The following is a 57,671-nucleotide window of genomic DNA, read 5'->3' on the forward strand; positions in this document are numbered from 1 at the left end:
GGACGGCGGGTTGTGATGCAGGCAGAAACGCAGACAGAGACACGGCGCTACGGGTTCTTTTTGGTCGAAGGTTTCGCCCTGATGTCGGCAGCCTCGGCGGTGGAGCCCTTGCGCGCAGCAAACCTGCTCAGCGGCGCGGCTCTCTATGATCTGCGCTTCCTGTCGCGCGACGGTGGGCCGGTGCGGGCCTCCTGCGGGGCCATTTTCGAAACCGACCCGATCGCAGTCGGACCGGTGCCGGATCTGGTCTTCGTGATCGCGGGGGGCAATCCCTTTGCGTTTGAGGACCGGGGGGTGCTGGGCTGGCTCAGGCGTCTAAGCGCCGAAGGGGTGCCACTGGGCGGGATCTCCGGCGGGGCAGCGGTTTTGGCGCAGGCGGGAGTGATGCAGAACCGCCGCTTCACCGTGCATTGGGAGCATTTTGACGCCCTGCGTGCGCGGTCAGACGACTTCCTGATGGAGCGGCGGCTCTTTGTGATCGACCGGGACCGCTACACCTGCGCCGGTGGGGTGGCGCCGCTGGACCTGATGCATGCGCTGATCCGCTCGGACCATGGGGCGCAGTTGGCAACGCAGGTGAGCGATTGGTACATCCACACCGGCATTCGCGACGCAGATGCGCCGCAGCGCTCGGACGGGGCTGCACCGGACGAGTTGCACCGTGCGGTGGCGTCGGCATTGGCGCTGATGGAGGCCCATCTGGCCGATCCCCTGTCGATGGAGCAGCTGGCGCAGCTCACCGGTCTCAGCCCGCGCAGCCTGCAGCGGCAGTTTGGGGCCGACATCGGCCAGCCCCTGATGCGGCACTACATGATCCGACGGCTGGAGAAGGCCGACGAGCTGCTGCGCCAGACCCGACTGCCGGTTGGCGAGGTGGCGCTGGCGACGGGGTTTGTCAGCCAGGCGCATTTTGCAAAATCCTACCGCGCGCAGTTCGGCGGCAGCCCACGTGACCGCCGGGCTCAACTTGGCTTGAGGCATCTTTCCGGCTGAGCTTGGCGCGGGGTGACAGAGCGGCTATCACCTTGAACAACAACAAGTGAGAGGATCGCGCCATGAATGATTATGTCATTGCCCCGCCGCCACAGGCCAGCCTTCCGGTGCAGGGCAGTGCGGCCCTGTTTCCGGTGCGGCGGGTCTATTGCATTGGTCGCAACTACGCGGCGCATGCGGTGGAAATGGGCCATGACCCGGATCGCGAGCCGCCGTTCTTCTTCCAGAAGACACCGGATAGCCTCGATGCCTCCGGCCGCTTTCCCTATCCCGTGATGAGCAGCGATGTGCACCACGAGGCAGAGCTATTGGTGGCACTCGGGACGGGTGGCAGCGATATCGCCGAGGCAGATGCGCTGGCGCATGTCTGGGGCTATGGTCTGGCGCTGGACATGACCCGCCGGGACCTGCAGGGCGTGGCCAAGAAGGCCGGGCGCCCGTGGGAGATCGGCAAGTCCTTTGAAGCCGCCGCGCCTGTGGGGCCCCTGTGCCCTGTGGCCGAGGTCGGCCATCCCGATGCAGGGGCGCTGACCCTGACGGTGAATGGCGAGACGCGCCAGCAGGGGGATCTCAACCAGATGATCTGGAAGGTTCCGGAGATGATCGCGCATTTGTCCCGCTATTACACGCTGGCCGCCGGTGATGTGATCCTGACCGGCACGCCGTCTGGTGTCGGCCCGGTTGCGCGCGGTGATGTGATGGAGCTGACATGCGCGCCATTTCCACCGCTTCGGGTCGATGTGGTCTGACACCTGCGAATGCGACGATGCTGTGCGTCTGTTCGAACACAGCGGATGACGCAGGAAAGCCGTGAACAAAACCGGCATAGCAGAGTTGAGATCTCGACCAGAACGCGCAGATGCGCTCTGTCGTGGCATGTGGGGACGTTCCTATTGGAGCGATACGGATCCGGTAGATGAAACCACTGGGGATAAACGATAGATTTACGACCTGTCGAACCTCCGTGGGTTATATCAGCCTGATGAACTGCCTATGTCTGACCGAGCCTGATGGGCGCATGATTGCAGTATGAGGGGCATATGACTTCAGAATTTAGCGCGGCGCGGCTTGGGCCCATTCTCTACTATCGCGGGCTTGAGGAGGACCGGTTGAAGCTGGCGGCCATGGTTCTCTTGCCCATCGGTGAGACCCCAGACCTGCTCTACGCGGGTGATGACACATATGAGCCGAAACTGCTGCGCGAGGTTGGCCGCAATGCGATCTGGCGCTTTGATTTTCACCTGTCGCAATCAGCAGGCGGTTACCGACTGGGCGATGAGACCTATGAGGTGCAGACAGAACTGACCGGCGACATTCGGATCGCTTTTGCCTCCTGCAATGGCGAGGAAGAAGGTGATCTGGATCGCGATCAGGAAGAGCGCAACAAGATGTGGGCGCATATGTGCAACGAGCACCGTCGCGCGCCCTTTGCATTGCTGTTGCAAGGCGGAGACCAGATCTACGCCGATGAAGCCACGCAGGGGCATCCACTGAGCGAGGACTGGCCTGACAAGGTGCACCGCCCCAGCACTGCAGAAGAGCTGGAGGATCTGGCAGACCACCTGCGCCAGCGGTTCGCCGAGCGTTACGTGCAGGCCTTGTTCGGGGACGCGCCGGCATGGATCATGGCCCGCGTGCCGACGCTGGCGATCTGGGACGACCACGATATCTGCGATGGCTGGGGCTCGCTCTATCGTCGCAAGACCCATTCGGAGGTGGGGCAATGTCTGTTCCGCGTCGCGCGCGAGATGTATTTGCTGTTCCAGCATGCGGCAGTTGAGGCGGATATTCCCGACCTCTTCCTCGACAAGACCGGCACATCTTTGTCCTGGCAGCGGGCCTTGCCCGGGGTGCAGTTCTTCGCACCGGATCTGCGGGCGGAGCGGGGACGGCGGCAGGTCATGGGCGCCTATGGCTGGTCTGCGACAGAGGCGGTGCAGCCGGGCGAGACGCATACTTTCCTGATCTCCAGCACGCCGCTCCTTGGGCCACGGTTGTCACTGGTGGAGCGGTTCATGCTGGTGATCCCGACCATGCAGAAATACGAAGATGACTTGCGCGATCAGTGGCAGAGCCGTGCCCACCGGGCCGAATGGGCCCGGATGCTGAAACAGGTTCTGAAGTGGCGTAAAACCGCCCCGGTCACGGTGCTGTCCGGGGAAATCCATCTGGCCACACGTGCCGAAATGGGCACCGGTGAGACGCGCATAAACCAGCTGGTAGCCTCCGGCATTGCGCATCGCGCCCCGCCGCAAAGCTACGCACGCAGTCTGGGGGCGCTTGCGGGGCTGGGCGATGCGCCGGTGCCCGGGCACCCGATCCGCATCCATCCACTGCCGGGACAAAAACACCGCTATGTCGCTGAGCGGAACTATTTGGAATTGTGCCGAACAGACGGAAAATGGAGCGCCATCTGGCATCTGGAGGAAAGCGGCGATACCGCTCCGATGGCGCTGGAATAGACGGTCGATACCGCGAGGGTTTTGTGAACCTGTGCGGGGGCGCGCGATTTGAGCGATACCGGCGCGCAGCCCCATGCGCACCAGCGGGACATCTCGTCTACCCGCCAGTGCGAAAAATACATCGCTAACAAAACCAGTGCGAACAATCACCTGCGGCGCTTGGCGCTACGGGCGACCATAGCTCTGCAAGGCGGCGCGGACGCCTTGGGTCCAGATCATGCGCAACCAAACGTCGAACCGCTCAACAAATCGCGGCTCTGTCGAAACGCTACCATAAAGCCCGGTATGTACGAGCCAGCTGCGCGGATCGTCTCGTGCAGCGCGTGCGATAACGGCCAATTCGTCCCAACGTGGATCATTGGCTTCGATGGCGCTGCCGTCCTCGCGCGTGCCAGCGCACATACGCGCCCACAGCGCCTCTACCAGTGCAAGGCCATCAACGGACCCGCCCGCCGACAGCGCTTCTCGCAGGATCGGCAGGATGAACCCGGTGTGACGCGAAGAGCCGTCAAAGGCGACGCGGCGGGTGGTGTCGCGGATCGCCGGGTTGGAGAAGCGTTCAGCGATCAAGGAGACATACTGCGCAGGTGCGATCCCCGGCACCGCCTTCACATAGGGGGCGATCTCCTCGGTCTGCACCTTGTGGAACAGGGCGGAGATATCGGCGTCTTGCATGCAGTCGGCAATGGTGACGCAGGACAACAGCTCCCCGGCGTTGGCGATGACCTGATGGCCCGCATTCAGGATGCGGATTTTCATGGTCTCATACTCATGCACCGCATCGGTGAAGATTGCGCCAACCTTGTCCCAATCGGGGCGACCGGCGCAGAAGTCATCCTCAGTCACCCATTGGCGATAGGGCTCATGGGTGACCGGCGCGCTGTCGGCGATGCCGAGACTTGCGGCGCGGGCGATCTCTGCCGGGCCGGTGGCGGGCACGATGCAATCCACCATCGAGTTGGGAAAGCTGCACTGCGCGCCGATCCAATCCGCCAGATCGGCGTCAGTGGCCCGGGCCAGACCCAGCACGGTCTGCCGGGTGATCGTGCCATTGCCCTGCAGGTTGTCGCAGCTTTGCACAGTGATCGGCCCATGCCCGGCCGCGCGACGATGCGCAAGGGCTGCGGCGATCGCGCCAAAAGCGGTGCGGGGGCTGGCCGGGTGCAGGATGTCGTGCTGCATGTCGGGGTGATCGGCGGCAAAGCCACCGCTGACCGCATCCTGATAATAGCCGCCTTCGGTCACGGTCAGGGCGACAATCCGGATCTCGGGTCGGCTCAGCGCGGCGATCAGCGCGCCATTGTCAGCCTCTATCGGCAGGTAGTCGACCATCGCGCCGACAACCTCGGCGCGGGCGCTGTCTGGCGACAGTTCGATCAGCGTGGTCAGGCAATCCTGCGCCAGCAGACGGTCGCGCATGGCGGCATCATAAGGGCGCACGCCGGCGCCGACGATCGCCCAGTCCTGCGCCAGTCCCTGTTGCATCAGACGGTGCAGATACCAGGATTGATGGGCGCGGTGGAAATTGCCAAGTCCGATGTGGACAATGCCGGGGCTCAGCGCGGAGCGGTCATAGGTCGGGCTGGCGATCTCCTCGGGCAGCTGGCCAAGGGTCGCGTTCGAGAGGGGCAGCGCAGTCATCAGCTCATCCAGTTTCCGCCGTCGACATTGTAGGTCTGGGCGACCACGTAGTCGGCCTCTGCGCTGGCGAGGAAGATGGCCATGCCGGTCAGATCCGCCGCCGTGCCCATGCGGCCATAAGGCACCGCCTCGCCGACCTCGCGTTTCTTCTGGCCGGGGGCCTTGTTCTCGTATTTGGCAAAGAAGGCATCCACCCCGTCCCAATGTTCGCCGTCCACCACGCCGGGGGCGATGGCGTTGACGTTGATGCCATGGGCGATCAGGTTCAGCCCGGCGGATTGCGTCAGGCTGATGATGGCCGCCTTGGAGGCGCAGTAGACCCCGACAAGCGCTTCGCCGCGCCGTCCGGCCTGGCTGGCCATGTTGATGATCTTGCCACCGCCGCCGCGTTCGACCATGTGCTTGGCCACCGCCTGCAGGGTGAAGAGAGTGCCCGCCACATTGATCTCGAAGGCGCGATTGTAGTCCGCGCGGTTGATTTCGATGATCGGCGCGGCGGTGAAGATCGCGGCGTTGTTCACCAGAATGTCGATGCGCCCCAGCGCCTCCACCGTCTGGGTCACCGCGCTGTCGATGCTCTCCTGCCGGGTCACGTCCATCTCCACCGCGACGGCGCCGTCGCCGATTTCCGCCGCGGTCTGGCGGGCGCGCTCGGTGTCGATGTCGGCAATGGCCACGCGCGCGCCTTCACGCACGTAAGCCTCGGCAAAGCTGCGTCCGATGCCACGCGCGGCGCCGGTGATCAGCGCTGTTTTTCCGCTCAGTCTCATGCGTCGATCCTCAGGCCCTTGGTGTCAAATCGGTGCAGCATGTCGGTGCGCGGGGTCAGATACACCCGGTCGCCATGCTTGAAACCCACTTCGCCGTCAGCGCGCACGGTGATGGTCTCCGCAAGGCCGGTTTCGTGGATGTGGAAGAAGGTGTCGGAGCCCAGATGCTCAGAGACACCGACCACACCGGACCAGGCTCCCTCGCTGCCGCTGATTGTAATATGCTCCGGGCGCACGCCGATGGTGTGACAGTCATACTTCGCGGCCTCTTCGCCCTCGATGAAGTTCATCTTGGGCGAGCCGATGAAGCCCGCGACAAACAGATTGCGCGGCGCGCGATAGAGGTCGAGCGGGCTGCCGACCTGCTCGATATGGCCCGCACGCAGCACCACGATCTTGTCGGCCATGGTCATCGCCTCGACCTGGTCGTGGGTCACGTAAACCATTGTGGTTGCAAGCTTCTTGTGCAGTTCGGAGATCTCCATCCGCATGCCGACGCGCAGTGCCGCATCAAGGTTCGACAGCGGCTCGTCAAACAAGAAGGCCGAGGGTTCGCGCACGATGGCGCGGCCGATGGCGACCCGCTGCCGCTGCCCGCCCGAGAGCTGCCCGGGTTTGCGGTCCAGATAGTCGGTGAGGTTCAGCGCCTTGGCGGCGGCGTCGATGCGGCGGTCCTGTTCCTCTTGCGGCATGTTGGCCATCCGCATCGGGAAGGCGATGTTCTTGCGCACCGACATATGCGGGTAGAGCGCGTAGGATTGGAACACCATCGCCAGCCCGCGTTTGGCTGGCGGAACCATGGTGGCATCATTGCCGTCGATGCGGATCTGGCCGGAGGAAACGTCCTCCAGCCCCGCGATCAGTCGCAGGAGGGTGGATTTGCCACAGCCCGAGGGGCCGACAAAGACGGTGAATTCGCCGTCCTCGATGGTCAGGTCCAGCGGCGGGATGACCTCTGTTGCACCAAAGCTTTTGGTCACCTTGTCGAGTGTAATACGTCCCATAAGTCGTCGTCCTTATTTCACAGCGCCGAAGGTGAGGCCGCGCACAAGTTGTTTCTGGCTGAACCAGCCGAGGATCAGGATCGGCGCGATGGCCATGGTGGAGGCCGCGCTGAGTTTTGCGTAGAACAGGCCCTCGGGGCTGGAGTAGCTGGCGATGAATGCCGTCAGCGGCGCCGCCTGGGCTGCGGTCAGGTTCAGGGTCCAGAAGGCCTCGTTCCAGGCGAGGATGATGTTCAAGAGCAAGGTGGAGGCGATGCCAGGAATGGCCATCGGCGTCAGCACATAGAGGATTTCCTCTTTCAGGCTGGCCCCATCCATGCGGGCGGCCTCCAGAATTTCGCCGGGGATTTCCTTGAAATAGGTGTAGAGCATCCAGACGATGATCGGCAGGTTGATCAGCATCAGCACGATCACCAGTCCGGCGCGGCTGTCCAGCAATCCCATCCGGATGAAGATCAGGTAGATCGGATAGAGCACGCCTACGGCAGGAAGCATCTTGGTCGAGAGCATCCACAGCAGGATGTCCTTGGTCCGTTTCGAGGGCACGAAGGCCATCGACCAGGCGGCCGGGACCGCGATGATGATGCCAAGAACGGTGGAGCCGCCGGCGATGATGATCGAATTCCACAGGAACCGCATGTAGTTGGAGCGTTCCTGCACAACGGCATAGTTTTCCAGCGTCCAGTCGAAGAACAGGAACAAGGGCGGGTCATTGATCGCCTGCGCCTCGGTTTTGAAAGAGGTCAGGATGGTCCAGAGGATCGGAAAGAAGATCACCAGACCGACGGCCCAGGCGGCGATGGTGTTGATCGCCTTGCGTTGCGGGGTCACGGAGCGTGCCATGTCGCAGGTCCTCCCTTACGTATCGAGGTTCTTGCCGACGATGCGCATCAGGAATGCGGCAACGATATTGGCAAGGATGATGGCGTAGACACCGCCGGCGGATCCGAGGCCGATGTTCTGGCTTTCCAGAACGCGCTGAAAGATCAGGTAGGTGAGCGTCCGGGTGCCAAAGGCGCCTTGGGTGGTCACGAAGATCTCCGCGAAAATCGACAGCAGAAAGATCGTCTGGATCAGCACCACGACGGTGATCGCCCGGCCCAGATGCGGCAGCACGATGTAACCGAAACGGGCGAGGGGGCTTGCACCATCCATTTCGGCGGCTTCCAGCTGTTCGCTGTCCAGGGATTGCATCGCGGTCAGCAGGATCAATGTGGCAAACGGCAGCCATTGCCAGCTGACGATCAGGATGATCGACGGCATCGAGGCTTCGGAGAGCCAGGAGATCGGCTCGGCGCCAAAGAATTTCCACAGATGGGCAAACAGGCCGTTCACCGGGTCCATGAAGATGTTCTTCCAGACCAATGCGGACACCGTCGGCATCACGAAGAACGGCGCGATGACCAGGATGCGGACCACACCCTGACCCCACATCGGCTGGTCCAGCAACAGCGCCAGCAGCACGCCAAAGACCACCGTTATGGCCAGGACACCGCCGACGATGACAAGCGTGGCCTGTACGCTGGGCCAGAATGTGGAGGAAGATACAAAGCGGACGTAATTGTCGAACCCGACCCACCCAAGATCGCCGCCGCGCAGGGGCAGGTACTTCTTGAAGGAAAAGATCACGGTCATCGTCAGCGGTACGAGCATCCAACCGAGGAGCAAGATGACGGCCGGGGCCATCATGATGCGCGCGGCAGAGCGGGAGTGCTGGGTTGCCATGGAGGGCCTCATCAGTGGACGGGCAGCGCCGTCACGAATACGATGTTGGAAAAAAGAGGCCGAAGACCGCAATGCGCGCGATCTCCGGCCCCGGGGAGGAGGGGCGTCAGTAGCCTGCGGCTTCCATTTCCTCGGATGTGAAGGCCTGCGCTTTTTCAAGCGCCTCATCCACGGTCTGTTGACCGGCGTAGACTGCCGAGAATTCCTGGCTGACCTGCGTCGCAATGCCTGCGAACTCCGGGATGGCCACGAACTGAATGCCAACATAGGGGACCGGGTCGACCGTTGGATTGGTCGGATCGGCCGCCTCGATGGATTTCAAGGTCATGTCGGCGAAGGGCACGTCCTGATATTCCGGCGTCTCGTAGAGAGAGGTCCGGGCGCCCGGAGGCACATTGGCCCAGCCTTCATTGGCCGCGACCAGTTCGATGTATTCCTTGGAGGTGGCCCATTCGATGAATTGCTTGGCAGCGGCCTCGTTGTTGGTGCCGGCAGGAATGCCGAGCGCCCAGGCCCAGAGCCAGTTGGCGCGCTTCTCGACACCGTCGTGGTTCGGCGCCAGGGCGAATCCGACCTTGTCCGCTACGGTGGATTCCTCCGGGTTGGTGACAAAGGATGCTGCCACGGTCGCGTCGATCCACATGCCGCATTTGCCCTGCTGGAACAGCGACAGGTTTTCGTTGAACCCGTTGGTCGAATAGCCCGGAGGGCCTGCGTCTTCCATCAGGTCGACAAAGAAGCTCAGTGCTTCTTTCCATTCCGGCTGGTCGAATTGTGCCGTCCAGTTCTCGTCGAACCAGCGCGCGCCAAAGGAGTTCGCGGTCGTGGTGATGAACGCGCCGCCTTCACCCCAGCCAGCCTTGCCGCGCAGGCAGATGCCGTTGATTTCCTTCTCGCGGTCGGTCATCGCGACGGCCGCGTCCCGGATGAACTCCCATGTGGGGGCCTCCGGCATGTCCAGACCGGCCTGTTCCATCAGGTCGGTGCGGTACATGATCATCGAGCTTTCGCCATAGAACGGCGCGGCATACAGCGTGCCGTCATGAGACAGGCCATTGCGCATCGCGGGCAGTATGTCGTTGATGTCATAGGCCTCGGAGAGGTCATCCAGCGGCACCAGCCAGCCGTTGTTGCCCCAGATCGGCGTCTCGTACATGCCGATGGTCATGATGTCGAACTGGCCACCCTTGGTGGTGATGTCGGTGGTCACGCGCTGGCGCAGCACGTTCTCTTCCAGTGTCACCCATTCGACCTCGATACCGGTCTCTTCGGTGAAGTGGTCCGAGTAGCCCTGCATTCGGATCATGTCGCCGTTATTCACGGTTGCGATGGTGATGGTTTCTGCAAAGCCCGCGCCGGCTGTTCCCAGCGACAACGCAGTGGCCGCACAAAGTGCGCTCCTCAAAGACATCCTCGTTCCTCCCTTGGTAGATGCTGCCATCACGCTAGGGGAGTTCACTGCGCGGCGTCAATCTAAATTTTACGCGCGTAAAATTTATGAGCGATCAGGCGGAGTCGCGCATGATCAGTTTGCCTTCGGATCTCGTGCTTTTCCAAGGTGATACATCGCCGTTGATCGCAGAGAACAGGGTGTCTGTCGCGGTTTTGGAGACGGCATCATAATCGTGCGACACAGTGGTCAACGGCGGACAAGTATAACGTCCGAAGGGGTGCCCATCGATTCCGGCCACCCGAATCGAGCATCCCTCAGTGCGCCCGACCTGCACCCCTTTTTCGTAACAGGCCGTCATCAGTCCGATAGCGAGGCGGTCATTGCTGCAGAGGATCGAGTTGGAATTGAACGCGTCCGACGACAGCGCCTCATGCCCGCCCAAACGCCCGATCTCCTCGAATTGCCAGCCTTCGCCCTCGACCGAGATCACCTGAGGCGTGTGGCCGAACTTTTGCATTGCGTCCAGGTAGCTTTGTCGACGTCGATGGGCATTCGGGTTGGCGGGGGTGCGCATTTCAAAGAAACTGGGCGGCTCTCCGGTCCGGCAGAGGTAGTCTGTCATCAGTTTGGTGAACTGAAAGTTGTCGGAGCCCACAAAAGCAATGCCAAATTGCTCCACATTGCTGTCAAAGAGCACGGTTGGTACATCTTCGCAAAATCGTTCAATGGCCTCCTTGTCTGAGGCCCGGCCCAAGGGGGCCAACAGCACCCCTGCAGGACGCATGGACAGAAGCGTGTCGAGTATGTCGGTTTCCAGCTCAGGCAGCCCGTGCGAACTGAACAAGGTAGGGCGGAACCCCGCGTCGATGCAGCGCTGCTCGAGGGTGCGGGCGATCTCGGCAAAAAACGGATCGGCGAGGAATGGAACCACGATGCCGATGTTCTTCGTCAGGCGCCGGTTCTGGTTCATGGCGTAGATGTTGGGACGGTAGTCATAGGTCTCCAGCGCCGCTTCGATCTTCTTGCGGGTGGAGGCGCGGACGCTGTCAGGGGCGTTGAAATACTTGGACAGGGTGGGGCGTGAGATGCCGCTCACACTGGCAAGCTCTTCCATGTTCCGGATTTTCGATTCTGACATGGAGGCCCTCCTTGCTGCCCCTCCCGGATACGGGCGGAGCGAGCGACGATCTGTTCTTCACCCATAGTGCGTCCAATTCTTTGCGGGCGCAAACTTTACAGGATGTGTTTGAGAAGGGTGATCGTCTTTTCCGGTTCAAAGCGCAAGCTGCCAGTGCCCGAATGAGCGCGTGCAGTCAAAGCGGCTGCCTGGCTGGTTGCCGTACGGGGAGAGTGCGCGCGTTCAGCCCTAGCCGTGTTGCACGTCTTGGGTATCAGGCAGGTCTTCCCAACGCGCGGGCGCATCCGCATCAATCGGTGCGTCAATTTGGAATCGGGAGGTGACCTGCGACAGCGTATTGGCTTCGCTCTGCAGGAGTTGACTGGAGGCGGAGGCCTCCTCTGCCATCGCCGTGTTCTGCTGGGTAACAGCATCCAACTCGCGCATGGCCGCGTTGATGTCGTCAAGGCCCTGCGATTGATGCTGAACCCCCCCGGCAATCTCGGAAATGAGATCGCTGACTGCGGTTACCTGTTGAATGATGCTGGTGAGGGCATCGCCTGCGCGGTCTACCATAGACACGCCATTGGCCACGTGCTCTTCACTCGCTGAGGTGAGCGCTTGGATCTCGCCAGCCGCTTCGGAGGCGCGCCGCGCAAGGTTGCGCACCTCGGAGGCCACCACCGCAAAGCCGGCGCCCGCTTCGCCGGCGCGGGCGGCCTCTACGCCAGCGTTCAGCGCCAGCAGATTGGTCTGAAAGGCGATGTCATCGATCAGGTTGATGAACTTGGAGATTTCGGCAGAGGCCTGCTGGATCTGATCCATCGCGGCCACGGCTGAGCGCACCACTTCGTTGCTCTGCTCGGCTTCACGACGGGTAACGCGCATGGTGCTGTCGACTTCCGTCGCCTTTTCCGCCGTGTCGCGCAGGCGCTGTGTGAGATCCTGCATGGCAGAGGCGGTCTTTTCCAGTGTGGAGCCCTGACTTTCAGTCCGTTCGGCCATGTCATTTGCTGCGGCCCGCTGTTCTTGAGAGAACCGATCCACATGGTGGGCGGCTTCGACCACTTCGCGCAGCGACTGCCGCAGGTTCTCCAGGCTGCGATTGTAGTTCTTGCGCAGGTCTTCGTAATGGGGGGAGAAGGCAGTGTTGATCTCGCAAACGAGGTTGCCCTCCTGCAGCTCGGAGAGAGCATGGCTCATTTCATCGACCACGAGATTGGTCTGCTTTCTTGAGTCTTCCTCGCGGCTGCTGGCCTCATCTGCGGAGGTCAGCTTGTCCCGAAAGGTGTCGAGGCTGCGCGCAAGATCACCGAACTCATCCCCGCGTGTCCGGCCGGGAATGTCGATGTCATAATCCTTGTTGGCCAGTGCGTTGGTGACGTCCCTCAGGTGGTGGATTGGGCGCGTGACCCGGTTGGCAGCTGCCCAAGAGACAATGATCGATACGACAAACGAGGCGCCAATGAGCGATAGCACCATCCATCGGATGCGATAGACCATCGCAAATGCGGTGTCGGAATCGGTTTCCATTATCAGCGACCAGTTGAACCCGGCAAGGTTGAGAGGAATGACCACGGCGGTTGCGCGCTGTCCTGCCGCGGTGACAACATCCTCGAACTGACCGGCCACCTGGTCGCGGGCGGCGGCGATGTGAAGGGCGTCCGGAAGTTCCGTCAGCATCTCGAAGGCGCCTTCCACGACGCTGGGACTGCGGGCAAGCCCATCCGGACTGACAAGAAAGATGTTCTCATGCGCAGTGTCGGCGAGATTCGCAGTCAGCGCGGACTGCACAAGTTCAGTGCCGATGCGTACGGCAATCACGCCAACTGTGTCGCCACGCTTGCTGAGGACGGGGGAGGCCAGAAACGCGGTGTTTGAGCCAGCGGGCGCATAGGGAGAGAAATCCTCGACCACAACGGCGCCGGGCTCCGCCGCAAGAGCCGCTTGAGCCACACGCGATAGTGGGGTGTCGGCGAGAACAGGACCAGTGATGTTCTCGGCGAAGTCGCCTTGCTTGTGAATTGAATACAAGACGAGCCCAGTCGGGCTGATCAAATAGATGTCCGAGTATCCATTCAATTCGGATGTTTGCACAAACGTTGGATGATACGTGACATGAGATTGACTGTAGTAGGAGCCATCGCCAGGATCGACCAGATCGGCGCGCTGTTCGGTATTGGGGTTCTCCGTCACGAAGTGTTTCTTCAGGTAGCCAATCTGATCATCGTCTTCGATCATGCCGATGACGCGCTCAAAATTGTTTATTGCGCGGAATGTGGTGGGCTGTGCAGCCAGGTTGACCACGTCACGTTGTGCCGCGCCAATGCTGAAGCTGAGGGCCTGTGCGCCCGCCTGTGCCTTGGAGGCCTGTGCGGAGGCCACATTCTCGCGAATGCTGCGCTCTGCCATCGTGTAGATCAGAAATGACACGGTAATGACAAAGGCCACTGTGAGGACAACCATCAGCACAGGGAGTTTCAGCTTTAGTGAAACGGAAGAGGCCTTCAACAACACAGTCGTACTCCTTCGAGGGGGCTCTGATCTACGCGACCGGCCAAGCTTCGCATGGATTCCCTAAAATAAGGTTCGCGCCTGTTTGACTGGATGGCCTGCGGGGTGACCTATGGCTGTGGCGGAGGCAACACGCGCCCGTGTTGGGCGATCAAATGCGCGAGCGTGTTGAGGTCGACCGGCTTTCCCAGAAGGGCGCTGATCACGTCCTCAGAGAGGTTCGGGTCGGAGAGTTTACGTGCCAGGGCAGTGACAATCACGATGGGTAGATCGCCATCTGCAGATTTCGCCGCCTGAGCAAGCTGACCACCGTTTTGGCCGGGCATATTATAGTCCGTGACGAGGAACGACCAAAGGCCCGGGTCTTCCTTGATCGCTTCCAGAGCTTCATCCGGGTGCAGGCAGATGCTGACCTCGGCGCCAAGGCGTTCCAGGAAGGCGGCAATGGATTCCGCAACCTGTGCGTCGTCATCTACCAACAGGATCAGCTGACCATCCAGCCGCACGGAGCCAATGTCCTCGTCACTGATCCGCGTGACTGAATAGTCGGACAGTGGAAGGAAGATTTCCACACGTGTGCCATGGCCCTCCTGGCTGAGGATGCGTATGGCTCCTTCGTGGCTGCGAATGATCTCGGCGATGGCCATCATGCCGATACCGCTGCCACGTTGCCCCTTGGTCGAGCAATGCTCGTGAAACAGACGTCCAAGCACGTCGGCGGGAATGCCCGAGCCAGAGTCCTCAACCGTGTAGCGCGCGTAGGCCTGCTCCGGGTCGATGCTGCCAATTGCGAGGGGCAGATCCATCAGGTCGATACCTGCAAACCGTTTCAGACATTGGTGGATCTGGCCGGGACGCCCGCCAAGTGCATCCTGCGCGTTCTGCACCAGATTGAGCGCCACACGCAGAAGGTCGGATGGATAGCACAGCATCTCCATCTCCGCGTCATCCAGATCAAGTGTGAAACGGGTTTCCGCGGACAAGGCGCTGCGCAAAAGGTCCTGAGATTCGCTCATGAGATTACGCAGATCGATCATGCTTTGATTGTCGGCCGACATGCCGAGGTCGAGAAAGCGATTGATCATCTTGGCCGCGCGCGAGGAGGCGGCATTGATCCGTTCGGAATAGAGCTGCACCTTGTCCGGTGCGGTGCGTTCGTTGAGCAGGGCCGAGTGGCCGTTGATCACCGCCAGCAGGTTGTTGAAGTCATGTGCGACACCCGCGGCCAGCCGTCCGATGCTTTCGTTTTTCTCGAAGTCATGCAGCTTCTTGTCAAAGCTTGCGCGGGCGTCTTCGTATTCGATGCGTCTGGTGATGTCGCGAACCACGACAATGCGCATCTTGTCGTCGATCCGCGTGACGCAGACCTCGAATGTGAGTTTCTTGCCATCGACATGCGCGCGCATCTCGATCTGGGCAAAGCCCAGGCTTTCGACTTTAGGGCGCACCTCGACCGAAAGCCGAGCCACATCCTCGGCCAGAAATGCATCGCACCATTTCCGGCCGAGAATACTGCTGGGAGGACTAGCTCCAAAAATGCGGGCAAAGGCCGGGTTGGCATATGCGATACGCGCGCTGCGTTCGACGATCGCGATGCCTTCGGTGGTGCTGTCCATCGCGGCCGCGCGTTGTTTCAGCTCCCGCTCGGCCCGTTTTATCTCTGTGACATCGGTGCCGGTGATAACATGTCCGCCCTCGCTGCTGTCAAAGCTGCGGATAAGGAAAACAGCGCCATCAGAGCAGGTCAGTTCCAGGTTCTGGGCGCAGTCTTCAACCCGTTTGACAAAGGTCGCGATGGCCTGATGCGGGCGCATCTCCGTGCCATAGAGCTCGTGCAGCAGCCGGTGCATGGCCGTGTTTGCATACAGCACCTCGCCATCAGCTCCGGTCGCGAGAATGGCGCTGCTCACGGCCTCCATTGCGGATTCGATGCGCTGCTCAAGCTGGTGCACGACTTCAAGCGTTTGCGCCTGTTCAGTGACATCAGTATGGGTCGCCAGCATGTAACGCAGGCTGCCGAAGGTGTCCCGAATGGGGGTAAGGCTGATCTCGTCCAGAAAGGGTGTCCCGTTCTTTCGTGAGTTCCAGACCCGATATCGTCCGCGTTGTCCGGCGGAGAAAGCCGCCGCCATACTCTCCAGATCCGCGCCGGGGCGAAAGCGATCCGTGATGAATTGCATACCCATTGCATCCGCGAGCGTGCGTCCAGACAGGGCCTCGAACGCGCGGTTGACATATACAACTGCGCTTCCCTGTTCCGCTGGGTCCACCAACATGACGGGCACTTCGGCATTCTCCAGAACCGAGGCCAGAAGTGCATGGCGGTCATCCGTGCGAATGCCGCGCAGGGCGTGACTCATCATGACGGTCATGCGGTCAAGCACCTTGGCCTTATCCGTATCGAAGTAGTCGACGCTTGGGTGCCAGCAGAGCACAACCAGCATTTGTCCCCCCTCGCGCCGAAAGGGAGCCGAGATCAGGCTGCCTGTGCTGCGGGCGCTGACCAGCCCGGCAGCCGGGGCGCGGCAGACGCTCAGATTTTTGATCTGACGGTGGCGGGCGAACCAGTCGAAGATGTCCGGTGTCAGCGCCGGCTGTGTCCGCAATGGGTGTAGAACAGTGGGGCGGCTTTGCGGGACGCCGAACATTCCTTCGGCGACATCACCGATCACGGTGACCTCATGGGCGCCGATGGCGTCCTTCAATGCGTCCGATAGAGCGTCGAGTATGTCTGCTCGTGTGTTGGCCTTGTTCATGGCCTCAACGCCGCACAGCATCGCGTTCGCCATTTTCAGATTGCGCCGATCCTTGCGTCGCGTCTGCTCAAGCGCGGAAATGCGCTCTTGCTGCTTACTCTGCGGAAAAGGATCAGGACGGATGCTCATGCGCTGTAACTTAGGCGCTGGATCCTTAAGGTTCGGTGCAAATAATCCAGAGAATTGCGCCAAGCTGATGCGCAGAGCCTGGCAGACACGCGATGTGGGAGGAGAGATGCAGCGCCAAGATAGACAGGCAGGGCAAGCCCAGAAACACTCATCGCGACGAGGCGTTTCGCCTCTTCCGACAGGCGAACCCATTCATCAAGCCGGTAAGTATGGGAAGGGTGGTAGCGGAGGAGGGACTTGAACCCCCGACACGCGGATTATGATTCCGCTGCTCTAACCAACTGAGCTACTCCGCCGCTCGCTGTGTGGAGGCGATTTACGGAATGCCGCCCAGAGGGTCAAGTGCGAAATCTCTAAGAAGGGTGGTTTTGGAAAAGTTTTTTCCAACCACGCCGCATTGCCATTTGATTTCAATGGGCTGCATCAGGCGATGGCGGTATGTCCAAAGTCATGGGCAGCGGCTCGGCGGTTTCGAGTTCCGACAGGCTGGGTTGCGGGAGCTGCTCCAATAGCTCAAAGACCTTTGTCCGACAGGATTCTCCGGTCCAGTCGGCTGGGTGAAACTGCACGGGCAGCCTCGGATGACGCAATACGATCCGCCTCCAGCGGTGCACGAGCAGCGTCCGCAGGCAGGCGCGGCGTAAGGGATCCAGCTCAGGCGGGGCCCCATGAGGGGCAAGTGCGGCATCCAGTGACGCACAGCTCTGGCGCAGCAGGATGGGGAACAGCTCCTCCTGCAACCATGTGGGAACGCTTTCGATCCGTGCGTTCGCGATCAAAAGATCGGACATGGGCGCAGGCGCGGGGCCGGGAGCCAAGCCGGTGTGGCGGTTGACGCGGATCACGCCGTCCGGCGCGCCCTCGCTGAGGGCATCCAGAAGTTCCAGACCACTGGGGGTGCCCGCGATCAGCAGATGCCACTCTGCCGTGGTGCAGGCGGTCCGGTCATAGATGCGGGGGGTGACCTGAGCAGACTGCACGCGCCCGTGAGGGGCGAGGAAATGCACGGATCCGCGCCCGCTTCGTTTGCTGTCGGTCCAGCCATCCTTGCGCAGTCGATGCAGCGCGACGCGGATGGCTTCGGGCTTGATGCCGAGCGGTGTGATCACGCGGGTGAGGGCCGCGCTGCTGATGCCAGCGCCATCATCCTGTGCCATGTCCCCGAGGAACGACACGATGATCGACCAAACGCGTTGACCCTGAGGCTCTGCAAGTGCCTCTACCGCCGTCGTAAACCAGTCGTGTGCGTTTGTTGTCATGAGGTCAGGATAAGGGCGGGCGCAGGTAAGCGCCAGCCCTCATGCCTGCAATTGGACGCGTATAAACGATCAGAATGCGACCATGGTCAGCAGCTCGTATTCGGCCACCATCTCGTCATCTTGATTGGTCAGGGTGACATGCCAGCGCACTTCGCCGTAGTCCGCGTTGCGCGGGGTCTTGGCCTTGACGGTCAGGCGCACCTTGATGCTGTCGCCCGGCACCACGGGTTTCATGAAGCGCAGGCTGTCGAGGCCGGTGTTGGCCAGTACCGGTCCTTCTTCGGGCTGAACGAACATACCGGCGGCAAAGGACAAGAGCAGATAGCCATGCGCAACCCGTCCCGGGAAGAACGGGTTCCGTTCGGCGGCCGCGTCATCCATGTGGGCATAGAAGGTATCGCCGGTGAACTGCGCAAAATGGGCGATGTCGTCGCTGGTCACGGTGCGCGGCGCGGTATTGAGCGTCTCGCCAATGGCCAGCGCACCGAAGCGGCGGGTGAAGGGATGTGCGGCATCGCTTGTTTCGGGGGCGCCGGGAATCCAGGTGCCGGTGATGGCTGAGAGGATCTCCGGGCTGCCCTGCACGGCGGTGCGCTGCATGTAGTGTTTCACGGCGCGCACGCCGCCCAGTTCCTCGCCACCGCCAGCGCGACCGGGACCACCGTGCACCATATGGGGCAGGGGGGAGCCGTGGCCTGTGGACTCCTTCATCGAGGTGGCGTTGTTGATATAGACCCGTCCGTGGAAGGCGGCGATGTTCAGTGTCACCTCACGCGCCACCACAGGGTCGGCAGTGATGAGAGAGGCGACGAGGGAGCCTTGGCCGCGATTGGCCAGTGCGGCTGCATGCGCAAGGTCGCGGTAGCCCATCACGGTGGAGACGGGGCCAAAGGCCTCGGTGTCGTGGACATGTTGGGCGGCGTCGGGGTCCGCGCAATGGAACAGCATCGGCGGCACAAAGGCACCCTTGTCCTTGTCGGCGCCCTCAACGGTGAAGTCGTCGGGGTCGCCAAAAACCCGCGTGGCCTCGGTAGCGATCTTGGCGGCTTGCTCCAGCACATCGCGTTTCTGCGCGGCGGAGACCAGCGCACCCATGCGGGTGCTGTCGGCGCGCGGGTCACCAATGGTGATTTTTGCCAGCGCGGTGCTCAGCCCCTCAATAACGGCGTCAACCTGTGCGTCGGGTACGATGATGCGGCGGATGGCGGTACATTTCTGCCCCGCTTTGGTGGTCATTTCGCGCTGCACTTCCTTGAGGAACAGGTCGAATTCCGCGCTGCCGGGTGTTGTGTCGGGGCCGAGTATCGACGCGTTGAGGCTGTCTTGTTCTGCGACGAACCGTACGGAGTTTTCAACGATTGCAGGCGTTTGCCGTAGTTTCAGCGCGGTCGCGGCAGAGCCGGTAAAGCTCACCACATCCTGACAGGTCAGCCGGTCCAGCATGTCGCCAATGCCGCCGCTCACCAGCTGTAGCGCGCCTTCCGGCAGAAGGCCGCTGTCCAGCATCAGGCGCATGGCGGCCTCGGTGACGTAGCAGGTGGCGGTTGCGGGTTTTACGATGGCCGGAACACCTGCGAGCAGGGTCGGCGCGAGCTTTTCGAGCATGCCCCAGACCGGGAAGTTGAAGGCGTTGATATGCACCGCAACACCAGGCAGCGAGGTGCAGATGTGCTGGCCCATAAAGCTGCCGTGGCGCGACAGTTGCTCGACCGCGCCGTCGGTGTAGACCGTGCTGTCGGGCATCTCGCGCCGCCCCTTGGAGGCGAATACAAACGTCGTTCCGATACCGCCGTCCACGTCGATCAGGTGGTCCTTCTGCGTCGCGCCGGTGTCAAAGCTCAGGTCATACAGGTCCTGTTTGTGGGCGTCCAAATGCTGCGCCAGCGCCTTGAGCATGCGGGCGCGGTCATGAAAGGTCATGGAGCGCAGGCCGGGTCCACCGATGTTGCGGGCATAATCGAGCATCGCTTGCACATCGAGCGTGGCATTGCCTGCGCGGGCGATCACCTCGCCGGTGATGGCAGAGGCAATCTCGCGTGCGCTGTTGTCGGGCTGGATCCATTCTCCGGCGGCAAAGCTCGCCACATCTTTCGGGCACATAGGCTGCGTCTCCCTGAAGTCTGTTGTGCAAATACAGTGCCAGCGCCCGATTTCGGGGCGGCGCATTTTCCTGATGAGAAATATTGACCGTCCGGTCGGTTTATGCAAGTCTTTTCCCAATTGGGCGCAAGATCGCCCGCCGTGGGCAAGGGGAGGCATCATGGAACAGAGCATTCTGACGCAGGATCACGGGACGTGGTGCGAGATTACGCTGAACCGCCCGGATCGGCTCAATGCGTTTAACGACGAGATGCATCTGGCCCTGCGTGCCGCACTGGAAGAGGCGCGCGATTCTGGCAAGCGGGCGCTTTTGCTGACGGGCGCGGGGCGGGGATTTTGCGCGGGGCAGGATCTGTCAGCGCGCGACCCGGATGCGGCGAGTGGGCCGGTGGATCTGGGCTATACGGTGCGCACGTTTTATGCGCCGCTGGTGAATTTGATCCGCGCGTTGGAGTTTCCGGTGGTCTGCGCGGTGAACGGCGTGGCGGCGGGCGCCGGGGCAAACCTGTCGCTGGCCGCAGACATCGTGCTGGCGAGCCAGAGCGCGAAGTTCATCCAGTCCTTTGCCAAGGTCGGGCTGATCCCCGACACCGCCGGCAGCTACCACCTGCCGCGCCTGCTGGGCGAAGCGCGCGCCAAGGCGTTGGCGCTGACCGGAGAGCCTCTGAGCGCCGAGCAAGCCGCTGATTGGGGGCTGATCTGGAAATGCGTCGCCGATGATGTGCTGATGAATGAGGCGCGCGCCCTGACGGCCAAGCTCGCCGATGGGCCGACGCTGGGGCTGGGCCTGACCAAATCGCTGATCCAGACCTCGGGGGGCTATACGCTGGCCGAGCAGCTGGAGCGCGAGGCGGATGCGATGAAGACCTGTGGCGAGAGCGCTGATTACGCCGAAGGCGTGCGGGCATTTCTGGAAAAACGCCAGCCAGCGTTCCGCGGAGAATAGCGCATGACCATGACCGCAAAGACCCGCGCCGAGAAATCCGCCGCTGCCATGTGGGCCGACGATCAGGCGTCCAAATGGGCCGGTATGGGCATTGAGCGCGTCGATGAGGGCAGTGCCGCGCTGGCGCTGACCGTCGAGGCGCATCACTGCAACGGCCATGGGATCTGCCATGGCGGTGTGATCTTCATGCTCGCCGACAGCGCCTTTGCCTTTGCATGCAACAGCCGCAATCAGGCGACGGTGGCGCAGCACAACATGATCAGTTTTGTCGCGCCGGGGCGCAAAGGCGACCGGCTGCTGGCCGAGGCTCGCGAAGTCTCGCTGGCCGGGCGCAGCGGGCTCTATGACGTGAGCGTCAAAAATCAGGACGGGCAGCTGATCGCGGAAATGCGCGGCTGTTCTCGCGCAATCAAGGGGCAGCTGTTTGAGGAGGCAGCTCCCCCGGTGGCTCAGGACTGAGCCGCAGAAGATCAAGGGACGTTGGAGGATACCTATGCGTGATTTGACACCCAACCGGGCCGAGCTGGACCCGATCGAGATTGCGTCCATCGACGAGATCCGTAGCCTGCAACTGCAGCGTCTGAAATGGTCGCTGCGCCATGCCTACGACAATGTGGCGATGTACAAAGCGCGGTTCGATGCAGCCGGCGTGCATCCGGACGACCTGCAGGAGCTGTCCGATCTGGCGAAGTTCCCCTTCACCACCAAGGGCGATCTGCGCGATGCCTATCCATTTGGTATGTTTGCTGTCCCGCGCGAGCAGATCCTTCGGGTGCATGCGTCCTCCGGCACCACGGGGAAGCCGACGGTGGTGGGTTACACGCAGAAGGACATCGACACCTGGGCGGACCTCTTGGCACGGTCCTTGCGTGCGTCCGGCCTGCGGCGCGGCGATATGGTGCATAACGCCTATGGCTATGGGCTGTTTACTGGCGGGCTTGGCGCGCATTACGGCATTGAGCGCCTGGGCGCGACGGTGGTGCCGATGTCGGGCGGCCAGACCGAAAAGCAAGTGACGCTGATCGAGGATTTCCGCCCCGACGGCATCATGGTGACGCCGTCCTATATGCTCAACATCCTGGAGCAATATCACCGCATGGGGATCGACCCGCGCAGCTCTTCGCTCAAGGTCGGCGTCTTTGGCGCCGAACCATGGACGGACGCCATGCGCAAGGAGGTCGAGGCGGCGTTTGATATGCATGCGGTTGATATCTATGGTCTTTCAGAGATCATGGGGCCGGGCGTTGCCAATGAATGTGTGGAGACCAAGGACGGACCAGTCATCTGGGAGGATCACTTCCTGCCGGAAATCATCGACCCGGAAACCGGCGCGGTGCTGCCGGATGGTGAGCTGGGCGAGCTGGTCTTTACCACGCTCACCAAGGAAGGCCTGCCGATGGTGCGCTACCGCACCCGTGACCTGACACGCCTGCTGCCGGGCACTGCGCGCTCCATGCGGCGGATGGCGAAAATCACCGGACGGTCGGACGACATGATCATCCTGCGCGGTGTCAATGTCTTCCCCAGCCAGATCGAAGAGCAGATGCTGACGGTGGAGGCGCTCGCGCCCTATTACCAGATCGAGCTTGTCAGTAAGGGCCGAATGGACGCGATGCGCATCCATGTGGAGGTACTGCCAGCGGCCACCGCGCCTGAACAGCGCGCCACCTGCACCGCGCAGCTGGCCAAGCGGATCAAGGATATCGTGGGCATCTCGGCAGAGATTCTGGTCGGCGATCCCGGCAGCGTCGAACGTTCGCAGGGCAAGGCCCGCCGTGTCGTCGACAACCGTGTGAAAGGATAAGCTCCCGTGGCCCGGACCATTGCCAAAGACCACGATCAGAAACGGGCGCAGATACTGTCGGCCTCGGCGCGGCTGTTCGCCGAGGAGGGCTATGACCGGGCCTCGATGACCCAGATCGCAAGGGCTTGCGGGATCTCGAAGGCGAATATCTACCACTACTACGAGGGCAAGGACGCGCTGCTGTTCGACCTTCTGGACAATTACCTGAGCGGCCTGCGGGATCGGGTCTGCGGGCTGGATCTGGACGGGCTCGATCCGGTGGCGCGGCTGCGGTGTATCCTAACCGAGGTGCTGCTGGCCTATGAGGGCGCGGATCACGAGCACAAGGTACAGCTCAACGCGATGTCGGCGCTGCCGGAGGCGCAGCAGGAGCATTTGCGCGCCTATCAGCGTGAAATGGTGAAATGCATGAGCACGGCTATTCGGGACGCTGCACCCGACACGCTGGGGACTGACAAGGGCAAGCTGCGCGCAGTCACCATGTCGGTCTTTGGCATGTTGAACTGGCACTACATGTGGAACGCCGGGGCCGATACCGAGGACCGCAAGGGCTATGCCGATCTGGTGGCACGGCTGACACTTGAAGGGGTGGCGGGGCTGTAACCGGCCAGCGCGCCGGGCTTCGGCAGATCTTTGCTGTAGTCGCTGAGCCGATTGTCTAAAATGTTGGGAACATTCCGGCGCGCACTACGTTCATGTGTAGACGAAACACCTTGACCGGTGCAGCGACCGGGTGGCGCGACAGGGCAATCGCTCTGCGCTTTTCCCCTCCTGCCTGATCCGGTCATCAGAGAGGAGATGGGAATATGTCGAAGACTACTGGCGTCATTGCGGCGCTGTTTGCAGCAAGTGTCTTTGTGGCGGGGTGCTCCGACAATCAGGACATCAATGCCGTCACCGGCGCGCTGGCGGGTGCGGCGGTCGGCAACCAAGTCGGCTCCGGCAGCGGCAAAACCGCCGCGACGCTCATCGGCGGCGCCGTTGGTGCTCAGGTTGGCGCAAACGCACCGCGTCAGTGCACCTATCGCAACAGTGCCGGTCAGACCTACAAGGCCGCTTGCCCGTAACCTGTCTGGACCAAGGCCACATGACAGCAGCCGCTCCGACTGGAGCGGCTGTTTTTTTGTCGACCTCTATGCGAACGCGTTTGAAGCGGAACAGGTGTTGCAACAAAAAAGCCCCGGCGCAGTGCCGGGGCAAATCGTTTTCGGGTCTGGTCGTCAGGGCTTACTGCCGTGACGCCAGCAGCGGTGTGATCCGGCGCACGGTGACGCGACGATTGGCCCGTTCGGCGTCCAGCACCGGCACCGCGAGGTCGCTTTCGCCATAGCCCTGAATGACCATGTTCTCCGGCGGCACATCGAAATACTCGGTCAGCGCCAGCGCCACGGTCTCCGCCCTACGATCCGACAGCGCGAGGTTGTAGGTCGCCGCCCCCACCGCATCGGTGTGGCCCTCGATCAGGAAAACCTCGGTCGGGGTCCGTTCCACCATCTGGCGCAGAGCATTGCCCAGGTCTGTCAGCTCTTCGGCCTGTTCCGGGCGGATCACCGAGGAGCCGGTCTCGAAGGTCACCTTGTCGACGTTGATTTCAGGCACCAGGCGGCGCACCGCGTCGATGCTGCGCACCTGGGCGAGGGAAAAGCGCCGGTTGATGCCTTCGGGCTGTTGTGCAGCAAGGGCTGCGGCCAGATCTTCGGGTGAAATACTGCCATCACTCGCGACGGCGTTGCGTCGCGGTGCCGCCGTAGGCAGGTCGTTTACCACCACCTTTTCGGCCTCCTGGGTGTCGTCGAACAGCACCACGGTGCGGCCATCGGGCAGGGCTTTGCTGCGGCGCAAAACGCGACCGTCGGCGGCGCGGATGGTCTCGACCTCGACGCCATCCTCACGGGTCACCACGGTGCGGGTGGAGCCATCTTTGAACTGGTAGGTCTTCACGTTGGAGCCGGGCTGACGCAGCAGCGCATCGTCGTTCTTGATGATGCGATACTGGCCGTCCTGTTCGACCACGGCGCGGTCCCCGCTGTTGGAAACCACCGTTTCGCCGGATTTCAGCAATTGACCAACGGCAAGGGCACCCAACCCCAGCAGGGCAGCCTTTTCCAGCTTTGAGAGACCATCGTCATCGTCCTGTTCCGCCGCCGGGGCCTGTGGCGCGGCGTCGGCAGAGGCGGTCTCGTTGACCTTGGTGTCGAACTCCTCGTCAGAGCTGCGCGCTGTGTCTTCGGTGACGGTTTCCTCGATCACCTCTGCATCGGCCTCGCTGCCGTCAGAGGCAGCCGCTGCTGCCGCGGCGGTCTCGGTGTCGGATTCTGCAAGTGCGTCGGCCTGTTGCTGGCTGTCGCGTTCTGTCACTTCGGGGTTGTCGACGGGCTGGTCCTCGGCAATTTCAGCCTCAGCCTCAGCCTCAGCCTCAGCCTCAGCCTCAGCCTCAGCCTCAGCCTCAGCCTCAGCCTCAGCCTCAGCGGTGACGTCCGCGTTTTGTGTTGCAAGGTCCTCCGCTACGGCCTCAGCGGTTTCATCTGTTGCAGCCTCTGTCTCTGCAGTCGCCTCCACCTCAGGAGTAGTATCCTCCGATTGCTCGACCTCGGCAGGTTGCTCCGCTTCAGCGGCCTCTGTCGTCTCGGCCACGGCAGCGTTTTCTGCTGTCTCGTCAGGATCGACGGTCGCTTCGGCCTCAGCGGCAGCGGCTTCTTCCTGAGGTTCTTCTTGCACCTCGCCTTCCGCTGGCGTCTCAGCCTCTGCTTCGGCCTGCGCGGTGTCCTCTAGCGCCTGTTCAAGACCGCCTACGTCTTCGCCATCAGGGGCGAGTTCGGAAAGAACAGACCCTGATTGCAGCTCAACGGGCAGCGCTGCATCAAAGGCGCCCTCACCATACTGCGTGCAGAATTGGGCAATGAGATCATCCCCTTCGGCCTGCGCATCCTGCTCGGCACTTTCGCGGCAGCGCTCCACCAGCGCGGCAATCTCGGTCTCGCTCATCTGGCTGAGATCGAATGTCGCCACGCCTTCAACCTGAGCCACACCCGGCATCGGGGCCGCCAGCGAGGCGATCACGGCCAATGCGGTGGCCGATTTGAAAAATTCCGGTTTCATCGCGCGTCCTTTCCTGTGTCAGCACGTAACTGTGGTTGTGAAACGCAGAAGTCGGACAAAAGTTGCATCCTGCAGAATGCCAGACCAAACAGGCTTTCCTGTCGCATCGCTGGCCCAGTTCTCCCGCGACTGGCATGTCGCTGCGGTTCATCACTCATACGGCGAGGGGCGCAGCGAACCCAGTGTGATGGATATTGCACTGTGGTAGGACAGGCGGTTGCAGCTAAATGGCTTGAGAAACCTACCTATCCATAGCATCATCCGAGCATGCATGACATTTCCATTTCAAGCGCCACAAATGATGATGCATCTAGTCTTGCGGCGATCCGTGTGGTGGCAATGAGACCGAGCCTCGAAGCCGTTGGCCGGTTCGATCCCGACCGTGCACGCAAGCGCTTTCTCGAAACATATGACCCTCGTGATACCCAGATCATTCGAGATGGGGAGGATCTAGTTGGTTTCTATGTCGTGCGAATACGCCCCGATCATCTTTACCTCGACCACGTTTATATCCATCCCACGCATCAGGGCCGCGGTCTGGGACGCAATATCGTTTGGTCGGTTCAGGATCAGGCACGAGAGATGGGGCTGCCTTTGCGGCTCCTGGCGCTTCGCGGTAGCCCGGCGAATGACTTCTACCTTTCGTGCGGCTTCGTGCTGGAGAAGTCCGACGACCTCGATAACTACTACACGTGGCAGCCTTAGAGGTCCGCCAGCCACGGCTCTTGAATGAAACATGCGGGCGTACGCGGCGATGGTCTGGTTCGAAACGCTCTTCCGCAGCGTTCGACACATCACGCAGACGCAAGGGCCGCCTCTGGAGACGGCCCTTGGCATGTCGAAGCAGGAGCTGTTGATCTGGTCAGATCTCGACCGGGGCCACCAGCCCGACGATGTCGTAGGTCTTGCGCAGGATCGGCGCAGTGATCTCGCGGGCGCGCTCGGAGCCGCGTGCGAGGATCTTGTCGATCTCGTCCTGATTTTCCATCAACCGGGCCATTTCGGTGGTGATCGGCGACATTTTCTCAACGGCCAGATCCGCCAGCATCGGCTTGAATTCCGAGAACTGCCGGCCGCCCACATCCGCCAGCACCTGATCTACCGACTGGCCGGACATGGCCGCGTAGATGTTGACCAGGTTGCGGGCCTCCGGGCGATCCTCCAGCCCCTCGGCCTCGGAGGGCAGCGCCTCCGGGTCGGTCTTGGCCTTGCGGATCTTCTTGGCGATGGTGTCGGCATCATCGGTCAGGTTGATGCGGCTGGCATCCGAGACGTCGGATTTCGACATCTTCTTGGAGCCATCGCGCAGGCTCATCACCCGGGTGGCCGCACCCTCGATCACCGGCTCGGTCAGCGGGAAGAAATCAACACCGTAGTCGTGGTTGAACTTGGTCGCGATGTCGCGCGTCAGTTCAAGGTGCTGTTTCTGATCCTCGCCCACCGGCACATGGGTGGCGTGGTAGATCAGGATGTCCGCGGCCATCAGCGACGGATAGGCGAGAAGACCCAGCGAAGCGTTCTGCTGGTTCTTGCCTGCCTTGTCCTTCCACTGGGTCATCCGCTGCATCCAGCCCATGCGGGCGACACAGTTGAAGATCCAGGCCAGTTGCGCATGCTCGGGCACCTGACTCTGGTTGATCAGAATGGATTTTTCCGGATCAAGCCCGGCGGCAATGAACCCGGCGCAGAGCTCGCGGGTGGCTTTCTTCAGGTCAGTCGGGTCCTGCCAGACAGTGATCGCATGCAGGTCGACCATGCAGTAGATGGACTCCACATCGCGCGCCTGCCAGTCGACAAACCGCTTCAGGGCACCGAGGTAATTCCCCAGATGCAGATTGCCCGAAGGCTGGATGCCTGAAAAGACACGCGGAGTGAAGCTGGTTTCGCTCATGGTCGAAAACTCCCGTCTGGAATTATGCACCATCGTCGCTTACCCATGGCGCAGAGTATCGTCAACAGGCGTAGCCCGGCATAGAGCGGGGTAGAGGCGCCGGAGAGCAGGACAACATGCAAGATCAGAACCAATCCCCGTTCAATGCATTGCCGCCGGTGGTGGTGGCGCTCGTGCTTGTGATCCTCGGGATCGAGGTGGTGTTTTCGCTTGGCGCGCGCGGTTTGATCGGCGGGCCGGAGGCTGTTGGCTGGCGTCTCAGTGCGCTTCAGGAATACAGCTTTGGAGCGGAATATTTCTGGTGGATGTGGGACAGCGGAACCTGGCCCTTTGATCTGCTAAAGCGCTTTGTGACCTACGCTTTTGTGCATGGGGCCTTTACCCAGACGATCTTTGTCTGCGTCTTCCTGCTGGCCATGGGCAAGATGGTGGGCGAGGCTATGGGAGAGATCGCCGTGGTGCTGATCTTCCTCGGCTCTGCGATCGGTGGTGCGCTGGCCTATGCGGTGTTTGTCGATGGTCAGGTCGCGCTGATCGGCGGCTTTCCAGCGGTCTACGGGCTGATTGGTGGCTTTACCCATCTGTTGTGGCTGTCGCTCGCGACCGTGGGGGCACAGCAGTACCGGGCCTTTTCCCTGATCGCCTTCCTGATGGGTATCCAACTGCTGTTCGGGCTGATCTTTGGTGGCAGCCCGGAATGGGTGGCCGATCTGGCGGGGTTTGTCACCGGGTTCACGATGTCGTTTTTCCTGGTGCCCGGCGGGTGGGCACGGATCCTGCAGAAATTGCGTCAGCAGCGCTGAGCAGCTGTGCCGGAGTGGGAGGTTGCGCTTGCAAAGATGCAACCTCCCTGACGGGCGCAATGACTATGCCCTGCCGCGACGTAGTGCGGATTTGAAATCCGACAGGCGCAGTGCGCCGATGATCTGGCCAATCCCAAAGTAGGTCACGGCCCCGGTCACGATCAGGGCAAGCAGCGCAAGGTAGCGCCAGTATCCCATCGCAAGCGCAGGGGCGAGCGCGTTGGCGGCGAGGATCAGCACCAGCCCCATCGCCACAGAGGCAAGGAAGATACGCAGGCTGCGGCGTTTGAACCGGGTGTCGAATTGCGCGGCGTCCCCCATGCTCCGTGCCCCAAGCCACAGTTGGAGAACCATGATCCAGCCGGCAACGGTCGCGGCCACAGCCGGTGACAGCCAGCCAAACAATGGCTGCAGCCCAAGCGCCAGCGCCGCATTCACCACCATCGCCATCAGCGCGTAACGGAATGGGCTACGGGTGTCTTCGCGCGCGAAATACAGCGGCTGCAACACCTTCTGCAGCACAAAAGCAGGCAGACCGACGCCATAGACCGCAACCGCAAGTGCAATGGCCGCCACGTCGTCCGGCCCGGTTGCGCCGCGTTCATAAAGGACGGAGACCAGCGGCAGCGGTATGGCGATAAAGGCCACCGCGGAGGGGACTGTCAGCAGCAGAGAGAACTCTCCCGCGCGGGACAGGGCGTCCTGTGCGCCGCGATCATCTCCCGCGCGCAGGCGGCGGGCCAGGTCGGGCAGCAGCACAATGCCGACGGCAATGCCGACCACACCGAGCGGCAGTTGATACAGGCGGTCCGCAAGCGACAGCCAGGATACCGCGCTATCGTATCCGGAGGCCACGATCTGCCCGACCACCAGATTGACCTGGGTGACCCCCATGGCCAGCGCGGCGGGAAGGGCGACCTTCACCAGTTGTTTCATGTCCGGCGTCAGTCGGGGCAGGCCGGGGCGCAGCGTGATCCCGGCGCGACCGGCTGCGATCCAGACCAGCGCCAGCTGCGCCACACCGGCCAGCGGTATGACCCAGATCAGCCAGTCCACCACGTCCTGCCCCAGCACCGCACCTGCGATCATCGCGGCACAGGTGAAGATGTTCAGCAGCACAGGCGCCGCCGCTGCCGCCGCAAAGCGGCCCGTTGCATTCAGTACGCCAGAGAATAGCGCCGCCAGCGACATGCACAGGATGTAGGGAAAGACCACACGGCCAAATCCAACCGCAAGGTCAAAGCGCGCGTCGCCGACAAAACCGCCCGCAGTGGCCCAGACCAGTGCAGGCATGAACACCATGCCGAGGCCGGTCAGACCCAGAACCGCAACCGCCAACAGGTTGAAGGCCTCCTGCGCAAACCCCTGCGGGTTATCTTCGGCCTCCCAACGTTTGGCAAACATCGGCACGAAGGCAGCGTTGAAGGCGCCTTCGGCAAAGAAGCGGCGGAACATGTTGGGCAGCCGGAATGCGGCATAGAACGCATCCCCAACCGGACCCGGCCCGATATAGGCGGCGATCAGGATCTCGCGGACGAATCCCAGAATGCGACTGGCCAAAGTCCAGAACCCGACTGTCATGAAGCCGGACAGCAATTTGATCGGCTTCATGTGTCGGCCCGCTTTGCACCGTCGATGATGGCCTGGCGGATTTTCTTCTCCAGCGACTGCTGCTTGGTAGCAGAGTGATATTTCAACCCGAACATGTCCTTCACGTAGAAGCTATCCACCACCTGTTCACCGTATGTCGCGATGACCGCATTGGCGATATAGACGTTGGCGCTCGCCAGGGCGCGGGCCAGATCATAAAGCAGGCCGGGGCGGTCGCGGGTGTCCACCTCGATGATGGTGTAGATTTCGGAGCCGTCATTGTCGAAGGTGATATGGGTCGGCACTCGAAACGCACGCTCGCGTTTCTTGATCTTGTCGCGTGACTTCAGGGCCTCGCGCGCGATCACCTCGCCATGCAGGGTCTTTTCGATCATGCTCCGCAGGCGCGGCAGGCGAGAGGCCTCGAACGGGTGGCCATCGTCGTCCTGAACCCAGAACGCGTCGGTGACAAACCCGTCCTTGGTGGTGTAACTGCGCGCATCGACCACATTGGCCCCCACCAGCGCCAGCGCCCCGGCGATACGGGCAAAGATGCCTGGATGGTCCGGCATCACGAAACAGGCGCGGGTGGCGTCGCGGTCCTCGTCAGGGTGCAGCCGCACAAGCATGGCTGATGGGTCATCCAGCACGTCGATCTCGCGCAGCATCTCGGCAAAATCCACATGTGCGGTGACATGCAGCCCCTGCCAGTAGGGCGGATAGTGGCGTGCGGTTTCGCGTTTGACGGCGGATTTTCCCCAGTCGGGCAGGGCCTTGCGCAGGCGCTTTTTGGCCTCGGTACCGCGATGTTCGCGGTTGAAGGCCTCCAGCCCGTTTTCCATTGCATCCCGGGTCTGGTTGTAAAGCGCGCGCAGCAGTACTGCTTTCCAGTTGTTCCAGGTGCCCGGACCCACGCCGCGAATATCGCAGACCGTCAGCAGCAGCAGCAGATCAAGCCGCTTCACGGTTTGTACGGCCTTGGCAAAGTCGCGCACGGTGCGCGGGTCCGCGATATCGCGTTTCTGCGCCATGTCCGACATCAGAAGGTGATAACGCACCAGCCACTCAACCGTCTCGGATTCAGACTTGCTGAGGCCAAGGCGGGGCGCCACCTTGCGGGCGATTTGCGCGCCGAGGATGGAGTGATCCTGTTGCCGTCCCTTGCCGATGTCATGCAGCAGCATCGCGATAATCAGGACCTTGCGGTTCACTCCCTTCTTGATGAGGGAGGAGGACAGGGGCAGCTCATCTTCCAGCTCGCCGCGCTCAATGGCGGAGAAGTTGGAGATCACCTGAATGGTGTGCTCGTCCACCGTGTAGGAATGATACATGTTGAACTGCATCATCGCCACGATCGGCTCAAATTCGGGGATGAAGGCCGACAATACGCCCAGCTCGTTCATCCGTCGCAGCACGCGTTCCGGATTGCCGTGCTTGAGCAGTAGGTCCAGGAAAATCCGCTGCGCATCCGGGGTGTTGCGCATCTCGTCGTCGATCAGGTCGAGATTGCCACGCACCAGCCGCATACTGTCCGGATGGAGCAGCAGGCCCGTGCGCAGGGCCTCTTCGAACATGCGCAGAAGGTTCAGCTTGTTGCTCAGGAACGTCTCTGGCTCTGCGATTTCCAGGCGGTTGTGGGTGATCTTGTAGCCGGGCTTGATACGCGGTTTGCGCCGAAAAATGCGCTCCAGCAGTGGCTCGCTCTTGAGCTGGCTGTCTTCGAGTTTGGACAAGAGAATGCGGGTCACATCGCCGACCTGCGTGGCGTGACGGAAATAGTCTTGCATGAAGACTTCAACCGCGCGACGTCCCGAGGTGTCCTGGTAGCCCATGCGTTCCGCAATCTGCACCTGCACGTCGAACGTCAGCTTTTCGGTGGCGCGGCCTGCACTCAGGTGCAGATGCGCGCGCACCGCCCAGAGGAAATTTTCGGCCTTGGCGAAGAAATCGAACTCATCCGGGCGGAACAGGCCCAGTGGCACCAGTTCGGCCACATCCTGCACCTTGTAGAGATATTTGGCGATCCAGAACAGTGATTGAAGGTCGCGCAGGCCGCCTTTGCCCTCTTTGACATTGGGCTCCACCATGTAGCGCTCGCCCTGCTTCAGGTGGCGGGCGTCGCGTTCAGCCAGCTTGGCATCGATGAATTCGGCGGCGTCCTTGGCAAATAGATCCTTGGCCAGGCGGTCTTCGAGCTCTGTTGCGAGGGGGCCATGCCCTGCCAGAAACCGATGCTCCAGCATGGCCGTGCGGATGGTGAAATCCTCAGAGCCAAGGCGGATGCAGTCTTTGATGGTGCGGCTGGAATGTCCGACCTTCAGGCGCAGATCCCACAGGATGTAGAGCATGGATTCAATCACGCTCTCCGCCCAGGCGGTGATCTTGTAGGGGGTCAGGAACAGCAGATCGACATCGGAGAAGGGCGCCATCTCACCGCGGCCATAGCCCCCGACCGCAAAGACGGCGATCCGCTCGCCGGTGGTGGGCGTGGCAATCGGGTGCAGCACATCGTTGGCCGCCATCAGCGCCGTGGTTACAAGCCCGTCGGTCAGATAGGTGTAGGAGCGTGCCAGCTCGCGCGCGGCGAACGGCTGCAGCTCAAAAGCATCGGCAATGGCGCTGCGGCCGGCCTTGTTGGCCTCGCGCAGCAGTGCCACGACGGCGGCGCGAAACTCCGCCCCCTGAAGATCCTGAGAGAGCTCCATGACCCGGAACCGGATGGCATCAGTGTCAAAAATCATGCTGGGGTCGCAGATGAGCGACCCCAGAGGTTCGGGATGGGTTTTTGCGTGAGCGTCTGCCGGTTCAGGAACCGGCTCCTGGGAAGCTGCGGGGCGCTGGGTCAATGATGACGACTTTCTTGTCCTGAATCGTTGCAATGGCGAGGCCGCGCTCGTTGGTACCATCCGGGCGGAGACGGAAAATACCGCCTGTGCCTTGGAACCCGGCGGGCTGTGTCAGGGCGGCGCCGGTCAGCGCGCCGGAGTTTCCAGCGCTGACCAATGCGCCGATTGCGGCGATGCCATCATAGGCCAGACCACCGATCGGATGCGGCGCGGCGCCATATGTGGATTGGTAACGGGCACGGAAGGCCGCTGATTTCTGCGGGTCAGGCAGCGCGAACCAGCCGTTTTGAACGCCGGGCAGCTCGAGTGTCTGCGCCGGAATATCCCAGCGGGTCAGGCCCATGTATTGTACATCGGTGGTCTTTACCCCGGCTTCGGGCAGAAGCTGTGTCAGAAGCGGCAGCGCACCGGCAGTCGTGGCCGTCATCAACATCACATCCGCATTCGACTGGCGCACGTTCTGACTGATGGTCGGGATCGCATTGATCACGCCCTGCTGCGACAGATCATAGCTGACATTGCCTGCAATGGTCATGCCGCTCTGCACTGCGGCCTGTTGGATCGCGGCACGTCCGGCCTGGCCCGCTGCGTTGTTGCCCGAGACCACAACCATGGTGCTTTTCCCCTGGCGTTTTGCATATTGGGTCAAGCGGCTTGCGGTATTGTCGAACGTGGACCCCATCACAAAGACATTGCCACCAGCAATGGAGGGGTTGTTGGAGAATGCGAGCACGTTCACGCCGCGTTTGGCAGCCGCGATACCGGCAGCATTCGCGGCTTCCGCATAAACCGGGCCAAGAATGATGCGCGCGCCGTCGTTGACCGCCTGTGCGGCGACATTGGCCGCGGTCTGTGGATTGCCAGCGGTGTCATAGACCCGCAAATCCACCTTCACGCCGTTCAGATCAGCAATGGCAAGGCGGGCGGCGTTTTCCAGGCTTTGCGCAAGAACACCGTCACCGTGTTGGGCAGAGCCGCGCGGCACCAGGAGCGCCACCGGTACGGGCTTGGAGGTGTTGATGGTGGGCCCACCTCCGGAAATTGCGCCCGGATCACAGGCAGCCACGAGAGCGGTTGCGGCAACGGCGGTGGCGGTCAGGACAATCTTGCGAGCCCGATTGAAAACAGCAAACATAAAGCGCATAAACTCCCTATTCCGGGCTGCGGCGTTATGCATCGCGCACCCGTATTGGTTCGGAGCAATCATAGACGACCAGAAAAGCGGGTCCAGCGTGAATCACAAGATCGTCAGTTTGTCGCCGGGGTTATACTTCGTCGCGACCCCCATCGGCACCGCCCGAGACATCACCCTGCGTGCGCTGGATGTGTTGGCATCGGCCGACATAATCGCCGCGGAAGATACGCGATCTATGCGTAAGCTGCTGGAGATACACGGGGTTCCATTGGGTGACCGCCCCGTCGTGGCCTACCATGATCACTCCAGCGCAGGCGCGCGGGCGCGATTGCTCGCGGATCTGGCAGCGGGAAAATCGATCGCTTACGCATCGGAAGCGGGCATGCCGATGATCGCTGATCCCGGCTATGATCTCAGCCGGGAAGCCGCACTTGCGGGGCATCTTGTGACGGCTGCGCCGGGCGCCTCTGCGGCCCTTTGTGCGCTGACGCTGGCGGGGCTGCCGACGGATGCGTTCTATTTTTCCGGCTTCCTGCCCAATGCGTCTGGGGCGCGCCGCAAGCGTCTGGAAGAAGTCGCAAATATTCCCGGAACGCTGGTGTTTTACGAATCGCCCAAACGGGTTGCTGCCTCGCTTGCGGATATGGCCGAGGTTCTTGGGGACCGTGAGGCGGCCATGTGTCGTGAGCTGACCAAGAAGTTCGAGGAGGTCCGCCGCGGATCGCTGTCGGAGCTGGCTGCCGGGCTGGCCGAGGCGCCAGTCAAGGGCGAGATAGTGGTCTTGGTGGACCGCCAGCGCGCGGCGGCCAGCAGCGAGGCGGATCTGGAGGCGGACTTGCGCGCGGCGCTTAAAGACAACTCCGTCAAGGATGCCGCCGCGATTGTCTCCGAGGCGCATGGCGAACCCCGGCGCAAGATCTACCAGCAGGCGCTGCAGATCGCGCGCGAGGATTGAGCCGATGGGGCAGGGCGGCAGCGAGCGCGGACGCCGGGCCCATATCGCCGGGGCTGCCGCTGAAGACATCGCGATCCGGGCCTATCTGGACCGGGGCTACACCCTCGCCGAGACGCGCTGGCGTTCTCCTTATGGCGAAATCGACCTGATCCTGCGCAACGGCGCAGAGGTGATTTTTGCCGAGGTGAAATCCAGTGCCACCCGCGATAAGGCTGCCGCGCGGATTACCGCAGGGCAAATGCAACGGGTGATGGCAAGTGCCTCGATCTTTCTGGATGGCGAGCCACAGGGGCAGCTGACTGATGTGCGGCTCGATGTTGTGCTTGTCTGGGGCGTCGGCGAGGTGGAGATCCTCGAAAATGCCTATGGTCACGGTTGAGCCATTGAACATGGCCTTGGCCTACGCCATGTTCCGTCCAACAGAATAAGGGACAGATGCCATGAAAATCGCCTTTCAGATGGACCCGATCATGGGCGTTGATATCAACGCCGACAGCAGTTTTCGCCTCGCCGAAGAGGCGCAGGCCCGTGGGCATGAGCTGTTTTACTACAGTCCTGACCAGCTGGCCTATCAGGAAGGGCGCATTACCGCGCGCGGTCATGACATGGTGGTGCAACGTGTCGCGGGCACCCCGGCGACGCTCGGCGAACTGCGCGAGGTGGATCTGGCTGACTTCGATGTGGTCTGGCTGCGTCAGGACCCGCCGTTTGACATGCATTACATTACCGCGACCCATCTGCTGGACCGGCTGAAGGGTGATGCGCTGGTGGTGAATGACCCGTTCTGGGTGCGCAACTACCCGGAAAAACTACTGGTTCTTGATTTTCCCGACCTGACACCGCCGACGACCATTGCCCGTGATCTGGACACCATCAAGGCGTTCAAGGCCAAGCATGGCGATGTGATCCTGAAGCCGCTTTACGGCAATGGCGGCGCGGGCGTGTTCCGGCTGGACGCCAATGACCGCAACCTGTCTTCCCTGCATGAGCTGTTCACCGGCTTCAGTCGCGAGCCGCTGATCGTGCAAAAATTCCTGCCGGATGTCTCCAATGGCGACAAACGGGTGATCCTCGTCGATGGCGAGCCCGTGGGCGCGATCAACCGAGTGCCAGCGGCCGGCGAGACCCGTTCCAACATGCATGTGGGCGGGCGGCCCGAGAAGGTCGGTCTGACCGAACGCGACCTTGAGATCTGCGCCGCCATCGGGCCACTTCTCAAAGAACGCGGCCAGATCTTTGTCGGCATCGACGTGATTGGGGACTATCTGACCGAAATCAATGTGACCTCGCCCACCGGCATCCAGGAACTGGAGCGGTTTGATGACGTGAATATTGCCGAAAAGGTCTGGGAGGCGATCGAGGGGCGGCTCGGATGAGCTGGCAACTTGCCGTTCTGTTGCGTGGGTTGCGGCATGTGGCGCGCCCACGGCTGCAACACATCAAAGAGCCGATCACAGCGCGGATAGGGTTTGAGCGGCTGGCCCGCGTTGGGTGCCGACCGCCGCCGTACCTCTGTCACGTTCACGACAGCGCAGGTTTCGACCGGATTCACGTCGGGCGGCCCGCGCGTGGCAAAATCATCCTGTTTCTCCACGGTGGCGGCTATATCGCGGGCAGCCCGAACAGCTATGCGGCCATGCTGGGGCGGCTGTCTCTGCTCTCTGGGCTTGAGATCTGCGCCCCGGATTATCGCCTGGCGCCGGAGCATCGGTTTCCAGCCGCCTATGACGATGCCTGTGCGACCTGGGATCACCTTGTCTCGATGGGGTATGCACCTTCGGATATCGTGATCGGCGGCGATTCCGCGGGCGGCGGATTGGCCATTGCGCTTTTGTCGCATCTTTGCCGGGCGGGCACGCCACCTGCGGGCCTCTTCGCGATGTCGCCCTGGTGCGACCTGTCCCTGACGGGCGAGAGCCTGACGCGAAACGCCAATGCGGACCCGTTTCTACCGGCAGAACGCATTCGGGAGCTGGTCGGCTATGTCCTGCCCGAGGGCGAGGATGCTGAAGATCCGCGCCTTTCGCCCTTGTTTGCGGATTTTCCCGACTGCCCGCCGGTCCTGCTGCATTATGGACAGACCGAAATCCTGCTGGACGACTGTCGTCGCATGGCTGCGCGCCTGCGCGCCCATGGGGCGGATGTGACCGAGACGGTGCACCCGAGCGCGCCTCATGTCTGGCATTTGTTTGATGGCTGGATACCCGAGGCGCGTCGCTCTTTATGCGATGTTTCGTATTTCGCGCGGGCTTGTCTCTGAGCGGACCTTATTGGGACATACGGTAGGAAAGCGCCTCTGCGACGTGATCGCGCGCAATGCCTGCATCTCCATCGAGATCGGCAATGGTGCGCGCGACGCGCAGAACACGGTGGTACCCGCGTGCGCTGAGGCCAAAGCAATCCGAAGCCTGCAGCATCAACGCGCGGCCCTCGGTGTCCAGTTCGGCGACATCCTCGAGGACACGCCCCTCTGCATCCGCATTCACCGTCGCACCGTCACATGCCGCGTATCTTTCGGCTTGCACAGCGCGCGCCCTTGCCACCCGTTCGGCAACCGAGGCCGAGCATTCGCCGGGGCGGCTGCGTTCCAGATCCGCGAATGGCACTGGTTCGACGTCAATCCGCAGATCGAAACGATCCATCATTGGTCCTGAGATCCGCCCCATGTAGTCGGCGCCGCAGGCCGGAGCCCGCGAACATGCGCGCGCCGGGTCGCTCATATAGCCGCAGCGGCAGGGATTTGCGGCGGCCACCAGCATGAACCGGCTGGGGTAGCGTATGTGGGCATTGGCACGGGCCACCATGACATCGCCGGTTTCCAGCGGCTGGCGCAGGGTCTCCAGAACCGCGCGGGCAAATTCCGGTAGCTCGTCGAGAAACAGCACCCCGTTGTGCGCCAGGCTGATCTCGCCCGGTTGCGCCCGCCGTCCGCCCCCGACAATTGCGGCCATTGAGGCGGTGTGATGCGGTGCCCGATAGGGGCGGCTGCGGCTGACGCCGCCTGCTTCGATCAGCCCGCAGATCGAATGGATCATGGAGGTTTCCAGCGCCTCCTGCGGTGTCAGGGGCGGAAGGATGGACGACAGGCGCGCCGCCAGCATGGATTTCCCTGCCCCCGGCGGCCCGCTCATCAGGAGATGATGACGACCAGCAGCGGCGATTTCCAATGCCCGCCGCGCCACCTGCTGTCCCTTCACATCACAAAGATCCTTGTCCGATGCGGTTTCGATGACCTCACCTGCGGTGGCAGGCGCAATGACGCCTTTCCCTGTGAAGTGGCGGATCACCTCGGTCAGGGAGGCGGCCCCGATGACCGGCGTCGCCTCGACCCATGCGGCCTCCGCGCTCGATCCCTTTGGGCAGAGCAGGCTGCGGTCCTGTTCTGCGGCCGCAAGGGCCGCAGGCAGGGCGCCGGTGATGGCGACCAATGTGCCGTCGAGAGACAGCTCACCAAGCGACAGTGTCTCCTCCGCAGCCTCCGGCGGCAGGATCTCCAGCGCTGTCAACAACGCCACCGCGATGGGAAGGTCAAAGTGGCTGCCTTCCTTGGGCAGGTCGGCAGGGGAGAGATTTATGGTGATGCGTTTTGAGGGCAGGGCGATCGACATCACCGCCAAGGCCGAGCGGACCCGGTCGCGCGCTTCGCTGACCGCCTTGTCGGGCAGGCCGACGATGGAGAAGGCGGGCAATCCCGGAGATACCGCGCATTGCACCTCCACCGGGCAGGCCTCGACACCCTGAAATGAAACTGTATGTGCGCGTGAAATCATCTCTGTCCCCCGAGGTCCCTCGGTTGAGAGCCTCGAAGGACAGCATTGGGAAACGTGGTTACTGATTGGTTAAATGCGCCGTTAACCGGTCGCGAAATCGCTCATAGCTGCCAGGGCGCGCGCTCAAGATCTTGCAGGTAGGGTTCTGGATCATAGGTGACCGTCTGCGCCGCCGTTTGCCAAGCCAGTACCGCCGGGTCGCGCAGCAGCTCCGTGCAATAGGCGCGGGTTTCGGCTGACACGGGCAGGTCGTAGCCGATGATCCGGGCGGCGACAGGAGTATAGAACACCTCGGCCAGACTGTAGCTCCCGAACAGGGGGCCGGTCGTCTGACCGGAAAGGGTGCGCGCGTGGGCGAACAGGGTTTCGATCCTTGCCAGATCAGCTCTGACGGCATCGGAGGGCTGAAATCCGCGCCAGATATGGCTGAGTTGCATCGGGCAGTCGCCGCGCAGCGCCGCAAACCCGGAGGTCATCTCGGCACAAAGCCACCGCGCGGTGGTACGAAGTGTTGCGTCGGCGGGCCAGAGCCCCGCATCGGGGTGTCGTTCGGCCAGGGTTTCGCCCATGGCCAGGGTCTCCCCCACGACGGTGCCATCGGGCAGTTGTAGCGTGGGCACCAGACGCGCCGGGGCAAGATCGGCAAGGTCTTGTGCCATGGTTCCTGAATAAAGCCCGACCAGCTGCACCTGATGCGGCAGAGAGAACTTTTCGAGCATGAGCCAGCCGCGCAAAGACCAGCTGGAATACATGCGATCACCGATGTAGAGTGTATATGTCATGTCACCGACTATCGGGCGATGAGGCCCATCAGTAAATCTAATGTTTGTGAGGTGAGTAATCACAAAATTTGATTTGTTGCGTCAACCTGCCAGCCTGTTTCCGCGTGGCTGATCTGCGTGAGCGAAAGGTTGTCAATCTTTTGCGAAAACGCTTCTGTTGCAGTGATGCCCGCAGCCCGCTGCAGCTGGCAGAGGATCTGGCCAAAGTGCCCGACAACTACGATGTCTTGTCCGGCGTGTGTCTGTGCCAGGTGGTTGAAACATGCTGTGACACGCTGCATGAGCATATTCCAGCTCTCGCCATTGGGTGCGGCGACATCTCCGGGTTGCTCCCAGAAGGCCCGAATATGGTCGGGCGATTCTGCATCAATGTCGCTCCAGCGGCGCAGTTCCCAGTCCCCAAAATGCATTTCACGCAGGGCCTGCGCGTGGGGCAGGCGACAGCGCTGCCCCTGAATAGCATCGGCAGTTGTCACTGCGCGGTCGAGATCAGAGGAAATCACCACGGCGTCATCCGGCAGGGCCTCGGATAAACGGGCCAGGGCGGCGTTATCAGAGAGATCGGCCGGTAGATTGGACCAGCCAACCATGCTCTTGGCGTGGGTCGGGCCATGCCGCACCATGTGAAATCGGGTGATCATAGCGCCCCCTTCAACACCATGGGCAGGCCTGCCGCGACCATCACCACACAATCCGCCCGGGCTGCGAGCGCGATGTTGAGCCGCCCCTGTGCCTCGCGAAACCGGCGGGCGAGCGCGTTTTCGGGCACGATGCCAAGGCCGGTCTCGTTGGTGACCACGACAATGTCCGCCGCACAGTTGTCGAAACCGGAAAGCAGCGCCTCGGTTTGCTTTTGAAGGTCATGATCTGCCAAAAGATGATTGGTCAGCCACATCGTCGCGCAATCCATCAGCAATACATCTTCGGGTTGAGCTATCGGCAAGACCTTTCGCGCGTCGAAGGGCTCTTCCAAAGTGGTCCAGCCGCCGCCACGCTGCACGAGATGACGCGATACCTTCTTTTGCATTTCTTCATCAAGTATTTGTGAAGTCGCCCAGTATAAGCGGTTTTTCCCAGTGTTGACGCAGGTTTGTTCAGCAAAGGCGGATTTGCCGGATGCTGCGCCGCCGAGAATAACTGTGACTCTGCCCGACAATGTGGATACCCTCAAAGTTGTATGAGTGTTGCGTGGCGCGAGGCGCACTGCAAGCGGCCGTCGAATATGGCCCGATTGGTGATCTGCACCGTTGTTGGATCTCAAACGACAGACATCAAGACTATTTTTGAACCAAAGCCGGCCCTCACACGTTGTTAACGTAGTTCTTAGAACAGGGAGTTTAACATGGCACTGGACGAGAGCACCGAAAACCCCCTTCCAAGGCGGGCAATGAAAGCCGAGCTTCTGGACGCAGAAACGGAGTTGGCTCTGGCCTACGCATGGCGGGACGAACAGGACGTGCAGGCGCTGCATCGACTGATCAACGCCTACATGCGTCTGGCGGTTTCCATGGCGTCGAAGTTCCGCCGATATGGCGCGCCGATGAATGACCTGATCCAGGAGGCCGGACTGGGCCTTATGAAAGCGGCCGAGAAGTTCGATCCGGATCGCGGCGTGCGGTTCTCGACCTATGCGGTCTGGTGGATCAAGGCCTCCATTCAGGACTATGTGATGCGCAACTGGTCTATGGTGCGCACCGGGTCCACGTCTTCGCAGAAATCGCTGTTCTTCAATATGCGCCGCGTGCAGGCGCAGCTGGAGCGAGAGGCGCAGAGCGAAGGTGTCGAACTGGATCGCCACAAGCTGCAGCAGATGATCGCTGAGGAAATTGGCGTGCCATTGCGAGATGTGGAGATGATGGACGGTCGCCTGACCGGCGCGGATTTCTCGTTGAATGCAGTGCAGTCGGCAGATGAGGACGGGCGAGAGTGGATCGACGCGCTGGAAGACGACAGCGAGCAGGCGGCAGAGCGCGTGCAGGCCGACCACGATAATCGTCAATTGCGCGAGTGGTTGATTACCGCATTGAACGGCTTGAACCAGCGCGAGCGTTTCATCATACGCGAGCGGAAACTGCGCGAAGATGGGCGTACGCTGGAAAGCCTGGGCAATGAGCTGGGCTTGTCCAAGGAACGGGTCCGTCAGCTGGAGGCGGCGGCGTTTCAGAAGATGAAAAAGACTCTTGAAGGTCAGTCGCGCGAGGTTCAAAACTTCCTCGCATGAGGATGTGCCATTCGTTTCGCGGAGGAATGCTGCAGGGTCGCTTGGCCATTGCCATCGTTCTTGTTGCTATGTCTGTCCGGGCTGCGACAGCGGCAGATCTTGTGCCGGTCATCGCAGAAGCCGCGCGAGCGGATATCGTCCTGTTGGGTGAGGTGCACGACAACCCCACGCACCACGACAGGCAGGCGCTGCTGATTGCAGGCCTTGCCCCCAGCGCGGTGGTTTGGGAGATGCTGACCGCCGATCAGGCTGACCTACTCGCCAAAGAGGCGTTGCAGACACCAGCCGAGCTGGGCGACTTGCTGCAGTGGGGCGCCTCAGGCTGGCCAGACTTTTCCATGTACCAGCCTATTTTTGAGGCGGCTACGACGGCAGGGCATTGGGGGGCGGCGGTGCCACGTTCCCAGGCGCGGGCCGCGATGACAAAGGGTGCCGCAGTGTACTTTGGTGAGGACGCCGCAGTCTTTGGCTTGTCCACACCCTTGTCCGATGGCGTACAGGGCGCGCGAGAGGCGGAGCAGCAGGCCGCGCATTGTGGGGCCCTACCGGACAATCTGCTACCTGCGATGGTCGCCATCCAGCGACTGCGCGATGCCGCTTTGGCGCGCGCCGCGCTGCACGCATTTGAAGCCGCTGGCGGGCCAGTGGTCGTAGTGACCGGCAATGGCCATGCCCGGCGTGATCGCGGAGTGCCGGTGTACCTGCAGCAGGCGGCGCCGGATTTGGAGATTTTCGCACTTGGTCAGTCGGAAGCCGGGCAGGTGGACGGCGTTTTTGACATGGTTCTGGATGGGCCAGTCGTGGCGCGACCAGACCCCTGTTCTGCGTTCAAGTAGGCGCTGCGACAGGACTGGTCGCAAAAGCGTTTCCCTCAGCTGCGCAGGCGCAGTAGGGTGTCGGGCGAACGCAGCAACCGAGGGCGCATCATGTTGTCAGGTAAACATATTCTGCTGATCATCGGCGGTGGCATTGCCGCATACAAGTCACTGGAGCTCATTCGGCGGCTGCAGGATCAGGGCGCGCGGGTGACCCCGGTTTTGACCCGTGCGGGCGAAGAATTCGTGACGCCCTTGTCGGTGTCTGCCTTGGCGGGGACCGCGGTGCATCGTGATCTGTTTGACCTGACCTCCGAAGCGGAAATGGGCCATATTCAGCTATCGCGCAGTGCGGATCTGCTGGTTGTGGCTCCGGCGACGGCGGATCTGATGGCAAAGATGGCGCAGGGGCACGCCAATGATCTGGCGTCCACCTTGCTGTTGGCGACGGACACCCCGGTGCTGCTGGCGCCTGCGATGAATGTGCGTATGTGGGAGCATCCTGCAACCCGGCGCAACATCGCGCAGTTGCGTGCCGATGGCATCCAGATGGTCGGGCCCAACGAGGGCGGTATGGCCTGCGGTGAGTTCGGTCCCGGACGACTGGCAGAGCCAGAGGAAATCGTTGCGGCGATCGCGGAACGTCTTGCGTCTGGCCCGCTGCGGGGGAAACGGATCATCGTCACCTCTGGACCGACCCATGAGCCCATAGATCCGGTGCGGTATATCGCCAATCGGTCCTCTGGCGCGCAGGGTGCGGCGGTGGCCCGTGCTCTGAGCGCATTGGGAGCCGAGGTGGTCTTCATCACGGGCCCTGCAACGGTGCCCCCGCCGGATGGGGTAGAGGTGGTGCCGGTGCAAACCGCGCGCGAGATGCAAGCCGCCGTAGACGCTGCCTTGCCGGCCGATGCGGGGGTCTTTGCTGCGGCTGTTGCCGATTGGCGCGTGGCCTCCGCGTCTGATCGCAAGCTGAAGAAAACCAAAGATGGCCTGCCAACACTTGAGTTTGCCGAGAACCCGGACATTTTGCGCGAGGTGGCGCGCAGAACGAAGGATCGCCCCGCGCTCGTCGTTGGGTTTGCGGCTGAAACCAATGATGTGGTTGAATATGCGACTGCAAAACGGAGCCGGAAAGGCTGCGATTGGATTGTGGCGAATGACGTATCGCCGGAGACCGGAATCATGGGAGGGCGTGAGAATGCGGTGGTTCTCATATCCGAGAATGGGGCCGAACACTGGCCACGTATGCCCAAGGAACAGGTGGCTGAGCGTTTGGCCGAGGCAATCTCTCAATCCCTTTCCACCTCTGAACCGGGGCGTTGAACCGGAGATTTCCAAGAATAATCAAGTCTCTGACGTTCACATTCCCGTTATGAGAGGCGGAGCGTTAAATATTCAGTTTTTGCTTTTTACGGAAAGTCATTGGCTGGTTAACCACCTGAGATGTATAACAACTACAAGCTGAGCAGTTTTTTCGGTCAGCCGTTGATGTGTTGTTTCCATGCTGCTCGAAGTTGTGCGGCACAGCCTGTGTATGGAGATCAGTTTGGTAAAGAGTGACAAGTTGGGAATTTCGGCGATCATAGCGCTTCGACTGGATCGGCATGCTGTCTGCCTCAGCAGGGTGCAAAGATGACAAGCGCTGAACTGGATATACTGGTTCTGGAGGGCGATAACCTTCTGGGCCAGCTGATGTGCGATATGATCCGCATGTATCGTATTGGTGCGCCACAGCTTTCATCCAGCGAGGTGGATGCGTGCCAGATGATGAAAAATCACCCCTTTGATCTTTGTATTTTCGATATCAACCTGCGCGGCCAGCTCTGTGACCGGGCCGTGGCAGAGGCGAATGCAAGGGCGATCCCGGTGCTTCTGCTGACGGATGGCGACGAGGCGGACCAATTGTCGACCCGTCCGGCGCGCGGATTGGTGGTACGCAAGCCCGCCAGCGAAGAAGACATTCGAGGCGCCGCCGCAAAGCTCTTGCAGTCGGAACCGGTGCGTTGACGCTGCTGGCCATTGCGAATGACCCGTATTCTTGGCCGGGGGTAGGGTCCGCGTTGGTCTAAGCCTTGGCAGAGCATAGAAAATATTGCGCAGGCGTGGTATTCAATCGGCGTGTATCTTCCTTGCTTGGCGGCGGGGAAGGGCGCAACGATGCGGTTTGGACGCATGCTGGCGCTGTACCTATTTGATCTGCCCGCCGTCCTGCGGACCAAGTGGTCCAGGTCGTCTGGCCTGTTGTCGGTTGCGATCCCTATGCTGCGGCTGCCAGAGCATCCCGGTCATGGAGCGACGCAGCGCGTGGGCTGGCGCCCTGAAAATCGCGCCCGCGTCTGTTCAGAATTGCCGTGACGAAACGATCATCGCGATATGCGCGCCCGGCAGATCTGGCCTCGACATCTGATCGTGTCGAATGCGCTGATCGTGTGGGATATGAACAAAGCACGATGATATCCGCAGCATCATGCGGCGGATTGGTAAAGCTGCCCCCATCACAGGGTGTCCGTATCTCACTTTGACTGCATTCAAACATGTCGCGCTCGGGCGCTGTTGAGTGCTCCGGTCGAATGGGCGGGGGAGATGGACGCCAAGACCTCTCCGGCAAGTCTTGCAGATGGCGCGCGCGAGAGCTGCTGTTGGTTGCCGTCACCATTGCGTGAGGCCTCAGGGCTTGGGCTGTGGCGGCTCTACATCTGAGGTGGCAATTCATGCCGCTTCCGGGGCATAACCGGGGCGCCCCCCTGCACATAAAATTCATCGGCAGGACAGACGACAAGAAGGATGGTCTCATGACGCAAGCGCCCTTTGCGGTAGAAGTGAAAATTCTCGACCCGCGCATTCGCGACTGGGGCATGCCCAGCTATCAGACCTCCGGATCGGCGGCGATCGATCTCTTTGCCTGCATTGATGCGCCGATGGAGATCGTGGCGCAGGACGCCGCGGTGCTGATCCCGTCGGGGCTCGCTTTCTACATGGGCGATACCGCCTGCGCGGCGCTTGTGATGCCGCGCTCTGGTCTGGGGCACAAGAAGGGGTTGGTGATGGGCAACACTGTCGGTCTGATCGATGCCGATTACACCGGACAGGTCTTCATCAGCGCCTGGAATCGCAACCCGGTGGGGGCGGAGCCGATCCGGATCGAACCGGGCGAGCGTATCGCTCAGTTGATGTTCGTTCCAGTCTTCAGGGCGGCATTGTCTGAGGTGGAGGCATTTTCCGACGCGACCGAACGCGGCGCGGGTGGGTTTGGCTCCACAGGGACGGGAGGCGCGGCATGATCCTCGTCTTCGGGCTCGCCGGGCTGATCTGGTGGGGCGGTCGCCTGATGGGGTTTGACCGGAATCTGCGCATCCTGCTGCTGGGGCTCTTGTTTGTTGCAGTTCTGACGATCCAGCTGACCTTGCCGGACGGTGCGCCCTTGCGACAGGCCACGGGCGGGACGCCCGGCCTGTGGCTGATCCTCGCGGGCTTCGCCGCGCTGGTGGCACTCTATTCCGCGGCCCTGAAGCGGTTGCGAACGCGTGCGGACGCGGCGGACACGGTGGCGGCGACAGCGGAAACAACCGATGGGTCATTTGGCGAGGTGGAGTTGGACCGCTACGCCCGCCACATCGTTCTGCGCGAGGTGGGTGGCCTTGGCCAGAAACGTCTGAAGGCTGCCAAGGTGCTGGTGATCGGGGCGGGGGGGCTTGGTGCCCCGGCGCTGCAGTATCTGGCAGCCGCAGGTGTTGGCACCATTGGCGTGATCGATGATGACACGGTCGAGAATGCGAACCTGCAACGGCAGGTGATCCACCGCGATCAGGATATCGGTCTGCCCAAGGTGTTCTCTGCCCAAGCCGCAATGGAGGCACAGAACCCGTTCGTCACGATACGTCCCTATCATCGTCGACTGACCGAGGAACTCGCTCCTGATCTCTTTGGCGAATATGATCTGATCCTTGACGGCACCGATAACTTTGCCACCCGCTATCTGGTCAACCGCACCGCTGTGACACAGCAAAAGCCTTTGATCTCGGGGGCCTTGACCCAGTGGGAAGGGCAAATTTCGGTCTTTGATCGGGCCCATGGCGGGCCGTGTTATCAATGCATCTTTCCTGAGGCACCTGCCGAGGGGCTCGCACCGAGCTGTGCCGAAGCAGGCGTGATCGGTCCGTTGCCCGGGGTTGTGGGGGCAATGATGGCCGTGGAGGCCGTGAAACAGATCACCGGCGCCGGAGAGCTCTTGCGCTCACAGATGTTGATCTACGATGGTCTCTATGGTGAAACTCGCCGGATTGCGCTCAAGCCGCGCGCGAACTGTCCCGTTTGCGGACAGACCGACAATAAACCGGCCCCGACAGGAGAAAACTGATCATGACCCGCACCTTTGCCCTGGCCGCAGCGCTGACCGCTGGCTTTGCCGCCAGTGCCCTTGCCGCCGATCTGCCGGATCTTGAGGGGCGCGAAATCTTTGTCGCCTCCGAGAACACCTACCCGCCGCTGCAATTTATCGAACCCGGTACGGGTCAGGCTGTGGGCTGGGAATACGATGCGATCACCGAGATCGCGGAGCGGCTCAACCTGGTTGTGGAGTTTGAGAACACCAGTTGGGATGCGATGATCCCGGCGATCACCGCAGGTCAGTACGATATAGCTATGAATGGCATCACCATTCGGGACGACCGTAAGGAGAAGGTGGATTTCTCCGAAAGCTACCTGACCTCGCAGATGCGCATGATCGTGGCAAGCGAGGAGGATCGGTTCACGGATGCCGCCAGCTTTGCCGCCGATGACGACCTGCTCGCGGCGGCGCAGCCGGGCACCACGCCCTTCTACGTGACTGTCTACGATGTGCTTGACGGGGATGAAGCCAACCCGCGCATCAAGCTGTTCGAGACCTTTGGTGCGTCACTGCAGGCGTTGCGGGCGGGCGACGTGGATCTGGCGCTTTCCGACAGCACCGCGGCCAATGGGGTGGTTGCAGCCTCTGATGGCGCGCTGAAAGTCGTCGGAGATCCCTTGGGGACCGAGGATTTTGGCTTCATTTTCCCAAAGGGCAGCGATCTGGTGGAGCCAGTGAATGCCGCCCTGGCCGAGATGAAGGCCGATGGCACGCTGGATGCGCTCAACAAGAAGTGGTTCCTCGACTACAAGATGGGCCAATAGGCCAAGACACCTCCTATTTCCAATACCACCCCGGCCGCGCCTTCGGCCGGGGTTTGTCGTGACAGGACAAGATAATGAGCGAACGCCGCACGCGTGAAGACAAGGAAGATTTCCCCTGGTGGTTGGTGGCCGTGGGGCTGACAGCACTCTACCTCGGCGTCGAAGTTGCGCGCAGCGAGGTCTATGCGCAGATCCTCAATACGCTCTGGCGCGGGGTTGGTGTGACGGTCTTTGTCACCCTTGTCAGCTTTTTCTCCGCTTCCGCGTTGGGGATGGCGCTCGCACTGGGGGCTGATTCCAGGTGGCTGCTGGTGCGTCAGATCTGCCGGTTTTATGTCGAGGTGGTGCGCGGTATTCCGATCATCGTGCTGTTGCTCTACGTGGCCTTTGTGGTGGCGCCTGCCTTGGTGGATCTGCGCAACTGGCTGGGCGGTTTTCTGGGGCTGGAGGAGATCCGCACCCGGAGCTTTCCTCTGCTATGGCGCGCCATTCTGGCACTGATGATTGCCTATTCCGCTTTCATCGCGGAAGTTTTTCGCGCTGGCCTGCTGTCTGTTCCAGAGGGGCAGAAGGAGGCGGCCCAAGCGCTTGGGCTCTCCGGCTGGCAACGGTTTCGCTTCATCGTGTTTCCGCAGGCCATCCGGACCATCCTGCCGCCGTTGGGCAATGACTTCGTGGCGCTGGTCAAGGATTCCTCGCTGGTCTCGGTGCTGGGCGTGCTGGATATCACCCAGCTGGGCAAGGTGACGGCCGCCAGCAATTTTCGCTATTTCGAGACCTACAACATGGTGGCGCTGGTTTATCTGGCGATGACGATATCGTTGTCGCTTGGGTTACGGGCACTTGAACGGCATCTGCGCAACAAGCAGAACAAAGGCTGATTTTGCTCAGGTGGTGCGATCTGGCGCCCGCCGCGCGCCCGTCAGGGCGCGCGGCCCGGCCCAACGCCGGTCCTTGCATCTCCTGATGCTGGGCGCCGGTGGCGGGAGCGCTCCCGCCCCCGCAGGTGCTCTTGCCCATGGGCAAGCCCCCCTTGGCAGGGTTGGGCCGGGCGCCGGGCCTGACGGCCCGGCGCGGGGACAGATTGCAGCTCCTGAGCGAAGCCGTTAGCGTCAGCGCAAAGGAGATCTCACATGACAAATCCGCTGCTCGCAGACTGGCAGACCCCCTTCGGCATCGCGCCGTTCGACCAGATATCCGATGACGATTTCGCCCCGGCGCTGGAGCAGGCGCTTGCCGCCCATGGCGCGCAGATCGATGCCATCGCACAGAACCCGGACACCCCGACATTTGCCAATGTGGTTGAGGCCCTGGAGACGCCCTGCCTGCCGCTGGAACAGGTTCTTTCGGTATTTTTCTCCGTGGCCGGTGCCGACAGCACCCCGAAACGCGAGGCGTTGCAGCGGGAGTTTTCGCCAAAACTGGCGGCGCATTTCTCCGCAATCACCGCCAACAAGGCGCTTTATGCGCGGGTGAAGGCGGTCTGGGATCAGCGCGAAGAGCTAGATTTGACGCAGGAGCAGGCCCGGGTCCTGATGCTGACCCATCGTGGCTTCCTGCGCGGCGGCGCGGCGCTGGAGGGCGCCGGAGACGCCCGCATGCAGGAGATCAAATCCCGGCTGGCGACCCTCGGCACCAATTTCACCCAGAACCTGCTGGCGGATGAGCGCGACTGGCACATGGAACTCTCGGACGCGGATCTGCAGGGACTGCCGGAGTTCGTCGTCAGGAATGCGCGCGCCGCAGGAGAAGAGAAGGGCGCGGATGGTCCCGTGGTGACACTGGCGCGCTCCATCGTCACACCGTTCCTGCAGTTCTCGCCCCGGCGCGATCTGCGCGAAAAGGCGTTTCGCGCCTGGGCCGCACGCGGGGCTAATGGTGGTGAGCATGACAACCGCGCCATTGCCGCTGAGATCCTGTCGCTGCGCGAGGAGCGCGCCAAGCTTCTGGGCTATAAAAACTTCGCGGCCTACAAGCTGGAAACCGAGATGGCCAAGACGCCGGAGGCGGTGCGGGGCCTGTTGATGGACGTTTGGGCGCCCGCCAAGGCGCAGGCCGACAAGGATGCCGAGCTGCTGACGGGCATGATGCACGAGGATGGCATCAATGGTGATCTTGCGCCCTGGGACTGGCATTACTACGCCGAAAAACGCCGCAAGATGGAACATGACCTCGACGAGGCGGAGCTGAAACCCTATCTGCAACTCGACCGGATGATCGAGGCGGCCTTTGCCTGCGCCAACCGCCTGTTCGGGCTGAACTTCGCGCCGCTCGATGTGCCGCTCTACCACGAGGATTGCCGCGCCTGGGAGGTGACCCGGGACGGCAAGCATCTGGCGGTCTTCATCGGCGATTACTTTGCGCGTGGCTCCAAACGCTCCGGTGCCTGGTGTTCCGCAATGCGGGCGCAGGCGAAATTCCCCGAGGCGCAGACCCCGATCGTGGTCAATGTCTGCAACTTCGCCAAGGGCGATCCGGCGCTGTTGTCCTACGATGATGCGCGCACGCTGTTTCACGAGTTTGGCCACGCGCTGCACCAGATCCTGTCAAATGTGACCTATGAAAGCGTGTCGGGCACCTCGGTGGCGCGGGACTTTGTCGAACTGCCGAGCCAGCTTTATGAGCATTGGTTGGAGGTGCCCGAGGTGCTGCAGGAATTTGCCACCCATGCCGAGACCGGTGCAGCGATGCCCAAGGCGATGCTGGACAAGGTGCTGGGCGCGGCGACCTTCAATATGGGGTTCCAGACTGTGGAATATGTCGCCTCGGCGCTGGTGGATCTGGAGTTTCACGACGGGGCAGCCCCGGCGGATCCGATGGCCAAACAGGCGGAGGTTCTGGAGCGGATCGGCATGCCCGGTGCCATCGTCATGCGCCATGCCACGCCGCAGTTTGCGCATGTGTTCTCTGGTGACGGCTATTCCTCGGGCTATTACAGCTACATGTGGTCAGAGGTGATGGACGCCGATGCCTTTGCCGCCTTTGAGGAGGCAGGCGGCGCGTTTGATCCCGAGCGCGCCGAGGCGCTGGAGACGCATATCCTGTCCAAGGGTGGCTCACAGGATGCGGCCGCGCTTTATACCGCCTTCAGGGGCCGGTTGCCGGGTGTTGAGGCGCTGCTGAAGGGCCGCGGGCTGGCGGCAGAATAGGCGCCCCTGTCGGGGCGCGGCCTCCGGCGGGAGGTATTTATGAAAAGATGAAGAGAAGGAGCGCCGTCGTGCGCCCCTTTTTTATGGTTTAATAACCGCGGTCGCGATCAACCACGTAGAGAAAGGCCTCGCCTGCTTCGCCCCGGCGCATGTTCTCGGCAATCACGCGGGAGGCGGTGAGGGGGCGGGTTTCCGCCGCGATATGCGGCGTCACGGTGACGCGGGGATGGGCCCAGTAAGGGTGATCTTCGGGAAGCGGCTCCACCCGGAACACATCGAGCGTGGCATGGTCCACCGGACCATTGTCCAGTGCGGTCAGCAGGGCGGCATCGTCGATCAGCGGGCCTCGCCCCGGGTTGATGATCCGAGCCCCTTGCGGCAACCAGCCGAGGCTGTTGCTGTCGAGAATGTTCGCGGTCTGCGGTGTGTCCGGCAGGAGCAGTACCACGATTTGCGCCGAAGCCAGCGCGTCCCGAAGCCCGTTGGTGCCGTGATGGCAGCTGAGGCCGGGCAGATCCTTGGCCGTGCGCGACCAGCCGGACACCGGGAAGCCCAGCCGGGTCAGGGCGGTGGCGCAGGCCTGACCCAATTCACCCAGACCGAGGATGGTGACCGGGCGTTCTTCTGCCAGCGGCGGCACATAGGGCAGCCAGCGATCCTGCAACGCCACGGAACGGTCAATCTCCAGGTGATAGCGCAACACATGGCCGGTGACCCATTCGACCATGGACTGGGTCAGGCCCGGGTCCACCATGCGACACAGCGGCTGGGTCAGGGTCGTGTTGCCGGTGACCTTTTCCACCCCGGCCCAGAGGTTCAGCACCGCCTTGCAGCGCGTGTAAGGGCGGAAATCCTGCAGATCGGAATGGGGCGCATAGATGATGTAGTCGACCTCCTCCGGCGCGAAATCCTGGCGCAGATCGACCTCCAGCCCGGCGCCCTCGAAAGCGGCCTTGAGCGGGGAGACATAGGTGTCCCAGCGGTCCGGTCCGGCGGCGAACAGGGCGTTGATCATGTGGCAAAGACCCCGTCCATATCGGCAAAGCCCTTGACCTCGATCGGGTTACCGGCCGGGTCGTAGAAGAACATGGTGCTCTGTTCGCCGGGCTCTCCCTTGAACCGTGTAGTGGGCGGGATCTCGAATTCGACACCTGCCTCATGCAGGCGCTCGGCCAGACGTTCCCACTGGTCCTGCGGCAGGATCACGCCAAGGTGCGGCATCGGCACGAGATGCTCTCCCACCCGGCCTGTCTTGGCGGTGGCGAAGGGCGTGCCCTTATGCAGCGAGATCTGGTGCCCGAAGAAATTGAAGTCTGCCCAGCTGTCGGTGCTGCGCCCGGCTCGGCATCCCAGCGTTTCGGAGTAGAAGGTGCTGGCGGCGTCCAGGTCGTCGACGTGATAGGCGAGGTGAAAGATGCTCATGTGCAGGCTCCTGAGGCAGAATTTAGGGTCACGTCTGCATAGCGTTTCAAGGGCGCAACGTGCTAGCTTGTTTTTGAATGTTCAGACGTAAGGAAAGCTGTGGATACGCGATTTGTCGCCAGCCTTTTGGCTATCGTGGAGGAAGGCTCCTTTGCAGCGGCGGCCCGGCGCGTCGGCGTGACCGCCTCGGCACTGTCTCAGCGGATCACGACGCTGGAGACCGATCTGGGGGTGGCGTTGTTGCGGCGGGAAGGGCGCATGGTGCGCCCCACCCACGCGTGCCGAAACCTGCTGCCCCGCCTGCGCGAAATGCTGAGAATAGAGCAGGACTTGCGGGCCGATGTGCGCGGGCAGGGGCTGGCCGGCAGCTGTCGGATCGGCGCGATTTCGACAGCTCTGGGCGACTGCGCCGCACCCTTGCTACGGCATCTGCGAGAGCAGGCGCCTGATGTCGAGTTGCGCCTGATCCCCGGCACATCCCCGGGGTTATTGGCGGCACTTGAGGCAGAGGACATCGATATGGCGGTGGTGGTGGAGCCGCCGGTCAACCTGCCCAAAGCCCTGCGGTTCGACCTGCTGATCGAAGAACCCATCGGCCTGCTACGCCCGCGCCATAGCGAGATCGCGCGGTTGCCCTACCTCGTCTACTCCCGTGAGGCCTGGGGCGGAAGCCTGTGCTGGTCGGCATTGCGGGATCGGGTGGAGGATCCGCAGGTCTTGGTCGAGATGGATGCGCTTGAGACAATCGCGCAGATGGTGGAGGGGGGCGTCGGGCAGGCGGTTCTGCCCGGCTGGCGGGGATTGTCCCGACATGCGCCCGGCGCCGATTTTACACCTTGGTCAGGCGCGCGTCGCCGCATCGGATTGCTGCACCGGCAACGGGACGCGGACAGCCCACTGATGGCGCTTGTGCGGGCGGCATTGCGTTAGCGTGGGCGGTGGACGTTGGCGCTCTGCACGATCCCGAAGGCCGCCAACAGCACCAGCATCGCGGAGCCACCATAGGACACCAGCGGCAGCGGTACGCCGACCACCGGGGCCAGCCCCATCACCATCGACATGTTGACGGCAAAGAACAAAAAGAAATTGAGCGCAATCCCCAGCGTCACCAGCGACGAGAACCGGTCCTTGGTCGAGACCGCCGTGGCCACACAGAAGATGATGATCATCACATAGATGGTCAGGAGCATCACCCCGCCGACAAAGCCGAATTCTTCTGCCAGCGTGGTGAAAATGAAGTCGGTCTGCTTTTCCGGCAGAAAGTTCAGGCGTGACTGGGTGCCCTGCATGAAGCCACGTCCCGACCAGCCGCCCGACCCAAGGGCGATCTTGGATTGCGTTATGTGATAGCCTGCGCCCAGCGGATCCTGAGAAGGATCGAGAAAGGTGTCGATACGCCTGTATTGGTAATCCTTGAGCAACTGCCAGTCGGTGCCGCGGCTTTGGAATACGGCCACCACGAGCCCGACCGCCGCCGCGATCACGGCGGTGAAGTAGGCCCAGTGAACCCCGGCGAGGAACATCACGCCGCCCCCGGCGGCCAGCAGCAGGATCGACGTCCCGAGGTCAGGTTGCTTCAAAACCAGAAAGGTAGGCGCAAGCACGATCAAAACCGGCAGCAAGACGAAAAGTGGCCGAGAGGTCCGGTGCGGCGGCAGCCAGTCGTAATAGGCCGCAAGCACCATCACCAGCGTGATCTTCATCAGCTCTGACGGTTGCAGACGCACTGGCCCGAGGTCCACCCAACGCTGCGCGCCCATGCCGACGGAGCCGAAAAATTCCACCGCAACCAAAAGCACCAGCGCAATCAGGTAGGCCAGAACCGAGATATTGCGCCAGAACCAGATCGGAACCATCGCCACCACCAGCATGACCCCGAGGCCGATCAGGAACCGTTTCGCCTGAGGTTCGACCCAAGGCGTGAATGATCCACCCGCCACGGAATACAGCATCAGGAAACCGACGCTTGCGGCCGCAGTCAGCAGAAGAACAAGGGGCCAGTTCAGAAACAGGATCTTGCGAAACCCGGTGGGCGTCGATTTGGCGTGATACTCAAGATAGCTCATGCCTGATCGCTCTCTTTCCCGTCCGAGCGTTTAATCCGCTCGCGTTCGAGCCGCTCCTGCTGTGCCTTGATCTTGCGGCGGTCACCGGTCGGATAGGCCTCCAGCGGTGGCGTGCCGCCATAGAGCGCTTGCAGCAATACATCCCGCGCCACGGGGGCGGCTGTGGAGGATCCGCCGCCACCATGTTCGACAACGACCGCAACCGCGTACTTTGGTTTGTCATAGGGGGCAAAACACACATACAGAGCGTGGTCGCGGCGTTCCCATGGCAGGTCCCGGTTATGGATCACCCCTGTCGCGCGCTCTGCCGCGGTGATGTTGCGCACCTGACTGGTGCCGGACTTGCCCGCCATGCGCATGCCATCCGCAATGATGCGGGACCGATACCCGGTGCCGCGGCGATCATTGCTGACCGCGTACATGGCCTTGCGCACGTGGTCCAGATACGAGGGGGTGAGGCCGATCATTTCGCCTGCGCCAGACGGTTGTTCGACACCATTGATGGATTTCACCAGACGAGGTGTGACACTGCGGCCGTTGGCAATCCGTGCTGTCATGACTGCAAGCTGCATGGGCGACGCAAGCATATAGCCCTGGCCGATCGAGGCATTCACCGTGTCGCCAACCAGCCAATCCTGCCCATAGGTGCGGGACTTCCACTCCCGGTTCGGAGCAAGTCCGGCGGCCACTGCGGACATCGGTATATCGTGGCGAATACCAAGGCCGAGTTTGTTGGCCATCTCTGAAATCCGGTCTATCCCGACCTTGATCGCCAGATCGTAATAGTAGACGTCACAGGAACTCTTTAGTGAATCCAGAAGGTTGACGTGCCCATGACCGGCGCGCTTCCAGCAGTGGAACCGCCGGCCGGAGACTTCCAGATGCCCGGGGCACCATGTGGTTTCTTCCGGTGTAATGACGCCGCTCTCCAGTCCCGCCAGCGCCGTCACCATCTTGAATGTGGAGCCCGGCGGGTAGGTCCCTTGCACGGTCTTGTTGGCCAGCGGGCGATAGGGGTCTTCGGTGAGGGCGCTATAGTCGGCCACAGAGATGCCGCGCACAAAGAGGTTGGGGTCAAAGCTCGGGCTGGAGCAGATGGCCTGCAGATCGCCATTCTCCACGTCGATCACAACGGCGGCGGCGCTTTCATTGCCAAGCCGGGCCTGCACATAGCTTTGCAGGTCCGCATCGAGCGTCAGCTGCACATCCGCGCCAGCCTGCCCCTCGCGGCGATCCAGTTCGCGCATGATCCGACCGGCGGCATTGACCTCGACCCTCTTGGTCCCGGCCTTGCCGCGCAGGGTTTCCTCACGTTTGGATTCAAAACCGACCTTGCCGAATTGGAACCGGGGGGTCAGCAAGACCGGATCGGGGCTTTCCATCTTCGACAGGTCGTAGTCGGAGACAGGACCGACATAGCCAACCACATGCGCAAAATCGGCGCCCTGCGGATAGACACGGGACAGTCCGACCTCGGGCGTGATGCCCGGCAGGGCTGGGGCGTTGACCGCGACTTTTGAAATGTCATCCCAGGAAAGCTGATCGGCCAGCGTGATGGGGAGAAACGGACGCGAACGCCGCATCTCTGCGCGCGCACGTTCCAGGTCCTCTGTATCGAGCGGCAGCAAGCGGGTGAGGTTTTCAATCACGCCTTCCACATCACCGGCGTCTTCGGGCACCAACACGATGCGGTAGGACGGGGAGTTTTGCGCGATGATAATACCGTTGCGGTCATAGATCTCGCCGCGACTGGGGGCGAGCAGGCGGATGTTGATGCGGTTTTCTTCGGCCAGCAGACGGAACTGATCTGCCTGATCCACCTGCAGAAAACGCATCCGCATGGCCAGCGCACCGGTAAAGCCCAGCTGCAACCCGCCCAGCAGCAGGGTGCGGCGGGTCAGGGTGCGATGGCTGTGATCCTGGTCCTTCGGGGTGCGTTTCACAGGCGAGCTCCAAGGGTTTCTGCATCGGCAGGAGAAAGACGTCGCACGCCAAACACGCTCTGGCTCAGCAGAACCACGACCGGATAGGCGGCGATGGTCATAATGACCTGCACGAGAATCAGCGCGATATGCGCCTGCTCGACCGCAAGCATGCCAAGGATCATGCGATTGAGCAAAGCAATGGCAATTATGACCACGGAGACCGCGAACCATTCTCCCAGAAACGGCGTCTCCCGGCTGGCGGGCAAGCGTGATCTGATGAACTCGCAGGCGAGCAGAACCAGCAAGGCCCATAATCCCGGAGGACGCTGAAACAACAGATCAGCAAGCAGCATTACGGCGGCGATCAACAGGGGCGGGACAAAATCTGCGCGCCGTGCAGTCCAGGCCAGCGCCACGGCCAGCAGCAGATCTGGCGGTGCCCAGCGGCGCGGTGTGGTGTCCAGCGGCAGCAGGTGAAAGAACATGATGACCAGCGCCAGCCCGACAAAGATAGCGCGCATGAGCCAAATTGCGGCTGGCGTTGTCTTAGCCATTCTCGGCCTCGTCACCGGCAGCCTCGGGGAGAACGCCGTCCAGCAATGTGTCCGGGCGGGGGAGCGGTATCATGTCGTCTGGAACCGGTGCGATCAGCGCGCCCGGATCCGAAATCGGAACGCTGCCCTGATGGCGCAGAACGCGCAGGAACTCCAACCGCTCATAGTCTGCGGAGAGACGTACGCGCAGGCGCCCGGCCTTGTCTTGTGCCACCTGACCGATCAGCAGTCCCGGCGGAAAGACATGACCATCGCCCGAGGTCACAACACGGTCTCCGGGGCGGACCATCTCCGGGTTTTCAACAAAATTCAGCAAGGGCGCGGCAGTATTATCGCCACTGACCAGCGCGGTTTGGCCCGACGGCTGGAGCGTGGCCGGAACCGCACTTGCGGCATCCGTCAGCAGGATAACCCGCGCAGTCTTCAGGCCGGTGCCGGAGATGCGTCCCACCAGCCCAATGCCGTCCATCGCCGCCCAGCCGTCGCGAATGCCATCGCGTGCCCCGACGTTCAGCAGAACCGATTGCCGGAAAGGCGAGCCGGAGTCTGCCACGACGACACCGGTGACATAGGTCAGCTGCGGATCCAGCCGGACGTTGTTGAGATCGAGCAATCGCGCGTTTTCCTGTTCCAGCTGCAAGGCAGCTTCTTTCCAGGCCCGCATCTGGCGCAATTCGGAGCGCAGCTCCTGGTTCTGTTCCGACAGGCGCTGATAGCTTTGGAAGTCACGCACCAGGTTTACGATGCCGGTGACGGGAACCATGGCCCATTGCATATTGGGCACCACCGCATCCACCACCTGCGCGCGAAACCGCTCGACTCGTGGACTGTCGATGCGCCAGACGATGAAGACGACCGCGAGAAACAGCACCAAAATCCCGACA

At 61.9% G+C, this 57,671-nt stretch carries 51 protein-coding genes and 1 tRNA gene (1 of these 52 running past the window's edge); 25 read left to right on the plus strand and 27 right to left on the minus strand.

Translation table 11 applies throughout. The annotated features are described in order from the left end of the window. Positions 1-15 precede the first annotated feature (15 nt). The 3 genes from R0J92_RS10805 (at position 16) to R0J92_RS10815 (ending at position 3,455) form a co-directional block, all read left to right on the plus strand. The gene (locus tag R0J92_RS10805; protein ID WP_411051675.1) at positions 16-993 is read left to right on the plus strand and encodes a GlxA family transcriptional regulator; all 978 of its coding nucleotides are present in this window, start codon (positions 16-18) and stop codon (positions 991-993) included. Between the two features lie 62 nt (positions 994-1,055). After that, positions 1,056-1,742 (plus strand): fumarylacetoacetate hydrolase family protein, encoded by a 687-nt coding sequence (locus R0J92_RS10810; RefSeq protein ID WP_317385413.1) that lies wholly within the window; start codon positions 1,056-1,058, stop codon positions 1,740-1,742. A 291-nt stretch (positions 1,743-2,033) separates the two neighbouring features. Then, the gene (locus R0J92_RS10815) at positions 2,034-3,455 is read left to right on the plus strand and encodes an alkaline phosphatase D family protein (protein ID WP_411051676.1); all 1,422 of its coding nucleotides are present in this window, start codon (positions 2,034-2,036) and stop codon (positions 3,453-3,455) included. 165 nt (positions 3,456-3,620) lie between these two features. Here R0J92_RS10815 and R0J92_RS10820 read toward each other — a convergent pair whose 3' ends face one another. From R0J92_RS10820 to paaZ, 12 genes are all read right to left on the minus strand, one after another. Then, a complete protein-coding gene (locus tag R0J92_RS10820) occupies positions 3,621-5,096 on the minus strand; it encodes a mannitol dehydrogenase family protein (RefSeq protein ID WP_411051677.1) in 1,476 nt (491 codons plus the stop codon). After that, positions 5,096-5,866 carry an L-iditol 2-dehydrogenase gene (locus tag R0J92_RS10825; RefSeq protein ID WP_411051678.1) on the minus strand — a complete coding sequence of 257 codons (771 nt, stop codon included), beginning with the start codon at positions 5,864-5,866 and terminating at the stop codon, positions 5,096-5,098. Before R0J92_RS10825 ends, R0J92_RS10820 begins: the two co-directional genes overlap by 1 nt. Beyond that, positions 5,863-6,870 carry an ABC transporter ATP-binding protein gene (locus tag R0J92_RS10830; protein ID WP_106163822.1) on the minus strand — a complete coding sequence of 336 codons (1,008 nt, stop codon included), beginning with the start codon at positions 6,868-6,870 and terminating at the stop codon, positions 5,863-5,865. Before R0J92_RS10830 ends, R0J92_RS10825 begins: the two co-directional genes overlap by 4 nt. Positions 6,871-6,882: 12 nt before the next feature. Then, a complete protein-coding gene (locus tag R0J92_RS10835; RefSeq protein WP_106163821.1) occupies positions 6,883-7,713 on the minus strand; it encodes a carbohydrate ABC transporter permease in 831 nt (276 codons plus the stop codon). 15 nt (positions 7,714-7,728) lie between these two features. Continuing rightward, positions 7,729-8,595: a carbohydrate ABC transporter permease gene (locus R0J92_RS10840; protein ID WP_106163820.1), complete on the minus strand. Its 867-nt coding sequence runs from the start codon at positions 8,593-8,595 to the stop codon at positions 7,729-7,731. 106 nt (positions 8,596-8,701) lie between these two features. Further along, complete coding sequence (locus tag R0J92_RS10845) at positions 8,702-10,006, minus strand: ABC transporter substrate-binding protein (protein WP_411051679.1); 1,305 nt, start codon at positions 10,004-10,006, stop codon at positions 8,702-8,704. 94 nt (positions 10,007-10,100) lie between these two features. Then, on the minus strand, positions 10,101-11,126 hold the full coding sequence (locus R0J92_RS10850) for a LacI family DNA-binding transcriptional regulator (protein WP_411051680.1): 1,026 nt from the start codon (positions 11,124-11,126) through the stop codon (positions 10,101-10,103). Between the two features lie 228 nt (positions 11,127-11,354). Further along, positions 11,355-13,622 carry a methyl-accepting chemotaxis protein gene (locus R0J92_RS10855; RefSeq protein WP_411051681.1) on the minus strand — a complete coding sequence of 756 codons (2,268 nt, stop codon included), beginning with the start codon at positions 13,620-13,622 and terminating at the stop codon, positions 11,355-11,357. A 107-nt stretch (positions 13,623-13,729) separates the two neighbouring features. Continuing rightward, positions 13,730-16,504, minus strand: a complete 2,775-nt coding sequence (locus R0J92_RS10860; protein WP_411051682.1) for a PAS domain S-box protein — start codon at positions 16,502-16,504, stop codon at positions 13,730-13,732. Between the two features lie 219 nt (positions 16,505-16,723). Next, positions 16,724-16,800, minus strand: a tRNA-Met gene (locus R0J92_RS10865). Positions 16,801-16,914: 114 nt separating this feature from the next. Then, positions 16,915-17,763 (minus strand): PaaX family transcriptional regulator C-terminal domain-containing protein, encoded by an 849-nt coding sequence (locus R0J92_RS10870; RefSeq protein ID WP_411051683.1) that lies wholly within the window; start codon positions 17,761-17,763, stop codon positions 16,915-16,917. Positions 17,764-17,832: 69 nt separating this feature from the next. After that, entirely contained in the window at positions 17,833-19,863 is a 2,031-nt protein-coding gene (gene paaZ / locus R0J92_RS10875; RefSeq protein WP_411051684.1) for a phenylacetic acid degradation bifunctional protein PaaZ, read from the minus strand. Between the two features lie 160 nt (positions 19,864-20,023). Between paaZ and paaG the strand changes: the two genes are divergently transcribed. The 5 genes from paaG (at position 20,024) to R0J92_RS10900 (ending at position 23,680) form a co-directional block, all read left to right on the plus strand. Then, a complete protein-coding gene (gene paaG, locus R0J92_RS10880; RefSeq protein WP_411051685.1) occupies positions 20,024-20,809 on the plus strand; it encodes a 2-(1,2-epoxy-1,2-dihydrophenyl)acetyl-CoA isomerase PaaG in 786 nt (261 codons plus the stop codon). A gap of 9 nt (positions 20,810-20,818) precedes the next feature. Continuing rightward, positions 20,819-21,268 (plus strand): hydroxyphenylacetyl-CoA thioesterase PaaI, encoded by a 450-nt coding sequence (gene paaI, locus R0J92_RS10885; protein ID WP_411051764.1) that lies wholly within the window; start codon positions 20,819-20,821, stop codon positions 21,266-21,268. A 34-nt stretch (positions 21,269-21,302) separates the two neighbouring features. Next, positions 21,303-22,613: a phenylacetate--CoA ligase PaaK gene (paaK, locus tag R0J92_RS10890; protein ID WP_411051686.1), complete on the plus strand. Its 1,311-nt coding sequence runs from the start codon at positions 21,303-21,305 to the stop codon at positions 22,611-22,613. Between the two features lie 6 nt (positions 22,614-22,619). Then, positions 22,620-23,216 (plus strand): TetR/AcrR family transcriptional regulator, encoded by a 597-nt coding sequence (locus tag R0J92_RS10895; RefSeq protein WP_106163811.1) that lies wholly within the window; start codon positions 22,620-22,622, stop codon positions 23,214-23,216. A gap of 203 nt (positions 23,217-23,419) precedes the next feature. Next, complete coding sequence (locus R0J92_RS10900) at positions 23,420-23,680, plus strand: glycine zipper 2TM domain-containing protein (protein ID WP_106163810.1); 261 nt, start codon at positions 23,420-23,422, stop codon at positions 23,678-23,680. Positions 23,681-23,840: 160 nt separating this feature from the next. Here R0J92_RS10900 and R0J92_RS10905 read toward each other — a convergent pair whose 3' ends face one another. Next, positions 23,841-25,712, minus strand: coding sequence for an OmpA family protein (locus tag R0J92_RS10905; RefSeq protein WP_411051687.1), 1,872 nt, complete (start codon positions 25,710-25,712; stop codon positions 23,841-23,843). Between the two features lie 76 nt (positions 25,713-25,788). Here R0J92_RS10905 and R0J92_RS10910 point away from each other — a divergent pair, with 76 nt between their 5' ends. Then, entirely contained in the window at positions 25,789-25,920 is a 132-nt protein-coding gene (locus R0J92_RS10910) for a hypothetical protein (protein ID WP_411051688.1), read from the plus strand. A gap of 59 nt (positions 25,921-25,979) precedes the next feature. Further along, positions 25,980-26,417: a GNAT family N-acetyltransferase gene (locus R0J92_RS10915; protein WP_411051689.1), complete on the plus strand. Its 438-nt coding sequence runs from the start codon at positions 25,980-25,982 to the stop codon at positions 26,415-26,417. Between the two features lie 157 nt (positions 26,418-26,574). Here R0J92_RS10915 and trpS read toward each other — a convergent pair whose 3' ends face one another. Further along, positions 26,575-27,603, minus strand: a complete 1,029-nt coding sequence (trpS, locus tag R0J92_RS10920) for a tryptophan--tRNA ligase (RefSeq protein ID WP_106163808.1) — start codon at positions 27,601-27,603, stop codon at positions 26,575-26,577. 116 nt (positions 27,604-27,719) lie between these two features. On the opposite strand from trpS, the gene R0J92_RS10925 reads away from it, so the two are divergent. Then, positions 27,720-28,406: a rhomboid family intramembrane serine protease gene (locus R0J92_RS10925; RefSeq protein WP_411051690.1), complete on the plus strand. Its 687-nt coding sequence runs from the start codon at positions 27,720-27,722 to the stop codon at positions 28,404-28,406. 63 nt (positions 28,407-28,469) lie between these two features. Here the strand turns inward: R0J92_RS10925 and murJ are convergent, their stop codons facing one another. The 3 genes from murJ to R0J92_RS10940 form a co-directional block, all read right to left on the minus strand. Then, on the minus strand, positions 28,470-30,017 hold the full coding sequence (gene murJ / locus R0J92_RS10930; protein ID WP_411051691.1) for a murein biosynthesis integral membrane protein MurJ: 1,548 nt from the start codon (positions 30,015-30,017) through the stop codon (positions 28,470-28,472). After that, entirely contained in the window at positions 30,014-32,737 is a 2,724-nt protein-coding gene (locus tag R0J92_RS10935; RefSeq protein WP_411051692.1) for a [protein-PII] uridylyltransferase, read from the minus strand. Before R0J92_RS10935 ends, murJ begins: the two co-directional genes overlap by 4 nt. A 64-nt stretch (positions 32,738-32,801) precedes the next feature. Further along, positions 32,802-33,986, minus strand: coding sequence for a penicillin-binding protein activator (locus R0J92_RS10940; protein ID WP_411051693.1), 1,185 nt, complete (start codon positions 33,984-33,986; stop codon positions 32,802-32,804). 88 nt (positions 33,987-34,074) lie between these two features. Between R0J92_RS10940 and rsmI the strand changes: the two genes are divergently transcribed. The 4 genes from rsmI (at position 34,075) to R0J92_RS10960 (ending at position 37,192) form a co-directional block, all read left to right on the plus strand. Then, the gene (gene rsmI / locus R0J92_RS10945) at positions 34,075-34,932 is read left to right on the plus strand and encodes a 16S rRNA (cytidine(1402)-2'-O)-methyltransferase (RefSeq protein WP_411051694.1); all 858 of its coding nucleotides are present in this window, start codon (positions 34,075-34,077) and stop codon (positions 34,930-34,932) included. Between the two features lie 4 nt (positions 34,933-34,936). Next, positions 34,937-35,311, plus strand: a complete 375-nt coding sequence (locus tag R0J92_RS10950; RefSeq protein WP_411051695.1) for a YraN family protein — start codon at positions 34,937-34,939, stop codon at positions 35,309-35,311. A 61-nt stretch (positions 35,312-35,372) separates the two neighbouring features. Then, positions 35,373-36,308, plus strand: coding sequence for a glutathione synthase (gene gshB / locus R0J92_RS10955; protein ID WP_106163802.1), 936 nt, complete (start codon positions 35,373-35,375; stop codon positions 36,306-36,308). Further along, entirely contained in the window at positions 36,305-37,192 is an 888-nt protein-coding gene (locus R0J92_RS10960) for an alpha/beta hydrolase (RefSeq protein WP_411051696.1), read from the plus strand. The genes gshB and R0J92_RS10960 overlap by 4 nt, the downstream gene beginning before the upstream one ends. Positions 37,193-37,199: 7 nt before the next feature. Here the strand turns inward: R0J92_RS10960 and R0J92_RS10965 are convergent, their stop codons facing one another. From R0J92_RS10965 to cobU, 4 genes are all read right to left on the minus strand, one after another. Continuing rightward, positions 37,200-38,702 carry a YifB family Mg chelatase-like AAA ATPase gene (locus tag R0J92_RS10965; protein ID WP_411051697.1) on the minus strand — a complete coding sequence of 501 codons (1,503 nt, stop codon included), beginning with the start codon at positions 38,700-38,702 and terminating at the stop codon, positions 37,200-37,202. Positions 38,703-38,803: 101 nt separating this feature from the next. Next, positions 38,804-39,484: a glutathione S-transferase gene (locus R0J92_RS10970; RefSeq protein ID WP_411051698.1), complete on the minus strand. Its 681-nt coding sequence runs from the start codon at positions 39,482-39,484 to the stop codon at positions 38,804-38,806. 59 nt (positions 39,485-39,543) lie between these two features. Next, positions 39,544-40,125, minus strand: a complete 582-nt coding sequence (locus tag R0J92_RS10975; protein ID WP_411051699.1) for a histidine phosphatase family protein — start codon at positions 40,123-40,125, stop codon at positions 39,544-39,546. Beyond that, positions 40,122-40,688 (minus strand): bifunctional adenosylcobinamide kinase/adenosylcobinamide-phosphate guanylyltransferase, encoded by a 567-nt coding sequence (cobU, locus tag R0J92_RS10980; RefSeq protein ID WP_411051700.1) that lies wholly within the window; start codon positions 40,686-40,688, stop codon positions 40,122-40,124. Before cobU ends, R0J92_RS10975 begins: the two co-directional genes overlap by 4 nt. A 138-nt stretch (positions 40,689-40,826) precedes the next feature. Here cobU and R0J92_RS10985 point away from each other — a divergent pair, with 138 nt between their 5' ends. From R0J92_RS10985 to R0J92_RS11025, 9 genes are all read left to right on the plus strand, one after another. After that, complete coding sequence (locus tag R0J92_RS10985; protein WP_411051701.1) at positions 40,827-41,705, plus strand: RNA polymerase factor sigma-32; 879 nt, start codon at positions 40,827-40,829, stop codon at positions 41,703-41,705. Between the two features lie 26 nt (positions 41,706-41,731). After that, positions 41,732-42,541, plus strand: a complete 810-nt coding sequence (locus tag R0J92_RS10990; RefSeq protein WP_411051702.1) for a ChaN family lipoprotein — start codon at positions 41,732-41,734, stop codon at positions 42,539-42,541. 90 nt (positions 42,542-42,631) lie between these two features. Next, positions 42,632-43,843 (plus strand): bifunctional phosphopantothenoylcysteine decarboxylase/phosphopantothenate--cysteine ligase CoaBC, encoded by a 1,212-nt coding sequence (gene coaBC, locus R0J92_RS10995; protein WP_106163927.1) that lies wholly within the window; start codon positions 42,632-42,634, stop codon positions 43,841-43,843. A gap of 309 nt (positions 43,844-44,152) precedes the next feature. Then, positions 44,153-44,527, plus strand: coding sequence for a hypothetical protein (locus R0J92_RS11000; RefSeq protein ID WP_411051703.1), 375 nt, complete (start codon positions 44,153-44,155; stop codon positions 44,525-44,527). A 785-nt stretch (positions 44,528-45,312) separates the two neighbouring features. Continuing rightward, positions 45,313-45,801, plus strand: coding sequence for a dUTP diphosphatase (dut, locus tag R0J92_RS11005; protein ID WP_411051704.1), 489 nt, complete (start codon positions 45,313-45,315; stop codon positions 45,799-45,801). Beyond that, on the plus strand, positions 45,798-46,877 hold the full coding sequence (locus R0J92_RS11010) for a HesA/MoeB/ThiF family protein (RefSeq protein WP_411051705.1): 1,080 nt from the start codon (positions 45,798-45,800) through the stop codon (positions 46,875-46,877). Before dut ends, R0J92_RS11010 begins: the two co-directional genes overlap by 4 nt. Positions 46,878-46,879: 2 nt before the next feature. Next, positions 46,880-47,671 carry a transporter substrate-binding domain-containing protein gene (locus R0J92_RS11015; RefSeq protein WP_411051706.1) on the plus strand — a complete coding sequence of 264 codons (792 nt, stop codon included), beginning with the start codon at positions 46,880-46,882 and terminating at the stop codon, positions 47,669-47,671. Positions 47,672-47,745: 74 nt separating this feature from the next. Further along, entirely contained in the window at positions 47,746-48,552 is an 807-nt protein-coding gene (locus R0J92_RS11020) for an amino acid ABC transporter permease (protein ID WP_317385448.1), read from the plus strand. Positions 48,553-48,804: 252 nt separating this feature from the next. After that, complete coding sequence (locus R0J92_RS11025) at positions 48,805-50,820, plus strand: M3 family metallopeptidase (RefSeq protein WP_411051707.1); 2,016 nt, start codon at positions 48,805-48,807, stop codon at positions 50,818-50,820. A gap of 88 nt (positions 50,821-50,908) precedes the next feature. Here R0J92_RS11025 and R0J92_RS11030 read toward each other — a convergent pair whose 3' ends face one another. Then, positions 50,909-51,835 (minus strand): 2-hydroxyacid dehydrogenase, encoded by a 927-nt coding sequence (locus R0J92_RS11030; protein ID WP_411051708.1) that lies wholly within the window; start codon positions 51,833-51,835, stop codon positions 50,909-50,911. Beyond that, a complete protein-coding gene (locus tag R0J92_RS11035) occupies positions 51,832-52,242 on the minus strand; it encodes a VOC family protein (protein ID WP_106163787.1) in 411 nt (136 codons plus the stop codon). Before R0J92_RS11035 ends, R0J92_RS11030 begins: the two co-directional genes overlap by 4 nt. A gap of 99 nt (positions 52,243-52,341) precedes the next feature. Here R0J92_RS11035 and R0J92_RS11040 point away from each other — a divergent pair, with 99 nt between their 5' ends. Continuing rightward, the gene (locus R0J92_RS11040) at positions 52,342-53,172 is read left to right on the plus strand and encodes a LysR family transcriptional regulator (protein ID WP_411051709.1); all 831 of its coding nucleotides are present in this window, start codon (positions 52,342-52,344) and stop codon (positions 53,170-53,172) included. Here the strand turns inward: R0J92_RS11040 and rodA are convergent. The 4 genes in view from rodA to mreC are tightly spaced (each overlapping or abutting the next) and all read right to left on the minus strand, a layout consistent with a single transcriptional unit that may run on beyond the window. Then, positions 53,169-54,308, minus strand: coding sequence for a rod shape-determining protein RodA (gene rodA / locus R0J92_RS11045; RefSeq protein ID WP_317385452.1), 1,140 nt, complete (start codon positions 54,306-54,308; stop codon positions 53,169-53,171). The genes R0J92_RS11040 and rodA overlap by 4 nt on opposite strands. Beyond that, entirely contained in the window at positions 54,305-56,251 is a 1,947-nt protein-coding gene (gene mrdA / locus R0J92_RS11050; RefSeq protein WP_411051710.1) for a penicillin-binding protein 2, read from the minus strand. The genes rodA and mrdA overlap by 4 nt, the downstream gene beginning before the upstream one ends. After that, positions 56,248-56,787, minus strand: a complete 540-nt coding sequence (locus R0J92_RS11055) for a rod shape-determining protein MreD (protein ID WP_411051711.1) — start codon at positions 56,785-56,787, stop codon at positions 56,248-56,250. The genes mrdA and R0J92_RS11055 overlap by 4 nt, the downstream gene beginning before the upstream one ends. After that, positions 56,780-57,671 carry the 3' portion of a rod shape-determining protein MreC gene (mreC, locus tag R0J92_RS11060; RefSeq protein WP_106163782.1) on the minus strand. 56 nt of this gene lie beyond the right edge of the window, so 892 of the gene's 948 nt are visible here — the last part of the coding sequence; its start codon lies beyond the right edge, outside the window; it ends in the stop codon at positions 56,780-56,782. Before mreC ends, R0J92_RS11055 begins: the two co-directional genes overlap by 8 nt.

The organism is Tritonibacter sp. SIMBA_163, assembly GCF_046535935.1.
Lineage (GTDB): Bacteria > Pseudomonadota > Alphaproteobacteria > Rhodobacterales > Rhodobacteraceae > Epibacterium > Epibacterium scottomollicae.

Coding starts and splice junctions, on each gene's coding strand:
- R0J92_RS10805 (WP_411051675.1), top strand. CDS start 16: ATGCAGGCAGAAACGCAGACAGAGACACGGCGCTACGGGTTCTTTTTG.
- R0J92_RS10810 (WP_317385413.1), top strand. CDS start 1,056: ATGAATGATTATGTCATTGCCCCGCCGCCACAGGCCAGCCTTCCGGTG.
- R0J92_RS10815 (WP_411051676.1), top strand. CDS start 2,034: ATGACTTCAGAATTTAGCGCGGCGCGGCTTGGGCCCATTCTCTACTAT.
- R0J92_RS10820 (WP_411051677.1), bottom strand. CDS start 5,096: ATGACTGCGCTGCCCCTCTCGAACGCGACCCTTGGCCAGCTGCCCGAG.
- R0J92_RS10825 (WP_411051678.1), bottom strand. CDS start 5,866: ATGAGACTGAGCGGAAAAACAGCGCTGATCACCGGCGCCGCGCGTGGC.
- R0J92_RS10830 (WP_106163822.1), bottom strand. CDS start 6,870: ATGGGACGTATTACACTCGACAAGGTGACCAAAAGCTTTGGTGCAACA.
- R0J92_RS10835 (WP_106163821.1), bottom strand. CDS start 7,713: ATGGCACGCTCCGTGACCCCGCAACGCAAGGCGATCAACACCATCGCC.
- R0J92_RS10840 (WP_106163820.1), bottom strand. CDS start 8,595: ATGGCAACCCAGCACTCCCGCTCTGCCGCGCGCATCATGATGGCCCCG.
- R0J92_RS10845 (WP_411051679.1), bottom strand. CDS start 10,006: ATGTCTTTGAGGAGCGCACTTTGTGCGGCCACTGCGTTGTCGCTGGGA.
- R0J92_RS10850 (WP_411051680.1), bottom strand. CDS start 11,126: ATGTCAGAATCGAAAATCCGGAACATGGAAGAGCTTGCCAGTGTGAGC.
- R0J92_RS10860 (WP_411051682.1), bottom strand. CDS start 16,504: ATGAGCATCCGTCCTGATCCTTTTCCGCAGAGTAAGCAGCAAGAGCGC.
- R0J92_RS10870 (WP_411051683.1), bottom strand. CDS start 17,763: ATGACAACAAACGCACACGACTGGTTTACGACGGCGGTAGAGGCACTT.
- paaZ (WP_411051684.1), bottom strand. CDS start 19,863: ATGTGCCCGAAAGATGTGGCGAGCTTTGCCGCCGGAGAATGGATCCAG.
- paaG (WP_411051685.1), top strand. CDS start 20,024: ATGGAACAGAGCATTCTGACGCAGGATCACGGGACGTGGTGCGAGATT.
- paaI (WP_411051764.1), top strand. CDS start 20,819: ATGACCGCAAAGACCCGCGCCGAGAAATCCGCCGCTGCCATGTGGGCC.
- paaK (WP_411051686.1), top strand. CDS start 21,303: ATGCGTGATTTGACACCCAACCGGGCCGAGCTGGACCCGATCGAGATT.
- R0J92_RS10900 (WP_106163810.1), top strand. CDS start 23,420: ATGTCGAAGACTACTGGCGTCATTGCGGCGCTGTTTGCAGCAAGTGTC.
- R0J92_RS10905 (WP_411051687.1), bottom strand. CDS start 25,712: ATGAAACCGGAATTTTTCAAATCGGCCACCGCATTGGCCGTGATCGCC.
- R0J92_RS10910 (WP_411051688.1), top strand. CDS start 25,789: ATGCCAGACCAAACAGGCTTTCCTGTCGCATCGCTGGCCCAGTTCTCC.
- R0J92_RS10915 (WP_411051689.1), top strand. CDS start 25,980: ATGCATGACATTTCCATTTCAAGCGCCACAAATGATGATGCATCTAGT.
- trpS (WP_106163808.1), bottom strand. CDS start 27,603: ATGAGCGAAACCAGCTTCACTCCGCGTGTCTTTTCAGGCATCCAGCCT.
- R0J92_RS10925 (WP_411051690.1), top strand. CDS start 27,720: ATGCAAGATCAGAACCAATCCCCGTTCAATGCATTGCCGCCGGTGGTG.
- murJ (WP_411051691.1), bottom strand. CDS start 30,017: ATGAAGCCGATCAAATTGCTGTCCGGCTTCATGACAGTCGGGTTCTGG.
- R0J92_RS10935 (WP_411051692.1), bottom strand. CDS start 32,737: ATGATTTTTGACACTGATGCCATCCGGTTCCGGGTCATGGAGCTCTCT.
- R0J92_RS10940 (WP_411051693.1), bottom strand. CDS start 33,986: ATGCGCTTTATGTTTGCTGTTTTCAATCGGGCTCGCAAGATTGTCCTG.
- R0J92_RS10950 (WP_411051695.1), top strand. CDS start 34,937: ATGGGGCAGGGCGGCAGCGAGCGCGGACGCCGGGCCCATATCGCCGGG.
- gshB (WP_106163802.1), top strand. CDS start 35,373: ATGAAAATCGCCTTTCAGATGGACCCGATCATGGGCGTTGATATCAAC.
- R0J92_RS10960 (WP_411051696.1), top strand. CDS start 36,305: ATGAGCTGGCAACTTGCCGTTCTGTTGCGTGGGTTGCGGCATGTGGCG.
- R0J92_RS10965 (WP_411051697.1), bottom strand. CDS start 38,702: ATGATTTCACGCGCACATACAGTTTCATTTCAGGGTGTCGAGGCCTGC.
- R0J92_RS10970 (WP_411051698.1), bottom strand. CDS start 39,484: ATGACATATACACTCTACATCGGTGATCGCATGTATTCCAGCTGGTCT.
- R0J92_RS10975 (WP_411051699.1), bottom strand. CDS start 40,125: ATGATCACCCGATTTCACATGGTGCGGCATGGCCCGACCCACGCCAAG.
- R0J92_RS10985 (WP_411051701.1), top strand. CDS start 40,827: ATGGCACTGGACGAGAGCACCGAAAACCCCCTTCCAAGGCGGGCAATG.
- R0J92_RS10990 (WP_411051702.1), top strand. CDS start 41,732: ATGCTGCAGGGTCGCTTGGCCATTGCCATCGTTCTTGTTGCTATGTCT.
- coaBC (WP_106163927.1), top strand. CDS start 42,632: ATGTTGTCAGGTAAACATATTCTGCTGATCATCGGCGGTGGCATTGCC.
- R0J92_RS11000 (WP_411051703.1), top strand. CDS start 44,153: ATGACAAGCGCTGAACTGGATATACTGGTTCTGGAGGGCGATAACCTT.
- dut (WP_411051704.1), top strand. CDS start 45,313: ATGACGCAAGCGCCCTTTGCGGTAGAAGTGAAAATTCTCGACCCGCGC.
- R0J92_RS11010 (WP_411051705.1), top strand. CDS start 45,798: ATGATCCTCGTCTTCGGGCTCGCCGGGCTGATCTGGTGGGGCGGTCGC.
- R0J92_RS11015 (WP_411051706.1), top strand. CDS start 46,880: ATGACCCGCACCTTTGCCCTGGCCGCAGCGCTGACCGCTGGCTTTGCC.
- R0J92_RS11020 (WP_317385448.1), top strand. CDS start 47,746: ATGAGCGAACGCCGCACGCGTGAAGACAAGGAAGATTTCCCCTGGTGG.
- R0J92_RS11025 (WP_411051707.1), top strand. CDS start 48,805: ATGACAAATCCGCTGCTCGCAGACTGGCAGACCCCCTTCGGCATCGCG.
- R0J92_RS11030 (WP_411051708.1), bottom strand. CDS start 51,835: ATGATCAACGCCCTGTTCGCCGCCGGACCGGACCGCTGGGACACCTAT.
- R0J92_RS11035 (WP_106163787.1), bottom strand. CDS start 52,242: ATGAGCATCTTTCACCTCGCCTATCACGTCGACGACCTGGACGCCGCC.
- rodA (WP_317385452.1), bottom strand. CDS start 54,308: ATGAGCTATCTTGAGTATCACGCCAAATCGACGCCCACCGGGTTTCGC.
- R0J92_RS11055 (WP_411051711.1), bottom strand. CDS start 56,787: ATGGCTAAGACAACGCCAGCCGCAATTTGGCTCATGCGCGCTATCTTT.